50 protein-coding genes and 1 pseudogene are annotated in these 54,245 nt (G+C 62.3%); 19 read left to right on the top strand and 32 right to left on the bottom strand.

What is annotated here, in order from left to right; translation table 11 throughout:
• Window positions 1-318: 318 nt before the first annotated feature.
• Entirely contained in the window at window positions 319-699 is a 381-nt protein-coding gene (locus tag ACN0YJ_RS11105) for a DUF6481 family protein (RefSeq protein ID WP_417496232.1), read from the bottom strand.
• Between the two features lie 798 nt (window positions 700-1,497).
• On the opposite strand from ACN0YJ_RS11105, the gene ubiT reads away from it, so the two are divergent.
• From ubiT to ACN0YJ_RS11085, 4 genes are read left to right on the top strand one after another with little or no spacing between them, the layout of a single operon-like run.
• Window positions 1,498-2,043 (top strand): ubiquinone anaerobic biosynthesis accessory factor UbiT, encoded by a 546-nt coding sequence (gene ubiT / locus ACN0YJ_RS11100; protein WP_417496231.1) that lies wholly within the window; start codon window positions 1,498-1,500, stop codon window positions 2,041-2,043.
• Window positions 2,040-3,056: a ubiquinone anaerobic biosynthesis protein UbiU gene (gene ubiU / locus ACN0YJ_RS11095; RefSeq protein WP_417496230.1), complete on the top strand. Its 1,017-nt coding sequence runs from the start codon at window positions 2,040-2,042 to the stop codon at window positions 3,054-3,056. The genes ubiT and ubiU overlap by 4 nt, the downstream gene beginning before the upstream one ends.
• Window positions 3,053-3,955 carry a ubiquinone anaerobic biosynthesis protein UbiV gene (gene ubiV / locus ACN0YJ_RS11090; protein WP_417496229.1) on the top strand — a complete coding sequence of 301 codons (903 nt, stop codon included), beginning with the start codon at window positions 3,053-3,055 and terminating at the stop codon, window positions 3,953-3,955. Before ubiU ends, ubiV begins: the two co-directional genes overlap by 4 nt.
• Window positions 3,940-4,296, top strand: a complete 357-nt coding sequence (locus ACN0YJ_RS11085; RefSeq protein WP_417477166.1) for a chorismate mutase — start codon at window positions 3,940-3,942, stop codon at window positions 4,294-4,296. Before ubiV ends, ACN0YJ_RS11085 begins: the two co-directional genes overlap by 16 nt.
• Window positions 4,297-4,328: 32 nt before the next feature.
• Here the strand turns inward: ACN0YJ_RS11085 and ACN0YJ_RS11080 are convergent, their stop codons facing one another.
• The 5 genes from ACN0YJ_RS11080 to ACN0YJ_RS11060 form a co-directional block, all read right to left on the bottom strand.
• Window positions 4,329-5,087, bottom strand: a complete 759-nt coding sequence (locus ACN0YJ_RS11080) for an SDR family NAD(P)-dependent oxidoreductase (protein ID WP_417489742.1) — start codon at window positions 5,085-5,087, stop codon at window positions 4,329-4,331.
• Between the two features lie 165 nt (window positions 5,088-5,252).
• A complete protein-coding gene (locus ACN0YJ_RS11075) occupies window positions 5,253-6,017 on the bottom strand; it encodes a protoglobin domain-containing protein (RefSeq protein WP_417496228.1) in 765 nt (254 codons plus the stop codon).
• A 109-nt stretch (window positions 6,018-6,126) separates the two neighbouring features.
• Entirely contained in the window at window positions 6,127-7,548 is a 1,422-nt protein-coding gene (locus ACN0YJ_RS11070; RefSeq protein ID WP_417496227.1) for a coniferyl aldehyde dehydrogenase, read from the bottom strand.
• Between the two features lie 54 nt (window positions 7,549-7,602).
• Window positions 7,603-9,213, bottom strand: coding sequence for a GMC family oxidoreductase (locus ACN0YJ_RS11065; RefSeq protein ID WP_417496226.1), 1,611 nt, complete (start codon window positions 9,211-9,213; stop codon window positions 7,603-7,605).
• The gene (locus ACN0YJ_RS11060) at window positions 9,206-10,498 is read right to left on the bottom strand and encodes a serine hydrolase domain-containing protein (RefSeq protein WP_417496225.1); all 1,293 of its coding nucleotides are present in this window, start codon (window positions 10,496-10,498) and stop codon (window positions 9,206-9,208) included. Before ACN0YJ_RS11060 ends, ACN0YJ_RS11065 begins: the two co-directional genes overlap by 8 nt.
• Window positions 10,499-10,747: 249 nt before the next feature.
• On the opposite strand from ACN0YJ_RS11060, the gene ACN0YJ_RS11055 reads away from it, so the two are divergent.
• The 4 genes from ACN0YJ_RS11055 to ACN0YJ_RS11040 all read left to right on the top strand — a co-directional run bounded on the left by ACN0YJ_RS11055 (window position 10,748) and on the right by ACN0YJ_RS11040 (window position 16,152).
• Window positions 10,748-13,468 (top strand): TonB-dependent receptor, encoded by a 2,721-nt coding sequence (locus tag ACN0YJ_RS11055; protein ID WP_417496224.1) that lies wholly within the window; start codon window positions 10,748-10,750, stop codon window positions 13,466-13,468.
• A gap of 75 nt (window positions 13,469-13,543) precedes the next feature.
• Window positions 13,544-13,960, top strand: coding sequence for a hypothetical protein (locus ACN0YJ_RS11050; RefSeq protein WP_417477173.1), 417 nt, complete (start codon window positions 13,544-13,546; stop codon window positions 13,958-13,960).
• A gap of 3 nt (window positions 13,961-13,963) precedes the next feature.
• Window positions 13,964-14,944 carry a sterol desaturase family protein gene (locus tag ACN0YJ_RS11045; RefSeq protein ID WP_417496223.1) on the top strand — a complete coding sequence of 327 codons (981 nt, stop codon included), beginning with the start codon at window positions 13,964-13,966 and terminating at the stop codon, window positions 14,942-14,944.
• A 119-nt stretch (window positions 14,945-15,063) separates the two neighbouring features.
• Window positions 15,064-16,152, top strand: coding sequence for a ferritin-like domain-containing protein (locus ACN0YJ_RS11040; RefSeq protein WP_417496222.1), 1,089 nt, complete (start codon window positions 15,064-15,066; stop codon window positions 16,150-16,152).
• An 87-nt stretch (window positions 16,153-16,239) separates the two neighbouring features.
• Here the strand turns inward: ACN0YJ_RS11040 and ACN0YJ_RS11035 are convergent, their stop codons facing one another.
• The gene (locus ACN0YJ_RS11035; protein WP_417496221.1) at window positions 16,240-17,670 is read right to left on the bottom strand and encodes a helix-turn-helix domain-containing protein; all 1,431 of its coding nucleotides are present in this window, start codon (window positions 17,668-17,670) and stop codon (window positions 16,240-16,242) included.
• Window positions 17,671-17,815: 145 nt separating this feature from the next.
• Between ACN0YJ_RS11035 and aceA the strand changes: the two genes are divergently transcribed.
• Complete coding sequence (aceA, locus tag ACN0YJ_RS11030; RefSeq protein WP_417496220.1) at window positions 17,816-19,102, top strand: isocitrate lyase; 1,287 nt, start codon at window positions 17,816-17,818, stop codon at window positions 19,100-19,102.
• 78 nt (window positions 19,103-19,180) lie between these two features.
• Entirely contained in the window at window positions 19,181-20,821 is a 1,641-nt protein-coding gene (gene aceB, locus ACN0YJ_RS11025; RefSeq protein ID WP_417496219.1) for a malate synthase A, read from the top strand.
• 83 nt (window positions 20,822-20,904) lie between these two features.
• Here aceB and ACN0YJ_RS11020 read toward each other — a convergent pair whose 3' ends face one another.
• The 7 genes from ACN0YJ_RS11020 to ACN0YJ_RS10990 form a co-directional block, all read right to left on the bottom strand.
• On the bottom strand, window positions 20,905-21,426 hold the full coding sequence (locus tag ACN0YJ_RS11020) for a hypothetical protein (protein ID WP_417477179.1): 522 nt from the start codon (window positions 21,424-21,426) through the stop codon (window positions 20,905-20,907).
• On the bottom strand, window positions 21,423-23,375 hold the full coding sequence (gene acs, locus ACN0YJ_RS11015; RefSeq protein WP_417496218.1) for an acetate--CoA ligase: 1,953 nt from the start codon (window positions 23,373-23,375) through the stop codon (window positions 21,423-21,425). Before acs ends, ACN0YJ_RS11020 begins: the two co-directional genes overlap by 4 nt.
• A 139-nt stretch (window positions 23,376-23,514) precedes the next feature.
• The gene (locus tag ACN0YJ_RS11010) at window positions 23,515-25,275 is read right to left on the bottom strand and encodes a SulP family inorganic anion transporter (RefSeq protein ID WP_417477181.1); all 1,761 of its coding nucleotides are present in this window, start codon (window positions 25,273-25,275) and stop codon (window positions 23,515-23,517) included.
• A complete protein-coding gene (locus tag ACN0YJ_RS11005) occupies window positions 25,265-26,134 on the bottom strand; it encodes an MBL fold metallo-hydrolase (protein ID WP_417496217.1) in 870 nt (289 codons plus the stop codon). Before ACN0YJ_RS11005 ends, ACN0YJ_RS11010 begins: the two co-directional genes overlap by 11 nt.
• A 117-nt stretch (window positions 26,135-26,251) precedes the next feature.
• On the bottom strand, window positions 26,252-26,557 hold the full coding sequence (locus tag ACN0YJ_RS11000; protein WP_417496216.1) for an ArsR/SmtB family transcription factor: 306 nt from the start codon (window positions 26,555-26,557) through the stop codon (window positions 26,252-26,254).
• Window positions 26,558-26,905: 348 nt separating this feature from the next.
• Window positions 26,906-27,841: a hypothetical protein gene (locus tag ACN0YJ_RS10995; protein WP_417496215.1), complete on the bottom strand. Its 936-nt coding sequence runs from the start codon at window positions 27,839-27,841 to the stop codon at window positions 26,906-26,908.
• Between the two features lie 627 nt (window positions 27,842-28,468).
• Window positions 28,469-28,909: a hypothetical protein gene (locus ACN0YJ_RS10990; protein WP_417496214.1), complete on the bottom strand. Its 441-nt coding sequence runs from the start codon at window positions 28,907-28,909 to the stop codon at window positions 28,469-28,471.
• A gap of 188 nt (window positions 28,910-29,097) precedes the next feature.
• Here ACN0YJ_RS10990 and ACN0YJ_RS10985 point away from each other — a divergent pair, with 188 nt between their 5' ends.
• The 3 genes from ACN0YJ_RS10985 (at window position 29,098) to ACN0YJ_RS10975 (ending at window position 31,323) form a co-directional block, all read left to right on the top strand.
• On the top strand, window positions 29,098-29,868 hold the full coding sequence (locus ACN0YJ_RS10985) for a hypothetical protein (protein WP_417496213.1): 771 nt from the start codon (window positions 29,098-29,100) through the stop codon (window positions 29,866-29,868).
• Between the two features lie 33 nt (window positions 29,869-29,901).
• Complete coding sequence (locus ACN0YJ_RS10980) at window positions 29,902-30,921, top strand: threonine aldolase family protein (protein ID WP_417496212.1); 1,020 nt, start codon at window positions 29,902-29,904, stop codon at window positions 30,919-30,921.
• A gap of 63 nt (window positions 30,922-30,984) precedes the next feature.
• Window positions 30,985-31,323 (top strand): hypothetical protein, encoded by a 339-nt coding sequence (locus ACN0YJ_RS10975; protein WP_417496211.1) that lies wholly within the window; start codon window positions 30,985-30,987, stop codon window positions 31,321-31,323.
• A 9-nt stretch (window positions 31,324-31,332) separates the two neighbouring features.
• Here the strand turns inward: ACN0YJ_RS10975 and ACN0YJ_RS10970 are convergent, their stop codons facing one another.
• Window positions 31,333-31,842 carry a response regulator gene (locus ACN0YJ_RS10970; RefSeq protein ID WP_091769288.1) on the bottom strand — a complete coding sequence of 170 codons (510 nt, stop codon included), beginning with the start codon at window positions 31,840-31,842 and terminating at the stop codon, window positions 31,333-31,335.
• A gap of 256 nt (window positions 31,843-32,098) precedes the next feature.
• On the opposite strand from ACN0YJ_RS10970, the gene ACN0YJ_RS10965 reads away from it, so the two are divergent.
• Window positions 32,099-32,485: a DUF3775 domain-containing protein gene (locus ACN0YJ_RS10965; RefSeq protein ID WP_417496210.1), complete on the top strand. Its 387-nt coding sequence runs from the start codon at window positions 32,099-32,101 to the stop codon at window positions 32,483-32,485.
• A 25-nt stretch (window positions 32,486-32,510) separates the two neighbouring features.
• On the opposite strand, the gene ACN0YJ_RS10960 is transcribed toward ACN0YJ_RS10965, so the two are convergent.
• Together ACN0YJ_RS10960 and ACN0YJ_RS10955 are read right to left on the bottom strand one after the other, a co-directional pair.
• Window positions 32,511-32,966 (bottom strand): response regulator, encoded by a 456-nt coding sequence (locus ACN0YJ_RS10960; protein ID WP_417478177.1) that lies wholly within the window; start codon window positions 32,964-32,966, stop codon window positions 32,511-32,513.
• 55 nt (window positions 32,967-33,021) lie between these two features.
• The gene (locus tag ACN0YJ_RS10955; protein WP_417478176.1) at window positions 33,022-33,456 is read right to left on the bottom strand and encodes a response regulator; all 435 of its coding nucleotides are present in this window, start codon (window positions 33,454-33,456) and stop codon (window positions 33,022-33,024) included.
• A 154-nt stretch (window positions 33,457-33,610) separates the two neighbouring features.
• Between ACN0YJ_RS10955 and uvrB the strand changes: the two genes are divergently transcribed.
• Both uvrB and ACN0YJ_RS10945 read left to right on the top strand, forming a co-directional pair.
• Window positions 33,611-35,779: an excinuclease ABC subunit UvrB gene (gene uvrB / locus ACN0YJ_RS10950; RefSeq protein ID WP_417496209.1), complete on the top strand. Its 2,169-nt coding sequence runs from the start codon at window positions 33,611-33,613 to the stop codon at window positions 35,777-35,779.
• A 104-nt stretch (window positions 35,780-35,883) separates the two neighbouring features.
• On the top strand, window positions 35,884-37,188 hold the full coding sequence (locus ACN0YJ_RS10945; protein ID WP_417496208.1) for an MvaI/BcnI family restriction endonuclease: 1,305 nt from the start codon (window positions 35,884-35,886) through the stop codon (window positions 37,186-37,188).
• On the opposite strand, the gene ACN0YJ_RS10940 is transcribed toward ACN0YJ_RS10945, so the two are convergent.
• Window positions 37,185-37,640 carry a very short patch repair endonuclease gene (locus tag ACN0YJ_RS10940; RefSeq protein ID WP_417496207.1) on the bottom strand — a complete coding sequence of 152 codons (456 nt, stop codon included), beginning with the start codon at window positions 37,638-37,640 and terminating at the stop codon, window positions 37,185-37,187. The genes ACN0YJ_RS10945 and ACN0YJ_RS10940 overlap by 4 nt on opposite strands.
• Window positions 37,637-38,920, bottom strand: a complete 1,284-nt coding sequence (dcm, locus tag ACN0YJ_RS10935) for a DNA (cytosine-5-)-methyltransferase (protein ID WP_417496206.1) — start codon at window positions 38,918-38,920, stop codon at window positions 37,637-37,639. Before dcm ends, ACN0YJ_RS10940 begins: the two co-directional genes overlap by 4 nt.
• Window positions 38,921-39,271: 351 nt before the next feature.
• Between dcm and ACN0YJ_RS10930 the strand changes: the two genes are divergently transcribed.
• Complete coding sequence (locus ACN0YJ_RS10930; protein WP_417496205.1) at window positions 39,272-39,736, top strand: hypothetical protein; 465 nt, start codon at window positions 39,272-39,274, stop codon at window positions 39,734-39,736.
• A 192-nt stretch (window positions 39,737-39,928) separates the two neighbouring features.
• The gene (locus ACN0YJ_RS10925) at window positions 39,929-40,309 is read left to right on the top strand and encodes a hypothetical protein (protein ID WP_417496204.1); all 381 of its coding nucleotides are present in this window, start codon (window positions 39,929-39,931) and stop codon (window positions 40,307-40,309) included.
• 7 nt (window positions 40,310-40,316) lie between these two features.
• Here ACN0YJ_RS10925 and ACN0YJ_RS10920 read toward each other — a convergent pair whose 3' ends face one another.
• From ACN0YJ_RS10920 to ACN0YJ_RS10865, 12 genes are all read right to left on the bottom strand, one after another.
• Window positions 40,317-40,964, bottom strand: a complete 648-nt coding sequence (locus ACN0YJ_RS10920; protein WP_417496203.1) for an LON peptidase substrate-binding domain-containing protein — start codon at window positions 40,962-40,964, stop codon at window positions 40,317-40,319.
• 59 nt (window positions 40,965-41,023) lie between these two features.
• Window positions 41,024-41,575, bottom strand: coding sequence for an SRPBCC family protein (locus ACN0YJ_RS10915; protein WP_417478168.1), 552 nt, complete (start codon window positions 41,573-41,575; stop codon window positions 41,024-41,026).
• 53 nt (window positions 41,576-41,628) lie between these two features.
• Window positions 41,629-42,135 (bottom strand): DUF1993 family protein, encoded by a 507-nt coding sequence (locus ACN0YJ_RS10910; RefSeq protein ID WP_417478167.1) that lies wholly within the window; start codon window positions 42,133-42,135, stop codon window positions 41,629-41,631.
• Window positions 42,136-42,283: 148 nt separating this feature from the next.
• The gene (gene csgH / locus ACN0YJ_RS10905) at window positions 42,284-42,682 is read right to left on the bottom strand and encodes a curli-like amyloid fiber formation chaperone CsgH (RefSeq protein ID WP_417478166.1); all 399 of its coding nucleotides are present in this window, start codon (window positions 42,680-42,682) and stop codon (window positions 42,284-42,286) included.
• A 99-nt stretch (window positions 42,683-42,781) separates the two neighbouring features.
• Complete coding sequence (locus ACN0YJ_RS10900) at window positions 42,782-43,294, bottom strand: curlin-associated protein (RefSeq protein WP_417478165.1); 513 nt, start codon at window positions 43,292-43,294, stop codon at window positions 42,782-42,784.
• Between the two features lie 365 nt (window positions 43,295-43,659).
• Window positions 43,660-44,529, bottom strand: a complete 870-nt coding sequence (locus ACN0YJ_RS10895; protein ID WP_417496202.1) for a hypothetical protein — start codon at window positions 44,527-44,529, stop codon at window positions 43,660-43,662.
• Window positions 44,530-44,736: 207 nt separating this feature from the next.
• Window positions 44,737-45,504, bottom strand: a complete 768-nt coding sequence (locus ACN0YJ_RS10890) for a cell wall hydrolase (RefSeq protein WP_417478163.1) — start codon at window positions 45,502-45,504, stop codon at window positions 44,737-44,739.
• A gap of 203 nt (window positions 45,505-45,707) precedes the next feature.
• On the bottom strand, window positions 45,708-48,380 hold the full coding sequence (ppdK, locus tag ACN0YJ_RS10885) for a pyruvate, phosphate dikinase (protein ID WP_417478162.1): 2,673 nt from the start codon (window positions 48,378-48,380) through the stop codon (window positions 45,708-45,710).
• 28 nt (window positions 48,381-48,408) lie between these two features.
• A complete protein-coding gene (gene glyS / locus ACN0YJ_RS10880; RefSeq protein WP_417496201.1) occupies window positions 48,409-50,610 on the bottom strand; it encodes a glycine--tRNA ligase subunit beta in 2,202 nt (733 codons plus the stop codon).
• 21 nt (window positions 50,611-50,631) lie between these two features.
• The gene (gene gltS / locus ACN0YJ_RS10875) at window positions 50,632-51,864 is read right to left on the bottom strand and encodes a sodium/glutamate symporter (protein WP_417478160.1); all 1,233 of its coding nucleotides are present in this window, start codon (window positions 51,862-51,864) and stop codon (window positions 50,632-50,634) included.
• Entirely contained in the window at window positions 51,864-52,322 is a 459-nt protein-coding gene (locus ACN0YJ_RS10870) for a GFA family protein (RefSeq protein WP_417496233.1), read from the bottom strand. The genes gltS and ACN0YJ_RS10870 overlap by 1 nt, the downstream gene beginning before the upstream one ends.
• Window positions 52,322-53,212, bottom strand: coding sequence for a glycine--tRNA ligase subunit alpha (locus ACN0YJ_RS10865; RefSeq protein WP_417478159.1), 891 nt, complete (start codon window positions 53,210-53,212; stop codon window positions 52,322-52,324). Before ACN0YJ_RS10865 ends, ACN0YJ_RS10870 begins: the two co-directional genes overlap by 1 nt.
• A gap of 313 nt (window positions 53,213-53,525) precedes the next feature.
• On the opposite strand from ACN0YJ_RS10865, the gene ACN0YJ_RS10860 reads away from it, so the two are divergent.
• Window positions 53,526-53,975 (top strand): VOC family protein, encoded by a 450-nt coding sequence (locus ACN0YJ_RS10860; RefSeq protein ID WP_417478158.1) that lies wholly within the window; start codon window positions 53,526-53,528, stop codon window positions 53,973-53,975.
• On the opposite strand, the pseudogene ACN0YJ_RS10855 reads toward ACN0YJ_RS10860, so the two are convergent.
• Window positions 53,972-54,245: pseudogene (locus ACN0YJ_RS10855) on the bottom strand (methyltransferase); the annotation flags it as partial. The gene ACN0YJ_RS10860 and the pseudogene ACN0YJ_RS10855 sit on opposite strands and share 4 nt — an antisense overlap.

The following is a 54,245-nucleotide window of genomic DNA, read 5'->3' as shown; positions in this document are numbered from 1 at the left end:
CTGATTTGCAAGCCGGGTCTGCCGTGCACATCACCCCCAATCAATAAATCCCGGACAGCAGTGGACTTTCGTCAGGATGACAAGGATTTGGTTACTCAGAGAAAGTTGCGTGTCGGCCCGCAAACGCAGGCGCGAGGCCGTCACCAGCTCCGCCCCGGGCTGCGCCCGGCGCACCTCTTCCATCAAGGAAGAGGAGGGAGATAATCGAAGCGGAGGACATCATCACCTCCTCTTCCTTGATGGAAGAGGTGGCCGCGAAGCGGTCGGAGCTGGTGAGGATGGCGGGCGCTACCGTGGGCGGTCTCGCCCCAACGCCCCCTAGCGCTTGCGCTTTTTCCGCGCCGCATAACGCGCATCGCGCTCGGCCTTCTTCGCGGCTTCTTCGGCGATATGGCGCTCGAGCTCGGCCTTTTCCTCGGCTTCGCGTGCCGCAGCTTCGGCTGCCTCGGCGGCGAGGGCGGCGGCTTCGCGTTCGGCGCGTTCGGCGGCCTTGCGCGCCTTGGTTTCGGCGTTCACCCGCTCACGCTCGATGCGGCGAGCTTCGCGCGCCTCCGCGATGGCGGCGCGTTCGGCGCGCTTGGCGGCCAGCTCGGGGTCGTCGAGTTTCGGGGCGGACTTGAATTTCTCCAGAAGCTTTTTCTTGGCCTCCGCAGCATGCTGTTTGCGGTCGGCGAATGTCGGATGTGCTGAATTTTTCAAGCTGCAGTCGTCCCTGGTCTGGTTGAAAGCCGGTATGGCTTGCCGAAATTGACGGCGATTGGCCCCTGTCTGCCCCCGCAGACGCGGCAGCACAACCCCGCATGGGGTCATCTTGCATGAGTTTCACGGCGCAATGTCGCATTTTTGGAGCGGGGAGGGTGACGGTCGCGGCGGTGAGCGCCCGCTTATCCCCGCCCTCTGCAAATTATCCCACGTCATTCCGGCGAAGGCCGGGCCCTCGATGGGACAAGTGCGGAGCCCGCGAAATCGCGGTCCCGACTTTCGTCGGGAAGACGAATTTTGGGTGATGTTATCCCCACCCCCATGAGCCTGGCGCATAATCCAACTGTTCCGGTCGCACGGGAGGCGTGAGCTCAGTCATTTGCGGCGGTCGGGAGCGTGGAGCTCGTCCGGACAGAGGGGTGACAGCCCGAGTCCCGGTGAGGCCATGATCGGGGAAGACCGGCATGAATGCTCGACTGTTCGTCCACGGTCATTTCGAGGCAGGGCCCGCGAGGGACCTGAGTAAATCTCCACGTGCGGGACGTCACGGATGCCCCCTAAACCTACAACAGCTCCGGCATTCGCCGGCGTCCCGCACACCTCCCATTCGAGAGGTGAACCACTCAAACCTCCAGCGGCAAGCCGCGTGGAGATTTTGGTGCAGCCTGCTCGCAGGCTACGGGCTGCGCGCCTATGTCGCAGATTCAGGTTTTGATAAATATCAAGTCTTGGCGTTATCACTGATCGACGGATTTTAATCCGACGGGTGATCAAAACAGGACGGGATGCTCAATCATGCTGCCACAATCGCTGCTTCATCCCGTTCATGCTGCCGGTCGCTTTTTGTCGGCCCGGCCCTGGCCGCAAGGTCCCCTCGGACGCTTGGGCGGGCGGGTGGCGGCCACGGCGATGCAGCCGCTGGCCGTGATGTTGACGGCGTCGCTGCGGCGGCTGGCGCGGCAGCGGCCCGACGTGTTCGAGCGACTGGGGCCGGCGCGCCAGGCCCGTATCCTGATTTGTCCGGCCGGTCTGCCAGTCGCCTTTCTGGTGCGTCCGGACGGCGGCGCGGGCGCGGTGCAGGTCGTCAGGGCGGCCGCGCCGACGCCGTGCGAGGCACGGATTGAAGCGCCGCTCGATCTGCTATTGCGCCTGATGCAGGGCAGTGAGGATGGCGATGCCGCCTTCTTCGCCGCCGATCTGTGGATCGAGGGCGAGACCGCCGTCGTGCTCAGCCTGCGCAATGCGATCGAGGAGGCGGAGATGCGGCTGGCTGATCTCGTGCCGCTGCCATCGCTGCCACCGGGCCCATGGCGTCCGGCGAAACAGGGGCGGCGATCATGAGCCGCGGCGCGCTTGAGCTGGTCTGCCCGGCGGGCACCCCCTCGGCCCTGCGTGCCGCGGTCAATGCCGGCGCCGATACCGTCTATTGCGGGCTGCGCGACGAGACCAATGCGCGCAATTTTCCGGGCCTCAATTTCTCCGACACCGAACTGGCCGAGGCCGTCACCTATGCGCATCAGCGCGGCGCCAAGGTGATGGTGGCGATCAATACCTTCGCCCAGGCTGGCAAGACGGCGATCTGGGCCCGCGCCGTCGATGCGGCGGCTGCGGCGGGCGCTGATGCCATCATTGCCGCCGATATGGCGGTGCTGGGCCGGGCCGCCTCGCATCATCCCGAGCTGCGGCTGCATCTCTCGGTCCAGGCCGCCGCCGGGACGCCGGAAGCGATTCGTTTCTATGCCGAGCGCTTTGGCGTCCGGCGTGTCGTGCTGCCACGCATTCTCTCCATTCCGGAAATCAAGGCCCTGATCGGCGAGATCGATATCGAGGTCGAGGTCTTCGCCTTTGGCGGGCTGTGCGTGATGACGGAGGGGCGGTGTGACCTGTCTTCCTATGTCACCGGCCGATCGCCCAATCTCGACGGGGTCTGCTCGCCGCCCGAAGCCGTGAGCTATTCACGCGAGGATGGCAGCCGCTCCGTCGCGCTCGGCGGATTGACGATCGACCGCAAGGCGGAGGGCCAGCCGCTCGGCTATCCAACCCTGTGCAAGGGCCGCTTCATGGCGGGCGGCCAGACGGGGCATTTGTTCGAGGATCCTGTCAGTCTCAATACGATCGATGTCCTGCCGCAATTGCGCGATGCCGGTGTCACGGCGCTTAAGATTGAGGGGCGCCAGCGCGGCAAGGCCTATGTCGAAGCGGTGACGCGGCAATTCCGGCAGGCCATTGACGGGTTGGGACAGGCGGCCAGACCGGAGGCGCCGGATGGCGGGGCGGCGGGCGTGTCGCTGCTCAACACACTGGCCGAAGGCCAGCGCGGCACGGTGGGAGCGTACAAGAAGACATGGCGATGAACCCGACCCCGATACCCTTGAGCCTGGGGCCGCTCTATTTCAACTGGCCCTCGGCGCAATTGCTCGACTTCTATGCCCGCATTGCCGATGAATGCCCGGTCGACCGGGTCTATCTCGGCGAGATTGTCTGCGGCAAGCGCGGTCCTCTGACCCAGGCGGCGGTGGCCAGTGCGGCGGAGCGGCTCGAGCGGGCCGGCAAGACCGTGATCTGGTCGACCCTGATCTCCCCGGTCAATCGCCGCGAACGCCGCCTGACCGAGGAATTGGTCCGTGATGGCGAGCATGTCGAACTGAATGATTTTGGCGGTCTGGCCAGCCGTGGCGGCGCCGCCTTCACCGCCGGGCCCTTCCTCAATGTCTATAATGAAGACACGGCCCTGATGCTGAAGGCCATGGGGTGCACGCGCTGGTGTCCGCCGGTGGAGCTTTCCTTGGATTCGATCGCGAAAATCGCGCAGCTCTGCCCCGGCCTGGAGATTGAATTATTCGGCTTTGGCCGCTTGCCCCTGGCCCATTCCGGGCGCTGCTATCATGCGCGCCAGCACAAGCTGAATCGCGACAGCTGCCGCTATGTCTGTGAGCAGGATCCCGACGGCTGCCGGGTCTCGACGCTCGATGGCACCGCCTTTCTCGCCTTCAATGGCGTGCAGACCCTGTCCGATGGCCTGCAATTATGTACCGAGACGGCCGACAGCTTGCGGGCAGCGGGCATATCAGCCCTGCGCCTGTCGCCGCACAGTGTCGGCATGGTCGAGGTCGCAAATGCCCTGCGCGGCTATCTCGACGGGGCGAGCAGTGCGGTGGAGCTGGTCGAGACGGTGCGCGCCTCGACCCTGCCATTGCCGCTGGTCAATGGCTATCTGGGCGGGAAGGCGGGGCGCGAATGGACGATGGCGTAAACGGGACAAGCCTCGAGGCGGTCCGGCTGAAAATCGACCGGGTCGACCGGCAATTGGTTCGCCTGCTGGCGGCGCGCAAGGGTCTGGTCGAGACCGCGGCGCGCATCAAGCGCCATCCACGCTATGTCGTCGATGCCGACCGTAATGAAGCGGTGCTGGAGCATGTGCGGCGCTGCGCGCGCGAATTCGGCTTGCCGCAGGCCTTTGCCGAGCGGGTCTGGCGCTTTCAGACAGAATTATGGGTTCGTCACCAGCTTGATCTCATGGTGCGCGAAAGCGGTGAAGTGCCCTATGCCGGGAATCGGTCGGCATCGCCCGGACACCCGCTTCGTACGCGATAAGACGGGGCATTTTTGTAAGTTAAATTAAAGGTTTAGCGCACATAGCTCGCGCCATTGATGTCGATGCAGCTGCCCGTTGCGCTCTGGCAGGCGCCAGAGGCGAGGAAGGCACACATGGCGGCGATCTCTTCGGGCTCGGCCATGCGGCCGATCGGGATTTCCGACTGGGCGGCGGCAACACCGGCGGCGTTTTGCGGCGCCATGCGGGTATTGATCCAGCCCGGCGTGAGGGCATAGGCGTAGATCGAATCCGGCCCCCATTGGCGCGCCAGCGTCTTGGTCAGCGACAGCAGACCGGCCTTCGATGCGCCATAGGCGATATGGTCACGATCCTCGCCGCGATAGCCGGCGCGGCTGGAAATGTTGACGATCGAGCCACCGCCACGCTCCACCATGCCGGGAATGGCGGCGCGGCAGATATCGGCGACGGCCATCAAATTGACCTGGAGAATACCGGCCCAGCCCGCTTCCCACTCGGCATCAGTGGCTTCGAAGGGGGTCGCCCAGTGAATGCCGGCATTATTGATGATGGTATCAAGCTTGCCGCCGGCCAAGTGCTGGGCGGCCTCGACCAGGTCGCGTCCGGCGCCGGGCATCGACAGGTCGGCCTGCACCGCACCCAACGCCCGTGGTCCGATCTCGCGCACGGCCAGATCGGCATCACTCATATTGGCATTGCCGTGCAGGACCACTTCGGCGCCTTGCTCGGCGAACAGTTTCGCTGCCGCCAGGCCGACACCATGGCTGGAACCGGTGATCAGGGCGCGTTTGCCAGCGAGAGGGAGATACATGATCCGTGTCCTGTTGTGACTTCCTGGCACGAGCTAACCCAACGCGTCGGGACTGCCAAGGGGAGCGATGTTTACAGCAGCCTTTATTGCGAAATCGACGTCACGACCGAACCGTCACAGGCTCCAATGTCGACAGTGTTTACGCGCGGGCCTGACTTGCGGGGCTCAGGCTGCGCCCGTGGCGGTCAGGAACTCATTCATTTTCGATTTCAAATCATCGAGTTGAGCCTGGACCGTGGCGGTTGATCGGGTGACGGACCGAGCCAGTTCGGCGGCGCTCAAAACCGGATCTGCCGTCGCGGCCGGGTCGGAATTGGCGAGCTGGCCGGCGGCTTGATTGAGCGACCCCATCGCGGCGTCAAGTTCGGACATCGAATGCGCAAAGGCTTGCCGGAAGGCATTCGAGAATTTCAGCCGGGACAAGCGGGCCTTGGACTGCTCGGCTTCGGAATAGCTGGTCAGGGCAACGCCGATATCCAGCAAGGCGGCGCGTGTCAGGGCATCAACGACCACGTCCCGGGAATGACTCGATTTCTGTCCCTTGCGACCCGTTCCGCCATCCAGCTGGCTGGCATCGCGCATCAGTTTCGACAATACGGCCGCATAGCCGGTCAGAAAGGCATGGGGCTCAAGGCCGATCGAACAATGGACCGTGCCGATCCGCTTCGCCGATTCCAGGTAAGTCTCGTCGAACAGGCCCGACAGCAGTGTTCTCCAGTGTGCGTATTGCTTCTGCCGGACATGGGTGAGCTGTTCGACATCTTCAAAGAATGCCGAGAGATCGGGATTATCCGCAATCGTGGTGTAGAGCTCGAGCAGGGCCTTTTTCAGCCGGGGCGCGCTTTCATGACCCCAGCGGTCCATCTCCTCGGAAGCTTCCGGTGTCAGACCCATGGCGTCGACCAGGTGACGAAATTCCACAAAATTCATAGAGACGCCCCCGCTGTCCACACCGGCTGCCGGGTGCGACTCATGGGCCGCACCGATGCGGTCAGCCTTCAGGCATTCGGCGGCATCGTCAATTGCGGATTGCGATGTGTCAGCTCATCTGTTTTTTCGACACGGTCTCGTAAAACTTGCCATAGGGCGGGGCGAGCAGGCGGGACGGATGCCATTTGCCGGTCGCGAAGACCGAGCGCTCATGGGTGAAAGTCAGGAAGCCGGCTTCCCCATGATAGCTGCCCTGGCCGGACGCTCCGATGCCGCCGAAGGGCAGGTCGGGTACGGAGAGGTGGAGAAGATTGGTGTTGATGCCAACGCCGCCGGACTGGCTCTGGTCGAGGATGCGCGCGGCCATCTCCTTGTCGGTGGAATAGACATAGAGCGCCAGCGGGTGCTCGTGATCGGCGACATAATTCGTCGCCGCATCGATCTCGCTATAGCCGATGATCGGCAGTAGCGGTCCGAAGATTTCCTCGGTCATCAGCTTTGAATCGGCGGGCGGATTGAGGATCACCGTCGGCGGAATCTTGCGCGCCGCCTGGGCGGCCTGGGCGTCATGCTCGGCCTGCAGGATTTCGGCGCCGCCGGCGCGGGCTTCCTCGATCATGCCGGTCAGGCGCTCATAATGACGGTCCGAGACGATGGCGGTATAGGCGTCATCGCCGGAGGATTCGGGGAATTCATGCTGGGCGATCTTGATGATTTCCTCGCCCATGGCGCGTTCCTCGCCATTGGGCACCATTACATAATCGGGGGCGACACAGGTCTGGCCGGCATTGAGGAATTTGCCCCAGCCGATGGATTTCGCAGCGCTGAGCTTGGGATATCCGGGGGTGACAATCGCCGGCGATTTGCCGCCAAGCTCGAGTGTGACAGGCACAAGGTTTTCCGCGGCAGCCATGGCGACAAGGCGTCCGACCTGGGTCGAGCCGGTATAGAAAAGATGGTCGAATTTGAGCCGTGAGAAGGCTTCGCCCACTGCCGGACCGCCGGTGATAACGCAGACATGGTCTTCCTCGAAGGCCTCACCGATCAGGCGTTTCATCAGCTCGGCTGTGGCCGGGGTCAATTCAGAGGGCTTGATCATGGCGCGGCAACCGGCCCCGAGTGCGGCCACCAGCGGTGCCATGGCGAGCTGGAAAGGATAGTTCCAGGGCGAGACAATACCAACCACGCCCTTGGGCTCACGGCGGATGGTGGCCTTGCCGGGCATCAGCGTCATCGGCACACCGACGGAGCGGGTCTTGGCCCATTTGCCGATATGTTTGGCGGTGTGGTCCGCGTCCTGGATGACGAAGGCGATCTCGGCGATGACGCTTTCCTGTTTGGCGCGATTGCCGAAATCACGGCTGATCGCTTCGCAGATTGCATCGCTATTCTTGCGGCACAGATCGGCAATGCGGGCCAGGTCGGCCTTGCGCAGATCGATCGGCCTGTGGCGCTCATGGCGAAAGGCGTCGCGCTGTGTGGCGAGCAGGGACTTCATGCGTTCGATCTGCTTGGCTTCGGCTTCGCTCATGGCGGCCTCCTGATTTCGTCTGCGTGCGGTCGGCTGGACTCAAGACCCTTGAGGTCAGGCGGTGTTATTGTCTTGCGCGATCATGTCACCGGCGCGGGTGGCGACCATGATCGTCGGCGCATTCGTATTGCCGCCGACCAGGCGCGGCATCACGGACGCATCAACGACGCGCAACCCGGCGACACCCTTGACGCGGCAGCGGCTGTCGGTGACCGCCATTTCGCCCGATCCCATCGCGCAGGTCGAGGTCGGATGATACAGGGTTTCAGCGCGTTTACGAACATCATCCTTGAGCCCGTTGAGCGTTGTGACCTCCGCACCAGGCCAGCGTTCCGACTTGCGATCATAGTCAAAGGCCGGTGAAGCGAGAATCTCGCGGACCTTGCCGAGACCATCGGCGAGCACATCGAGATCGAATTCATCCTGCAGATAATTCGGCTGGATCGCCGGATGCTCGTAGGGATCGGTCGATTTGAGCGTGATTTCGCCGCGGCTCCTTGGATAGAGCTGGCAGGCATGCAGCGTGACGCCATGCCCGCTCGCCTTCTCGATGCCGTGCGGATTGGAGATGGCCGGGATGAAGACCAGTTGAAGATCGGGCAGATCGCCCGCGAAGGCGGATTTGATGAAGGCACCACCCTGCACCGGATTGACGGTGAAGGGCCCGTCGCCGGCCAGCGCCCAGCGTGCCACCATATACATATGGCTCGGAATGGAGCGCAGCGAATTGCCGATCGAGGTCGAGGATTTGGTCCAGAGCTGGGCCGTGATGTCGAGATGATCCTGCAAATTCTTGCCCACACCCGGCACGTCAGATTCGACGGCAATACCCATCGCGCGCAATTCGTCGGCCGGGCCGACGCCCGAGAGCAACAGGGTTTGCGGTGAATTGATCGCTCCGCCTGACAGGATGATTTCCTTGCGGGCGGTGAGGGTCGTGGTGACACCATCAATATCGACTTCGACGCCTGTGGCGCGGCCGCCTTCGATAATGACGCGGCGGACCATCGCCTTGGTGGTCACCGAGCAGTTTTCGCGCTCCAGGGCCGGGCGCAGGAAAGCGTCGGCTGCAGAGCAGCGCTTATTGCCCTTCTGCGTGACCTGATAGGGGCCGAAGCCTTCCTGGGTCGGGCCATTGAAGTCGGAATTGCGCTTGTATTGCAGCTCGTCGCCGGCCTTGAAAAAGGCCTCGGTCAGCGGATTGAGCGGTTTGATGTCCTGCACCCAGAGCGGGCCGTCCGTGCCGTGCAGCTCGCTGGCGCCGCGGGTCTGGTGCTCGACTTCCTTGAAGGCGGGCAGGGCATTGGCCCAGTTCCAGCCTTGCGCGCCATAGCCACTTTCCCATTCGTCGAAATTCTCGTGGGCACCGCGCATATAATGCATGGCATTGATCGAGGAGGAGCCGCCCAGCGTCTTGCCGCGGGGCCAGAGCAGTTTGCGGTCATGCAGGTGTTTCTGCTCCTCGGTCCAATAGCCCCAGTTGAAGGCTTCGCCGGTGACGGCATATTGCAGCAACATCGGGGTGCGGATGATCGGACTATTGTCCGAGCCGCCGGCCTCGAGCACACAGACCGAGACGGACGGATCGCGCGAGAGGCGTTCCGCGACCGTGCACCCGGCCGAGCCGGCGCCGCAGATAATGTAGTCGTAACAGGTCTCACTCATTGCCAGTCTCCGTAAGGTCGGAAGCGACTGGATCCGATGGCTCTGTGGCGGGGGCGTCGACCTGAGTTTCATCGACCGGGCCACCATAATGGGCGGCGAGGGCACGCATCGCAGAAATCGATTCCGCGGTACGCCCGGTCCAGGCCGGATCGGCCGCGGTGCGTGCGATCACGATATTGCGGCGCTCATCGACCCAGACATACTGCCCGTAGACACCGGCCATGAAGTATTCGCCATCGTGGTCTTCAGGCACCCAGAAATGCAGGCCATAGCCGCGATGGGGATAGACTGATGCCGGGCCGGCCTCCTGGAAGGCCGCGTTCGGACGGGTGGCCATTGTCACCCAACCCTCGGGCAGCAGGCGCTGGCCGTCCCAGACACCGTCCTGAAGGTAGAACTGGCCCATCCGGGCATAGTCCTCGACGCGGGCATTGAGGCAGCAATAGCCAATCGCCATGCCGTTATCGCCCTGGATATTCTGGTTCCAGGACGCATCGCCTGTCATGCCGAGCGGGCGCCAGATCTTGGTCTCGACGATTTGGGCGAGCGGCGCGTTATAGATGCCGCGAACGACCGCGGACAGCACCTGGGTATTGGCGCTGACATAGTGCAGGTCCTGACCAGCGGGCCGGTCGCGTTCAATTGCGGCCACCAGCTCGTCGATATTCTGGCCATATATATTGGCGCCGAGGAAAAGGCGGCGGATGTCGGAACCCGGCGCGTTATAGTCTTCCTCGAAATCGACGCCCGCCGACATCATCAACAGATGGCGAAGCGTGGTCTGCCCGTAGGCCGTGCCGGCATATTGTGGCGCGAACATTTCGGCGGTCTGGTCGAGGCTGCCGATATGGCCGTCCTGCATCGCCATCGCGATCAGGGTCGCGACAAAACTCTTGCCGACCGACCAGCTGGTATGCCGGGTCTCGACCGTGGCATCGAGCCTGTATTCCTCGTGCACGACGACGCCATCATGCAGCACGATCAGCCCGGTGGCATCGGAGTCTGTTTGCCAGGCATCAACCGTCCGGGTCTGGCCGTCGAACTCGAAACGGACATCGTCATTGCGGCTGTCGCGGGTCAGGGGAATCGCCGAATCCTGTGCGGAAATCGTCCGGTAGGGGAAAATATCGTCCATATTGCGAAATGTGGGAACGAGCTGGTCCGGCTGCGTGGCGGCCTGAATCTCGGCCGGGGAGTACTCGGACCACGGCCGGTAATACCAGCCGGCGGCGATCACCGTCAGGGTTGCGATAATCGCACCCAACCCTATGAAAAATCTTTTCATTTCTCTCCCCACAGTCTGCAAAATGAACGCTGTTCACTTCGCAGCCTAGCAGAGTCCGGGCGGGATGAAAGAGGTTCGCAGTGGCGATGATGCGAATTTGTAAGTGCGGTATGCATGCATCATGTCAGAACCTTTTTCGTCTGGACCGGAAAAACGGGCTGACAGGAGGGGGCGGGAATGCTCAAATGGGCCTAGATACGCGGATCGGTTGGTTAAAAAAAACCGCGTCTTAAGGGGAGAAAAATTCACATGAAAATATTCTCAAAAGCGGCTGTCATGGGCACGACCGCCATTCTTAGCGGATTGATTGCCGCGTCCGGCGCGCTCGCGCAGGTCGAGACGATCACCGTCACCGCGCAAAAGCGCGAACAGACGCTGCAGGACACGCCGGTATCGGTTGCTGTCGTCACCGGCGAGCAAATCGAACAATCGCAAATCCGCGATGCAGCCGATCTGCAGATGCTGGTCCCATCGCTGCGCGTTTCAGAGTTCGCCACGTCGACCAATACGGAGTTCAACCTCCGTGGCATCGGGACGTCGAGCTTCAACCCGGGCCTCGAGCCTTCGGTTGGCGTCTTCATCGATGGCGTCTATCGCCCGCGCTCCGGCTCGGCGATCAATGACCTGTTGTCGGTTGAGCGCGTCGAAGTTATCCGCGGTCCACAATCGACCCTGTTTGGCCGTAATACGCCAGCCGGTGTTGTCAGCATCCTGACCCAGAAGCCGGAATACGAGTTCGGTTATACGGGCGAAGTGACGATCGGCAATTTCGGCTCGCGCATCCTGCGCGGCACCGTGACCGGCCCGCTGTCCGACAGCATGGCCTTCCGTCTTGATGCCACGACGCATACGAATGATGGCTACATCACCGCCGAAGATGGCCGCGACATCAATAATCGCGATCGTCAGAGCTATCGTGGTCAGCTGTTGTGGAATCCGGGCGATAACACGGAAATTCGCGTGATCGCCGATTTCGGCACGATTGACGAGAATTGCTGTGCCGCACCGTTTGCCTATTACGATCCGATCGACCAGGGGGCCATTGTGGGGCTCGGCGGCACTGCCGTTCCGGCTGATCCGCATGGCGGCCGCATCGCGATTGATGGCGACCTGAACACCGTGCTGGACACGTCCGGCATCTCCTTCCAGGTCGATCATGATTTCGACGCCTTCACGCTCACCAGCATCACAGCCTGGCGCAATTACGACGAAGATCAGAGATTCGACGCTGACTTCTCGGATCTCGATCTTGTCAGTGATCGCCATATCCAGAACCAGTATGACAGCTTCACCCAGGAATTCCGGCTGACCTCGACCGGCGACAACACGATCGACTGGATGCTCGGCGGGTTCTATTACGACAACCAGCTGCACTTCCGGAATTCGACGCCTTACGGCGCCGATGCGCGGAACTTCTTCGATGCTGCATCGGCACCCAGTGTCGCGGCACTGGTTTCCAGCCTCGGTCTGCCTGCCGGTACTGGCGGTATCACGTTGCTGGAGTTCTTCCTCGACATGAACCAGGGCGCCGGCGTCGGCAATTTCGTGCCGCTGGCCTCGGGCAGTGCAGCCCTGCCGACGACGCCTGCCGAGGGCTTCATCGACACCACGCATGGTCTGATTTCGGAAGATTATCAGTATGACACCGAGGCCTGGTCCTTCTTTGGCCAGCTCGATTTCAACGTGACGGATAACTTCACGGTCACGGTCGGCGGTCGTTATTCGAACGAAGACAAGACGATGGTCACCCAGATCAATCAGCCTGATCCGATGTCGGCCTTCAGCTTCCTCGATCTGGCGCAGGACCTGCGTCTGGTAGCGCCGGGCTTCTGTGATCCGGGGCTCTTCCCGGTCATCGGCGGCGATGCCTGCGCCTACCTCGTGCCGGTCGTTCTGCTCGGCCAGGGCGCGACGCATTACCCGGATCCTCTGGGTGGCGCACCGATCCCGATCAACCCGTCCTCGCCACTGCCATCCTACCTGGCCGGCACAGCCTTTAACCCACTGCTCGGCTTTAGCGCCTTCCAGAACTGGGAACCGGTCAATGCGGCTGATTTCCCGACCTCGCGTAACGACACCAATTTCTCGGGCAATATCATCCTGTCCTATGACGTGTCGGATACGCTGAACGTCTATGCGAGCTATGCCACAGGCTTCAAGCCAGGCGGCTTCAACGTCTCGACCAATGCGGCCTTCACCGGCGTGTTCGAGTTTGAGGAAGAGACCTCCAGCTCGTTCGAAATTGGTATGAAGGGTGCCCTGTTCGACAACCACCTCGCCTATGCGGTGGCCCTGTTCGACCAGGAAATCGAAGGCTTCCAGACCAACAACTTCGTGGGTAACGGTTTCGCCCTCGAGAATGCCGGTTCCATCCAGGTTTCCGGTCTCGAGTTCGAGGGTACATGGGCACCGACCCCTGGTCTGGTCTTCACCGGTGGCTTCACCTACCTGTTTGAAAGCAAGTATGGCGACTACCAGTACGCACCTTGCCCCGATGGCTTTAACGGTGTCGGCGCCTGGGATGCGGGTGATCCGAACTTCGCACTTTGCGAAGTGGGGGCCGAGCGTACCAATACCGCTGGCGTAACGGCGCTGTTCAACGATCTGTCGGGTCGTGATCGCGGCAATTCCGAGTTCGTTGGATCGATCACCGGTACGTATACCTGGGCGGTTGCCGATACGATGGAGGCCTTTGTTCGCGCTGAAGCGACCAATATCTCCAGCTTCGGCCTCACCACCTCGCAGGATCCGCGTACTTTTGCCAACCAGGATGGCTTCACCATGATCAATGGCAGCTTCGGCATCGGTGCCGAGGACGGCCGTTGGGGTCTCCAGTTCTGGGGACGCAACCTGTTTGAACAAGAGTATGTCAAAGGGGCCTTCCCGTCGGTTGGTTATCTGGGAACCAGCGTCAATGCTTATCCCGGCGATCCACGGACCTATGGTGTGACCCTGCGTATCCGCGGGTAAACAGCGTTCAATTTTCGCTTTGAATGGGGGCGAAGGCTGTATAGCCTTCGCCCTTATTCTTTGTGGGAGCGCGCAATGATGCTCGTTTTGTTACTCGCGGGTTCGCTGACCGGTGTTGCTGCCATGGTGGCCCTGAACCATTGGCTTGGACTGGCTGAGCCAGCGTGCCTGCGCGATCTTGACGAGGCCGTTGAGCGACTGGATACGGATGCCGTCGGGTTTGATGCCGGTGAGGCTGTACTGGCCGAGGACGGCACCGCAGCGCTGGTCGAAGCCGCTGATGGCAGCTGCATCGGCCTGCTTGCCGCCCGGGGCGACCAATTCGTCATCCGGTATTTGAAACCGGGACTGGTACAGGCGGCCCGGATCGGCGAGGGTGGCCAGCTGACGATCCGCCTGGAAGACTTCACCTTCGCGCCGGTCGTTTTCCCGTTTGGCGCATCACCGCGCATCCGGCACTGGGCCGACAAACTCAACGCGTTGCAGGGCTGAATTATGGAAAATGTCCCGGCTTTCGTCCGCGATCTCGACCCGATCGTCTTTGCGATTCCGATCTTTGTCGTCGCTGTGTTTGCGGAAATGATCTATGCGCGTACCCGTGGTGGCGCGCGCTTCGATCCACGCGACACCGCGTCCAGCCTGATGATGGGGCTGGGAAATACGGTGTCTGGAATCCTGTTTGCCGGGCTTCTGACGGCCTGGTTCATGTTCGTTTATGACCACCGGTTTTTCACTATTGGGTTTGCGTGGTGGATCTGGATCCTGGCCTTCGTGCTCGACGATTTTGTGTATTACTGGTCGCACCGCCTCGCGCATACGGTGCGCTGGTTCTGGGCCGATCATGTCGTGCACCATTCCTCACAGCACTATAATCTCACCACGGCGCTGCGGCAGCCCTGGCTCAGCCCGTTGACGCTCAAATTCATGTGGCTCGGCTCAGCGATGGTCCTGCTGGGTTTCCATCCGCTGATGGTCGGCTTCCTTGGCGCGCTGAACCTGATCTACCAATTCTGGATTCACACCGAAGTGATCAAGCGTTGTCCGCCCTGGTTCGAGGCCGTGATGAATACGCCGTCGCACCATCGGGTGCATCACGCGACCAACCCGCTCTATCTCGACCGCAATTATGCCGGCGTTTTCATTATCTGGGACAAGCTGTTCGGCACCTACCAGCCCGAGCTGGACGCCGAGCGCTGCCGATATGGCATTGTCACCAATCTGGGGACCAATAATCCGATCAAGATCAGCATGCATGAATGGTTTGCGATCATTTCCGATATGCGGCGGGCCCGGTCCTTGCGCGACGCGATGATGTATCTGCTCGCCCCACCCGGCTGGTCGCCGGATGGTTCGCGCTCGACCTCGAAACAGATCAGGGCGCGCTGGGCCAAGCGGTCGGGCAGCGTTGCGCCGACAAAGCCGGACAGCGAGCCGACGACCGATAGTGCAGCCGCGCCACAGAGTGCCGCGGAGTAGGTGAATGGTTATGACGGATTCGGCAAACCCCTTGCCTTCCGGAAAAATATGACTGATGTTGGGGAAGTGAACGTTGTTCACCACTGAATTTTTGGCCATACCTGGGGAGGTTCAACGCCATGGGAACGCTTCGCGATCTCTATCCGATGCCGAATATCGACAAGTCGTGGTCCGTGCCACAGGATTTCACCACCCTGTTTGACTGGGAGTATGATGAGGGTCGCACGACGCTCATGCATCTCTACCAGAAGGGCAAGGACATGCAGTGGGATGCGGTCAACCGCATCGACTGGACCCAGGAACTGGACTTTGAAAATCCCATGCAAATGCCCGAAGAGGCCAATGCGATTTTCGGCTCCCCGATGTGGGACAAGATGAACAAGTCGGAGAAGCGCGAATTTCGCCGCCACTCCCAAGCCTGGAATATCTCCCAGTTCATGCAGGGCGAGCAGGCGGCACTGATCTGCGCCGCCAAGATCGTGCAACAGGTTCCCGATCTCGACGCCAAATTCTATGCCTCCACCCAGGTGATGGACGAGGCGCGCCATGTCGAGGCCTACAAGAATCTCCTGACCAAGTTCGGCGTCGCCTATCCGATGACCGCGCCGCTGCAACAGCTGATCGACCAGGCCCTGCGCGACAGCCGCTGGGACATGACCTATCTGGCGATGCAGGTCGTTATTGAAGGTCTGGCGCTCGCCGCCTTCGGCACGATCCGCGATGTCGCCCAGAACCCGCTGGCCCGCATGGTCAATGCCTATGTGATGGAAGACGAGGCGCGCCATGTTGCCTTTGGCCGCCTGTCACTGCGCGATTATTATCCGACCCTGACGGACGCCGAGCGCGATGAACGCGAGGAATTCCTCGTCGAGGCCTGCTATCTGATGCGCGACCGCTTCCAGGCACGCGAAGTGTTTGAAGTGATGGGCCTGCCCGTCGATGAATGCGTCAGATACGTCGAGCAATCGGCCACCATGCAGCTGTTCCGGACCTTCCTGTTCCAGCGCATCGTGCCGATCGTCAAGGATATCGGCCTGTGGGGCCCGCGCATCCAGAAGGCCTATGTCGATATGGGCGTGATGCACTTCTCCGAACTCGATCTCGACGAGCTCTCTTCCCAGGACGAGAAAATCGCCGCCGAGTTCGACGAGCAGAACCAGGATGTACGCACGGCCTATGTCCAGTCTGTCGCCGGGCATGCCGAGTAATCGTCGCTCGGATCCGCGAGTTTTGTTGTCGGATTGAATCAATTTGGGCCCCGCCTCGGCGGGGCCCTTTTTGTATCAACCGGCAGCTCAATCCTCGCCGAAGGAATAGGGCGAGGCGCGCAGCTGGTGCAGGTCCATATGGAGTTTGCGATTGAGCGGCGGGAAGGCGCGCTGGGCGCAATCCTCGCGCTCGCACAGGCGGCAGGCGATACCGACCGGCTGCACGCGGCTGCCTTCCAGTCCGTCGGCATGGACGATCTTCTCGGCATGGACCCAGTCGCAGCCCAGCGCGATGGCGTGGATGACCGGCCGCTGCCCGATCGGGGCGGCGCTGACCTGGCCGCGGGCGATCGAGAGATTGCGCTTGCCGTCGGGCAATTCGAACGCCTGCACCAGCAGCCGCTCGGGCTGGCCCAGCGCGTCATAAAGATTCCATTTCGGGCAGCCCCCGCCGGAGCGCGCGAACGGCATGATGCCGCCGCCAAAGCGTTTCGAGACATTGCCCGCCTGGTCGACCCGGATCATGAAGAAGGGCAGGCCGCGTGCGCCCGGGCGCTGCAGCGTGGTGAGACGGTGGCAGACCTGTTCGAAACTGACCTCGAAACGGCGCTGCAGCCGGTCGACATCATAGCGCGTCGCCTCGGCCGTCTTGAGAACTTCGGCATAGGGCATGTGGACGGCACCCGCGAAATAATTGGCGAGGCCGATGCGGTAGAGCTTGCGCGCTTCGTCCGAGGGCAGGTTGGCGTTTTCGCACAGCGCGTCGAGTGTCTCGCCCAGCTCGAGCGAAGCGAGCACCACGGCCATGTTGAAGGAGCGGGATCCCGGCGCCAGGGCTTCAGACAGAAGCAGGCGCCGGCCATGGAAGTCGAGCCGCCGGCGGGCGCCAGCCATGATGGTCTCGTCGAGAATGCGCACCGCGAAGCCGTGCCGTTCCAGCAAATGGCGGGAGAGGGCGCTCTCGCACAGGCGCGGCCGGATGCCGGCCTGTTCGATCAGGGCCTCGGCGGCTTCTTCCAGCTCAGGGAAGTGATTGTGCCGCGCATCGAGGGCATCGCGTACGCTTTCCAGCACCGCGCCGGGCCCGCCATGGGCCGCGCCCGAGCCCGACATGCGGCTGGCCAGATCGGCGGTGGCGGCATTGGTCTCGCGATAGGATTGGTAGAGGCGGGCAAAGGCTTCGGCGACGCGCGGATGCGCCTCGCTCAACTCGTTGAGCTCGATGCGGTCGAGCTCCATGCCGGCCAGCAGCGGGTCTGAGGCCGCCTCGCGCAGATCAGCCAGCAATTGCTTGTCGGATTCCTGGGCAAAGGCGCGCACATCAACGTCGAAAGCATCTGCCAGCGACAGCAGCACGCGCGCCGTTACCGGGCGTTGATTGCGTTCCAGCAGATTGAGATAGCTGGCGGAGAGGCCGAGTGCGGTGGCCGCCTCGGCCTGGGTCATGCCGCGTTCGCGCCGCAGGCGCCGCAGACGGGCGCCGGCAAAAATCTTCTCGAGAGGCTGTAAATCGCTCATAATTTGTACCAAACTTTACAAGCTGACATAATGACAGTGTAATTTGTATACACCGTGTCCGCTTTCTATGGAAGGCTTTATGGACAGGCTCTATTCCGTTTGACACCGTAAGGGCAATTCAACTCCCACAGTTATGGTGACAAAAATGACAAGCTTCAAAGATCTGGTTCCCGGTGCCGCTGCTGACCGTTTTGACGGTATCGAGCGCGGCTATGGCGTCGAGGACGTCCTCAAGCTGCGCGGCTCGGTGCAGGTCCGCAATACGCTCGCTGAACGTGGCGCCGAAAAGCTCTGGAGCCTGCTCAAGACCGAGCCCTATATCAATGCGCTCGGCGCCATGTCGGGCAACCAGGCCATGCAACAGGTCCGTGCCGGCCTGAAAGCGATCTATCTGTCCGGCTGGCAGGTCGCTGCCGACGCCAATGTCGCCGGCGCCATGTATCCCGACCAATCGCTCTACCCGGCCAATTCCGGTCCCGAGCTGGCGCGCAAGATCAATCGCACCCTGCAACGCGCCGACCAGGTCGAGTTCTCTGAAGGTGAAGTGACGCGCGACTGGTTTGCGCCCATCGTCGCCGACGCCGAAGCCGGCTTTGGTGGCCCGCTCAACTGCTTTGAAATCATGAAGGCCTATATCGAGGCGGGCGCTGCCGGCGTTCACTTCGAAGACCAGCTGGCTTCGGAAAAGAAGTGCGGCCATTTGGGCGGCAAGGTCCTGATCCCGACCCAGGCGCATGAGCGCAATCTGATCGCGGCCCGTCTCGCGGCCGACGTGATGGGCGTCTCGACCATCACCGTTGCCCGCACCGATGCGGAAAGCGCCAAGCTGCTGACCTCCGATATTGATGAGCGCGACCATCCCTTCATCGATTTCGATGCCGGCCGTACGCCGGAAGGCTTCTATCGCATCAAGGACGGCGTCGGCGTCGATCATTGCATCGCGCGCTCGATCGAATACGGCAAATATGCCGACCTGTTGTGGTGGGAAACCTCCAAGCCGAATCTCGACGAGGCCCGCCGCTTCGCCGAGGCCGTGCAGAAGAAATATCCTGGCAAGATGATGGCCTATAATTGTTCGCCAAGCTTCAACTGGGAAGCCAATCTGGACAAGGATACCATCGCCAAATACCAGCGTGAGCTTGGCGCCATGGGCTATAAATTCCAGTTCGTGACCCTGGCCGGCTTCCACAGCCTCAACCACTCCATGTTTGAGCTGGCCCGCGGCTACAAGGATCGCGGCATGGCGGCCTATTCCGAGCTGCAACAGGCCGAATTCGGTTCTGAAGCCGATGGCTACACCGCCACGCGTCACCAGCGCGAAGTCGGCACCGGCTATTTCGACCAGGTTTCCCTGGCCCTGACTGGCGGCACTTCCTCGACAACCGCCATGGGCGAGTCGACCGAGTCGTCCCAGTTCGAAGCCGCCGAATAGAGTTCGGGCCCTCAGACCCGACGCGGGGTGTGCGCCCCAAACGCGCGCCCCGCACCTTTTTGCCGACAGGAGACAGCCATGACACAGATCACACCAAGCGGCGTTGAAATCCTTGGCCATCTCGAGCCGGGCTATCGCGATATCCTGAGCCATGATGCGCTGACCTTTCTGGCCGGCCTGCACCGGCGCTTCGAGAAGCGCCGCCAATCCCTGCTGCGCCATCGCACCGAGCGCCAGGCCGAGCTGAATGTTGGCGCGTTGCTGATGTTTCCGCACGAGACCGCGGATATCCGCGCCAGCGAGTGGAAAGTCCGCGCCGCGCCGGCCGATCTGCAAGATCGCCGCGTCGAGATTACCGGTCCGGTTGATCGCAAAATGGTCGTCAATGCGCTCAATTCCGGCGCCAAATGCTTCATGGCCGATTTCGAGGACGCAACTTCCCCGGTCTGGTCCAACCTGATCGAGGGGCAGATCAATCTGCGCGACGCGGTGCGCCGCGAGATCGATTATGTCGACGAGAAAAACGGCAAACGCTATTCCATCGATCAAGACGCTGCGGTGCTGATTGTCCGCCCGCGCGGCCTCCATCTCGACGAGCGCAACCTCCGGATCAACGGTCAGGCCATCTCCGGTGCGTTCTTCGATTTCGGCCTCTATCTGTTCAATAACCACGCCGCCCTGAAAGAGCGTGGGACGGGGCCGTATTTCTACCTGCCCAAGATCGAATCCCGTTTCGAGGCGCGGCTGTGGAGCCTTGTCTTCCAGCATGCCGAGGACGAGCTCGGTCTTGAGCGGGGCACGATCCGCGCGACCGTGCTGATCGAGACGCTGCCCGCCAGCTTCGAACTCGACGAGATCCTGTACGAGCTGCGCGGCAATATCGTCGCCCTGAATTGTGGGCGTTGGGATTATATCTTCAGTTATATAAAACGCTTGCAGGCACGCCCCGAACATGTCCTGCCTGATCGTTCGGCGGTGACCATGGCGACGCCCTTCATGGCGGCCTACTCGAAACGCGTCGTGGCTGTCTGCCATCGCCGCGGCGCGCATGCGATGGGTGGCATGTCGGCCTTTATCCCGGTCAAGGGCGATGAAGCGGCCAATGATGCGGCGCTCGAACAGGTCCGCCAGGACAAGCTGCGCGAAGTCAAAAACGGCCATGACGGCACCTGGGTCGCACACCCCGATCTCGTGCCGGTCGCCATGGCCGTGTTCGACAAGCACATGCCCAAGGCCAACCAGATCGATTTCGTCGATGAGTTCGCCATGCCGGTCACGACCCGCGATCTGCTGACCGCACCGCAAGGGGACATTACCGACGCCGGTGTTGCCGATAATATCGACGTCGCCATCCGCTATGTCGCGGCCTGGCTGGGCGGGCGCGGCGCGGTGCCGATCCGCAATCTGATGGAAGATGCGGCCACGGCCGAGATTGCCCGGGCCCAGCTCTGGCAGTGGCGCCGCTTTGACAAGTCGACCGCCGAGGGCACAGCCCTGACGGCAGACATGCTGGGCGCCAAGATCGAGGCGATCTGCAAGTCGATCCAGGCGGAAGTGGAGAGCCAGACCGAGGTGCAGGAGCGCATCGCCCAGGCGAGCACGATCCTGAAGGACCTCGTCCTGGCAGATGAATTTGTCGAATTCCTGACCCTGCCAGCCTATGACGTGCTGACCGAAGGTCTCAAGAAATCAATGCGCCTGAAGGAATTCGAGGACTGAGTTCACCGTCTTCGACGCGACCATAAAAAAAGACCGGCTGCGCCATGCGGAGCCGGTCTTTTGCATAGCGCTCGATAGCGGGGTTACAGGCCGGTCAAACCGCCCGATCCAGGCATGCGATAGCCGCACATATCGGCCAGTTTCCAGCCGTCAGCGGTCTGTTCGAAACGGCAGCTGAGATAATCGCGCATGGCGGTACCATAGGGCGGCGGCGCATCGGCCAGCGGCGTCGTGGCCGGCGGGGCGACACGGTTGTGGGCCGCTTGCGGATAGACCAGGACTTGCTGCACGGTTTCCGTCGCGGCGACGCGCGGATCATTGATGATGCACAGCGGCGGCTGCGACAGCATGCCAACCAGCGTGCCATTGGTCTCGCCTGGAGCACCCCAGACCCAGGCCCGCACCAACGGGTCGCGGCGGATGAAGGCATTGCGCAGCGCGTTTGGCGCCAGGCTCTGGCTCACATTGGTTTCATTATGGCTGATAATGGCAGCGAAGGCGGCCATCTCATGGGCTTGCGGCGCGCGGCATGCGGGCACGGTTTCGGTGGCGCAGGCGGCCAGCACACTGCTGGCGGCGACGGCAAGGACAACAACACGCTTCATCGGTTTTTCCGGTTCTCGATCAGATCTTCAACAACGCTCGGGTCTGCGAGTGTAGACGTGTCTCCCAGATTGCCAAACTCGTTCTCCGCGATCTTGCGCAGAATGCGCCGCATGATCTTGCCGGAGCGGGTCTTCGGCAGGCCCGGAGCGAACTGGACCAGGTCGGGCGTCGCGATCGGTCCGATCTCCTGGCGCACCCATTGCCGCAGCATTTTGGCCGAATCCTCGCTCGGCACGATGCCGGCATTGAGCGTCACATAGCAGTAAATGCCCTGACCCTTGATATCGTGTGGATAGCCAACCACGGCCGCCTCGGCGACGTCGGTGTGGGCGACGAGTGCGCTCTCGATTTCGGCCGTGCCGAGCCGGTGGCCGGAGACATTGAGAACATCATCGACGCGGCCCGTAATCCACCAATAGCCGTCTTCGTCACGGCGCGCGCCATCGCCGGTGAAATAGGCGCCGGGATAGGTCGAGAAATAGGTGTCGATGAAGCGCTGGTGATCGCCATAGATCGTGCGCGCCTGGCCGGGCCAGGACCGCTCGATGATCAGATTGCCTTCGGCCGCACCGGTATCAGGGATCGGGGCGCCCTCGCTGCTGACCAGGGCCGGCATGATGCCGAAGAGCGGTTTCGTCGCCGAGCCGGGCTTGAGATCGGTGGCGCCGGGCAGGGGCGAGATCATGATGCCGCCGGTTTCCGTTTGCCACCATGTATCGACGATCGGGCAGCGGCCATCACCGACGACGCGGTGATACCAGGTCCAGGCCTCCGGATTGATCGGTTCGCCGACCGAGCCGAGCAGGCGCAGGGAGGCCCGCGAGGAGCCCTGCACCGGCCCGTCGCCCTCGCGCATCAGGGCGCGGATCGCGGTCGGGGCGGTGTAGAAGATATTGACCTTGTGCTTGTCGATTACCTGCCAGAAACGGTCGGGCCCCGGCCAGGTGGGAATGCCCTCGAACATCAGCGTCGTGGCGCCATTGGCGAGCGGTCCGTAGAGGATATAGCTGTGGCCGGTGACCCAGCCGACATCGGCGGTGCACCAGTAGATCTCGCCGCGTTTGTAATCGAACACATATTCATGTGTCATCGCCGCCCAGACCATATAGCCGCCCGTGGTGTGCAGCACGCCCTTGGGCTGGCCGGTCGAGCCGGAGGTGTAGAGGATGAAGAGCGGGGCTTCCGCATTCATCGGCTCGGGCGGGCAGGTGGATGGCTGGCGCGCGATCAGGTCGTGATACCAGACATCGCGGGCCGGATCCCAGTTCATCTTGCCGCCAGTGCGCTTGACGACGACAACCTGTTTGACGCCGGGCGCGTGATGCATCGCCCGGTCGACATTGGCCTTCAGCGGCGTCGACTTGCCGCCGCGCATGCCCTCATCGGCGGTGATGACGATATCGCTAGCGCAATCATTGATCCGTCCCGCCAGGGCTTCGGGCGAAAACCCGCCAAACACCACTGAGTGCACCGCACCGATGCGCGCACAGGCGAGCATGGCGTAGGCCGCTTCCGGGATCATCGGCATATAGATGGTGACGCGTTCGCCCTTCTTGACGCCGAGCGATTTGAGCCCGTTGGCGAGGCGGCAGACATGGTCGTGCAGCTCGCCATAGGTGATCTTGGTGCTGGCCGCCGGATCATCGCCCTCCCAGATGATAGCCGTGTCATTGGCGCGTTCGGGCAGATGCCGGTCGATGCAATTGGCGCTGGCATTGAGCGTGCCGTCGGCGAACCAGCGAATATGCAGGTCATCCTTGTCCCAGGAAGTGTCCTCGACCTGGGTGAAGGGCGTTATCCAGTCGAGCCGCGCCGCTTCCTGACGCCAGAAGGTGTCCGGCTCCTCGACCGATTGCCGATACATCTGGGCATAGCGTTCGGCGTTCACGCGTGTGGAGCGCTTGTTGGCTTCGGTGACGGGATAGACGGTCTGGTCCTGGGACGGCATGGGCGGGACTCCAAGTTGGGTCGCGGGTTATGCGATAGTCTACCCCATCAGACCGGGTGCGATAGGGGGCGAAATCACGTTTCATCGCGGCGCTTTGGCATCAGGACTGTCAGCACTCCGCTTCGCTCGGCACCTCTGATCAGGGCTGCAGGCCTTCGGCCCGCAGCGTTGTTGCCGGGTCGAGGGTGCGCATGGCGGCGTATTGCGACAGGAAGACCTCGCCGCTGAGCTCTTCCAGGAAGCCGGCGGCACCAAGCCGGTCGCTGACCGGGCCGATCACTTCGGACAGGTGCAGTTTGACACCGGCATCCATCAGGCGGTGATTGATCGCGCGCAGGCTTTCCAGCGCGCTGGCGTCGACGAAATTCACCGCCGGGAACATCAACACGAAATCGGTGATGCCGTCATTTTCGGCAATGATGTCGGCGGCCAGCTCCTCAAGAAAACGCGCATTGGCGAAATACAGCGCGCCGTCGACACGCAGCGCATAGACATGCGGCGAGATAATCACTTCATGCCGGTCCGGATTGCGGAAATGATGCGTGCCCGGCACCTGGCCCACGCGGGTCCAGTGCGGCCGCATCGTGCGCTGCAATGCCGCGCCGACCGAGAGGACCACGCCGAGTGTGAGACCGATTTCGACGCCGAGGAAGATCACACCGAACAGGGTCAGAAATGCCGCCGCACCATCGGCCGGCGCGTATTTCCAGGCTTTCCAGAGCCCGCCGAAATCGGCCAGCTTGGCGACCGCCACCAGGATGGTCGCAGCCAAGGTGGCCTTGGGCAGGAAATGGAAGAGCGGCGTCAGGAAGACGGCGACCACCAGGATGATTGCGGCGGTAAACACGCCGGCCAGCGGGGTCTGCGCTCCGGCCGCCTCATTGACCACCGAGCGGGCAAAGCCGCCGGTGACCGGATAACCGCCGGTCAGGGCAGCGGCGGCATTGGCGGCGCCGAGGCCGAAGAGTTCCCGGTCCGGATTGACACTTTCGCGCCGGCGCGCTGCGAGTGATTGGCCGACAGAGACGCTTTCGACAAAGCCGATCAGCGAGATCAGCGCCGCCGGCCCGATCAGGGCGCGCCAGATATCGAGGCTGACGATGGGCAATTGTATCGGAGGCAAACCACTTGGCAGGGCGCCGACCACAGCCAGATCCGCGCCGCTATCAAGATGCAGGCTCCAGGCGATGGTGGTTGCCAGAACGACCAGGCCGGCCGGAGCGGCGCGGGCGATACCGCCGGCCATGTCTTCGCTCAGCTTCAGCGCCGTCAACAGGCGCGGCAGCACGGTGCGGGCCGCGACCAGGAAGGCGATACTGCCCACACCGATCACCAGCGCCACCAGATTGATGGCGCCGAGTTGCGGGCTCATCGACAGCAGGATTTCCGGCAGGGTCGAACCGTGCGAGTTGATGCCCAGGATATGCTTGGCCTGGCTGGCAATGATCAAAATGGTCGAGGCGGTGACAAAGGCACCGACCACCGGCCGGCTGAGGAAGTTGGAGACGCTGCCCAGCTTGAACAGGCCAAACAACAGCAGGAAGAAGCTCGACAGGGCCGCCAGCGCCCCGGCGGCCGCCATTTGCTGGGCCGGGTCGGTCAGGCCGAGATTGCCGATCGCGGCTGCCGTCATCAATGAGACGACAGCGACCGGCCCGACGGCGAGCACGCGGCTCGAGCCGAACAGGGCATAGGCGACCAGCGGTGCGATCGAGGCGTAAAGGCCCGCCTGCGCCGGCAGGCCGGCCAGCAGGGCATAGGCCAGGCTTTGCGGGATCAGCAGGATCGCCGTGATCAGGCTGGCGAGCGCATCCTCGCCGAAGGTGCGGCGGCTATAGCCTTCCAGCCATTGCAGGCCGGGCAGGACCCGCTTGGCGCGCTTGAAGATCTCAGACTGCATTGAGCGGGATTTTCAGATAGCGGCGGCCATTCTCCGCCGGCTCCGGCAGATGCCCGGCGCGCATATTGACCTGCACCGAGGGCAGGATCAGCGTCGGCATGGAGAGCGTCGCATCGCGCTCCGTGCGCATCTTGACGAAGTCCGCTTCGGTCGTGCCGGCCTTGATATGGATATTGCTGGCCTTCTGCTCACCGACCGTGGTTTCCCAAGCATAATGCTCGCGGCCCGGCGCCATATAGTCATGGCACATGAAGAGCCGCGTCTCGTCGGGCAGGGCGTAGATTTTCTGGATCGAGTGATAGAGCGTCGCCGCATCGCCGCCGGGGAAGTCGCAGCGCGCGGTGCCGAAATCGGGCATGAAGAGCGTGTCGCCGACAAAGCCGGCATCGCCGATATGATAGACCTGACAGGCCGGCGTATGGCCCGGCGTCCAGATCGCCTCGGCCTCGATCTCGCCGATCCTGAAACGCTCGCCATCCTCGAACAGATGATCGAATTGCGAGCCGTCATGGGCAAAATCCGGCCCGGCATCGAAGATCTCGCCGAACACGTCCTGCACCTGGCTGACATGATTGCCGATGCCGATCTTGCCGCCGAGCTTCTCCTTGATATAGGGCGCCGCCGAGAGATGATCGGCATGGACATGGGTTTCCAGCACCCACTCCACCGTCAGCCCCGCCGCGCGGACAAATTCGATCACCACATCGGCGGATTTTGTCGTCGTGCGCCCCGAGGCGGGGCAATAATTGAGCACGGAATCGATCACCGCGGCGCGTTTCGTCGCCGGATCCCAGACGACATAGCTGACCGTGAACGTGTCCGGGTCGAAGAAGGATTTGATTTCCGGTTTCTGCTTCATCGCTGGACTCCTGGGACGCGGATGGCTGCGGTGTGCCTGTAGTGGTGTGTCTGTAGTGGATATAGGGTCTTTGCAAAACTCTGCAAGTACGCAAGTGCGATTGCCGTCTACGCCCGATCAGGCGGGGGCAGGCGGACAATAGGTCTTGTAGAGAGATTCCATGATGGTGCGAATCTCGTCGCTGGCGAGGCGGTAATAAATCGTCTGGTTCTCGCGCCGCGTCGCCACCAGCCCCTTGGCGCGCAGGATCGCCAATTGCTGCGACATCGCCTGGTCACGCACCCCGAGCGCTGCCGCCAGCTCGCCAACCGAGCGCTCCTGATCCACCAGCGCACACAGCGCCAGAAGCCGCTTGGGATGCGCCAGCGTTTTCATCACATCGGCCACGCTCTCGGCGACCGGCTGCATTGCGGTGTAGTCCATCCTGGGTGCGAGGCTCTGTAGCTATGAGATGATGGAGATATAGGGGGCCGCGCGACGGAAGGCGAGGGGGGGCACTTTCCTCCCCGCTTTAGCGGGGAGGGGGACCGCGTAGCGGTGGAGGGGCCGACGCGCGATCGCGCGGCGGTGTTTGACGCCGACCTTTCTCCGCAGCCTGCGGCCGCGGCCCCATCGGCCCGGACTTCGTCCGCGCCACTTCCCCGCGAGCGGGGAAGAACGGCGGTGGTGCCTGCGGGTGATCGGAGAGGGTTTAGGACGGGCATCGTTCCAGCCATATATATCAAACGTACCAAGGGGCGGTGACCGTCCAAACAGGAGAATAGAACGCCCCTAATTTGGCTCGTGCGCGCCCTCAACTTGATAGGTCAGGAGGTTGGCGGAGGGGCGCTGCATCTTGATCGGTTTTATCGGCTCGCCGCTTTTGACTCTCAATTGCTTGAGCATTGCGATGTTCAACTGCCGTCCAGCGAGCTGATCCGTGTAAAAGAGAAACTGAGACCAGTAGATTTCGCCGTAAATGGTTTCCCATCTCAATTCGCCCTGGAGGATCAGATAGCCCTGCAGGCGCTCCGCTATTTTGACGGATTTTGCACTGGCGGCGTCAGTGCCATACAGCATCCCGAGGGTAAGGGTTTGGCCCGACGGCGGGCTGGTCCAGCGTCGGGTCCTTCCAAGCGGCATTTCAACATCGAACAGGATGGCTTGCTGAGGGCCAATTTCCGGCGCGTATTGAAACCGGGATGCGGCTTTGACTTCGTACCATTTCGCTGGTGTGCTGCCTTGGTTCAAGACGGTACCGAGGATTTGCGTTCCAGTCCCGTGGGGTATCCTGACCTCAATGATCTCCAGATAGGCGCGAGATTGATCCCTGCCAGTTTCCCTGGTTACATCGATAGCGCCTTGCGCGGCCTGATTGGCTTTCCTCGTCAGGTACAGCGTGTAGATCAGCGCGATAGTGCCGAAGAACACGAAGAGGGTTTGCCAGAACGCGTAACGGGCCATTCGCTGGGACGCCGCATCCATACTCTGTTGGGCGAGCACATCCCGGTAGTGCAATTCATTGGCTTCTTGTTCGCGCCGGTTTGCGGCTTCTTCCTCTGCCCCGGATCTAATGATCCGAACTGGAAGCGCGGGAGGCGACGGCCGCTCATCGCCGCTCTGAGTTCCTGTATGGGTTTGCTGCTCCTCGCTCTGGGCCTGCCCATGTGATGAGAGGCAGAGCGCTAGTCCAATTGCAGCGAGCGCGATCCAATAGCGTCTAAACATCGCGTCATTAACGCGGCGCTGAACACGCCGCGACTCAACCTGTTGGCGAAACTTGATTCATATTCGCCTGCCCTGTCGGCTGAGTCACGGACGGAAACGTTTTGAGAGGGGGAGTCTTCCCTGAGGACAGGTGCCAGACGAACCTGTCCCTAGCTGTAGCGCAAATCCGGCCCCCAAAACCCAGGCCCCGCCCTGAAAACCATGCCGGGATCCGGCCAGACTGGACTTGAGCTGTCAAGGGCGCCGCAGGCGCCGCTGCGCGGTCGAGACCCTTGACCGCTCAAGTCCAGTCTGGCGCCTTGCTTGGCAAGGATTTCAGGGATCGCTCCGCCCGGCGTGGCCGGGCCTGGCGAGACGCGAAAGGGTAGGTTTGCTGATTGGCGTGCGCCCGGGACATGCCCCGGCTTTGCCGGTGCGTGTCCCGTTTTGGTGAAATCTCGAGCGGCCTTGCCGCTGTCTCACTCCGTCCGGCCAAACCTGGGAGGCCCACGCCCGGACCTTCGCAAGTCAGGACATGGCCGTAATCGCGGCTGGTCACGCTCCGGGTCTATAGTGCGGGGTCTGCGTAGAGCAGCCCCAATGGACCTGAGAGGAGCGTGACCAGCCGCGATTACGGCCGTCTCCCCTTTAGCTCGCCCCCAACAGAGCCCCAATTTTCCCCACCAGCGCTTCGCGCGCCTTGGACGCCAGGAAGGCCTTTGGCACGCGCAGCAACCAGCTCGCATGCGGGCTGGCCTGGCGGATTTTTTCCCGGTCGGCACCGGCGCGGAGCCAGGCCAGCAGATCGACCATCATCGCCCGGTCGAACGCCCATAGCGTGTCGCCGCGATATTCCAGCTGGTAGAAAGCCTCGCGCGGCCAGTCGACCTCATGCGTCCGGTTGAGGCCGCAGCCCAGACAGCTGAGCCGTCCGGCCCAGGACTGTTTCGGACCGGCCTCGCCATCGGCCAGCAGGACCGGCAGCGGCAGATCGCCATAGAGGCTCTCAAACCGGGCCTCGGCGCCGCATTGCGGACAGGCCAGGGCCAGTCTCGGGGCAATGCCCTTATTGTAATAGCGATCGGTCATGACGGGTCCGAAAATGGGGTCCGGTATCTGTGGTGCGGCCGGGATGCTGCGCCGGGCAGATTATAGCGCCGCCATTTTCGCCGCCAGATGCGCGCGCAGGCTTACCGGATTGTCATGTGGGCAGGCTGGCGTCGGCGCGCCGCCTCGGCTAGCAATGAGGCTACGGCGGGGGCTGTTGGGAGTGTTGATTGGGCCAGGCCGCCGTCCGACCCGCATTTGTGCGCCTGCGCCATGTCCTCGCCTGGACGCTGGCAGTGCTGGCCAATGGTGTATTGCTCACGATCATCCTGCTCGTGCCCCGGGCGCCCGTTCAAACCCCGCCCCTCAGCGTCATCGAGTTGCAGCTGGTCGTCGAGGCCGCGCCGGATCCAGAGCCTGAACCAGAGCCGGAACCAGAGCCGGAGGTCGAACCCGAAATCGAGCCGAAAATTGAACCCCTGGACCCTCCGCCGGACCCTGAGGACGCCACCGATCCGCATAGCCGCGAGGTAGCAGCCGACCAACAGCAGGCCAATGCGAGGCCAACCGGTGATGAAAGCCTGGACAATGGCAGCCTTGCAGCCGGCGAGCCGACCGGGCTTGCCGGCTACGCGATCGGGGCGCTTCCCGAGAGTGCGGCCCTGACCGGAACGCCCTTCGTCATCCGCGAAATCTTCTGCCTCACCTCATCAGAGGCCACCCGCGAAGCCGGTCATTGCCCGGATGGACCGGACCCGGACGGGCTGTCCATGCTGCGCTATGCCAGCGAGGCCAATCTGGAAGCCGGACAGCGCGCCGCGATCGGTCACGGCCTGAGCCCGGAGCAAATTCGTGCTTTATTTGAAAGGGATGGCCTGCCGCTTGCCGATCTGTCTGGCCAGCCAACCCTGGCCGATACCAGCCAGAGCCCGACCTCATCCGCCGACCAGATGCGCGACAGCCTGCCGCCACGTCATCCCGATCCGGCGTTTCGTGATTGACGATTTGCTGCAAGCCGGTTTCTTCTGCCGGCCATGAACTTCCTGTCCGATACCACCGCCCCCGCCCATCCCAGATTGCTGGAAGCCATCACCGCCGCCAATTCCGGCTTCGAGCCCAGCTATGGCAATGACGCGATTTCTGCCCGGGTCGAGACCCGGTTGCGCGAGATATTCGAGTGCGATCTCAAGGTCTTGTTTGCGGTGTCGGGTACCGCCTCGAACGCCCTGGCGCTGTCCGTTCTATGCCCGCCGGATGGAGCTATCCTGTGTCATGACGAAGCCCACATCCACCGCGACGAACGCGGTGCACCGGAATTCTACACCGGCGGCGCCAAGCTCATTCCGCTCGCCGGCGCGCATGCGAAAATCGATCTGTCAGCGCTGGATCGCGCCCTGGCAGAAATCCCGGATGGCTTCGTCCACACCAGCCCGGCGCGCGTGCTCTCACTGTCCAATCTGACCGAAAGCGGCACGGCCTATTCAGTCCCTGAAGTCACCGAACGCGCAGGGCGGTTGAAGCAACGCCCGGCCCTGGTCCACATGGACGGTGCCCGCTTTGCCAACGCCCTGGTTTCGCTCGGCTGTACGCCGGCCGAACTGACCTGGAAGGCCGGCGTCGACGTGTTGTGTTTCGGCGCGACCAAGAACGGGGCGCTCGGTGCCGAAGCTGTCGTGCTCTTCCCGACCGCGCTCGACCGGTTCGAAACCCTGCAGGGGCGACAGAAACGCGGCGGCCATATGGCACCGAAAATGCGTTTCATGGCCGCCCAGTTCGAGGCCTGGCTGCAGGATGATCTCTGGCTGGACCTGGCGCGCGCAGCCAATGCCCGTGCCGGTGAACTCGCCGCCGGTCTGGCAGCACTCCCCGGCGTGGAAATTCTGCATTCGGTCGATGGCAATGAAGTGTTCGCCCGCATCCCGGAGCCGCTGGCAGTCCGGATTCGCGCCGCCGGCGCGGGTTTTTACCAATGGCCCGACGGCTCCGCCCGCTTCGTCACCAGCTGGTGCACCGAGGCCGCCGAGATCCAGTCCCTTATCGCCGCCGCACAGTAAATCTCGCCTTGAGATTGCGGAACAAAAGGTGTACACTCATGTCTCGATTGACAGGAGGGAGCCATGGCACAGGGTCGTGGGGTATTGTTTCATCTCAGTTCGGTGGGCTTTGATCCGTATGGTCGAGTCTTCATCGCCGACCGCGACGCATCTGTCGCGCTCGGCGAAATGCTGAGCCAGGCGGACGCGATCAGTTGCCGTTCCGGCTGCGGTGCGCCGCTGAGTTGCGACACCGCTTTGATCACCCGGGAGGAATTGGTCAAGGTCGGACCGGAATTACTGGTCAATAACGCGGACTTCGCCTCGATCATCCGCAAGCGCAAAGCCGTGGGTGCCGAGGAAGTGGTTATCGTCTTCAATATTTACCGGGAGATGGCCAGCAGCGAGCGCGCCTCGCCATAGGGGCCAGACTCAGGAGGCCTCAGCCTCTTCATCATCGGTCGAACGGCGCCAGGGCCCGGCGAAGCGCGGATCCTGCCGACGGCGGCGGTCGGGGCCAAAATAGGTCGACGCCTTCACGAAGCGGCGCGGCCGCTCGATCAGGGCCGAGATGCGACGAAACAAGTCAACCGGACGAACCGGTTTGGCGAGATATTCATTGACGCCGGCATTGATCGCTTCGATCACCTTGGAACGGTCCGTGTGACCGGTGACCATGATGATCGGCAGGTATTTGTTCGCACTATCGGAGGCGGTGCGCACAAGGCGGGTGAATTCGAGCCCGTTCAGATCGCCGAGCATATAGTCGACCAGCGCGAAATCCGGATTGACGTCGCGCATGGTTTCAAACGCATCGGCGGCGTCGCGCACCTCGATAATCGTGCGGACACCAAACCCTTGCAGGATGGTGCGCAGGATCGTCGACATGTGCGCATTGTCCTCAACGATCAGGACACGGATGCGGTCGAAACTGCCGGACATGGGGTCTCACTGAGCAGTGGTGAATCTCTGGACGGTCCGAGTCTGCCCGTTTGACCTTAACCAAGTCTTGCTCCGGCCTGCAGTGACGGGCGTTGAGCGTCAATTTGTGCAGCGCTGGACAGGTTTCCAACGACTTAGCGTGGCTCAAGTCTGCATTCCGGGCGCGGGCAGAGGAAATGCCAACTCCCCGGCACACGATCGCCAAGCTTTGTGTTAGTCTGAGGCGGCAGTTGAGGAAGGCGAGCTGGCGATGAATATGGCCGAAAAATCAGTCCGAAGCCTGATCATGCGGGCCCGGGCCTATGACAGCAAGGAGCAGATCGACGATTTTCAATCCGACCCGGACAGTTCGGAGATTGACATGGTCGAGTCGATGCTGACCGGTGATCGCGACCCTATTCGCGATGAGATCAAGAACTGGATCGACTGTCTCGATGAGGAGAGCCAGGTCGAGCTGGTCGCGCTCTACTGGATTGGACGCGGCGATTTCGACGGCAATGACTTCATTGCCGCGGTCAGGGAAGCCCAGGCGCGCCGCAGTTCACCGACGGCAGACTACCTGCTCGGCGCACCTATGCTGGGTGACTTCCTTGAAGCCGGGCTGGACGCCGTGATCGCAGCCGACGTGTTCGACGACGCATAACAACGGCGCGCCGCGCCAGCCGGGCCTAGATCCACTGCACTTCCGTCTTGGGACCACGTCCCGCCGCCCGGACGATATCGCTTTTGCGGCTGGACAGGACTTCCAGAATTCGCCGCCCCAGCTTGTCCGGCATAACCGGCTTTACCAGGAAGCCATCAGCGCCTGCCCGGATCGATTCCTCGACCACCGCCGCCTCGGAATGTCCTGTCAACATGATGGTCGGAACGGACTGGTTGGGCGAGGCGGAATTGGCGCGCAATTCCTGCATCAGCTTGATGCCGGTGCCATCGAGGAGCTCATAATCGAGCAGCATCAGATCGATGCGTTGCCGGTTGAGGTGCTGCCAGGCGCCTTCGACACCATCAGCCTCAATCAGGTCGTGACAACCGAGACTTCCAAGCAGGCGTGCGATCAGGCGTCGGGTCGCGGCAACGTCCTCGACGATCAGGATACGGACTCCCAAAAGAATTTCACTTGGCATGACGAACCTCGCAGGACTGGATATAGTTAGTTGCCCGAAAGAACTGAATTACTGATTAAGCGGTGCGGGATAGCGGCGGCGCGGCCCGAAGGAATCCGGCCTGCACAACCTGTTGCACCTGCATTGCCAGCGTGGCGGCATTGACCGGCCTGGGCAGAACCGCATCAGCGCCGGCAGCCCCGGCACCCCGCGCCAGATGCGGCAGGCTCGGCGGCGCCAGAAGGATGATCGGCAGGCCCGGATCGGGGCTCGACGATACATCCCGAAAGCGACGGATCGCCTCCAGCCCGCTGGTCAGACCGAGATCATAATCGACCAGCGCCAGGTCAGGCCGGCACAAGCGGGCGGTGACCAGGGCCTCATCAGCATCGCGGCTCTCAAAGATCCGCGTCACGCCCAGCCCCCGCAACAGGGTTGTCAGCACCTGCCGGATCGAGCGGCTGTCATCGAGCAGCAAAATATTGAGACCGGCCAGATCGAACCCAGACATGATATTCTCCAGAACAGAAACCATAGACTACCCTGCCCGGCTTAATATCCGCCTACCCGTCATTGATTTGACGTGAGCGCCTCCTGACAGGGTGACGTCAGCATCGCACCCGGCCCCTCTGGTCGCGGCGACCTGGCATGCGTATATCTTGGCCATGGTCAAACTTACCCTCGACGACAGCCTCGCCGCACCGGAAGACTTCATCCTCGACACGGTGCCGGAAACCGCGCCGGCGCATCCGATTGAAAACTGGGAGCCGCACCGGCCCGACCGGCCGACGAAATCGGAAGGCGGTCAACGCTTTCGCTGTGTCGCCGAATTCGAGCCCACCGGCGATCAGCCCCAGGCCATCGCCGAACTGGTGGAGGCCATCCAGGGCGGCGAACGCGACCAGGTCTTGCTCGGCGCCACCGGGACGGGCAAGACCTTCACCATGGCCAAGGTGATCGAGGCAGTGCAGCGCCCGGCCCTGATCCTCGCCCCCAACAAGACACTGGCGGCCCAGCTCTACGGCGAGTTCAAGTCATTTTTTCCTGATAATGCGGTGGAGTATTTTGTCTCCTATTACGACTACTACATGCCGGAAGCCTATGTCGCGCGGACCGATACCTATATCGAGAAGGAGAGCTCGATCAATGAGGCCATCGACCGGATGCGCCATGCCGCGACGCGCTCCATCCTCGAACGCGATGATGTTATCATCGTCGCCTCGGTGTCGTGTATCTATGGCATCGGCTCGGTCGAAACCTATACCGCGATGACCTTCGAGCTGAAGCGCGGCGACGTGGCCGATCCGCGGGCTGTGATGCGCCAACTGGTCGATCTGCAATATGTCCGCAACGACGCCGCCTTCGGCCGCGGCACTTTCCGCGTTCGCGGGGATAGCCTGGAAGTTTTCCCGGCCCACTATGACGACCGCGCCTGGCGCCTCTCCTTTTTCGGCGACGAGCTGGAGAGCGTCACCGAATTCGACCCGCTCACCGGCCGCGCCATCACCGATCTGAAGAGCGTCAAATTCTACGCCAATTCCCACTATGTGACGCCGAAACCGACCCTCAACCAGGCGATCCAGTCGATCAAGGCCGAGCTCAAGACCCGCCTCGCCTGGATGGAAAGCGAGGGCCAGCTGCTGGAAGCCCAGCGCCTCTCCCAGCGCACCGAATTCGACCTGGAAATGCTGCAGGCGACCGGTTCCTGCGCCGGCATCGAGAATTACTCACGCTATCTGACGGGGCGCAAACCCGGCGAGCCACCGCCGACCATGTTTGAATACATCCCTGAAAACGCGATCATTTTCGCCGATGAAAGCCATGTCTCCATCCCCCAGCTCGGGGCGATGTTCAAGGGCGATTTCTCGCGCAAGAAAACCCTCGCCGATCATGGTTTCCGCCTGCCCTCCTGCCTCGACAACCGCCCCCTCAAATTCGAGGAATGGGACGCCATGCGCCCCCAGACCATCTCGGTCTCGGCGACGCCGGGCAATTGGGAACTCAACCAGACCGGCGGCGTCTTCGTCGAACAGGTCATTCGCCCGACCGGCCTGATCGACCCGCCGGTCGAGATCCGTCCGGTCTCGCTTGATGGCGCCAGCCAGGTCGATGATGTCATCGACGAGGCGCGCCGCACCGCCGAAGCCGGCTATCGCACCCTCGTCACCGTCCTGACCAAACGCATGGCCGAAGACCTGACCGAATACATGCATGAGCAAGGCCTCAAGGTCCGCTATATGCACAGTGACGTCGACACGGTGGAACGCATCGAACTGATCCGCGACCTGCGTCTGGGAACCTATGACGTGCTGGTCGGCATCAACCTGCTTCGCGAAGGCCTCGACATCCCCGAATGCGGCCTCGTCGCCATCCTTGACGCCGACAAGGAAGGCTTCCTCAGATCCGAAACCAGCCTGATCCAGACTATCGGCAGAGCCGCCAGAAACAGCGAATCCAAAGTCATCCTCTACGCCGACCGCCGCACCGGCTCCATGGACCGAGCCATCGGCGAAACCGACCGCCGCCGCGCCAAACAAACCGCCTATAACGAAGAACACAACATCACCCCGACGACGATCAAACGCGGCGTCTCCGACATTCTCGAACAGGTGATGGAAAAACAGGCCGCCGGAAGAAGCGCCTCAGCCCGCGGCCGCGGCGGCAAGGGCACAGGCAAACCCAAAGGCATGCGCGACCAGGACCAGGCCGGCTATGGCGGCAATGTCATCGCCGTCATCGCGGACCTGGAGAAGCGGATGCGCGAAGCGGCGGCGGATCTGGAGTTTGAGGAGGCTGCAAGGCTTAGGGATGAGATTAAGGGGCTGGAGGGGTGATCGACCGGCAGAACTGTGCAATTTTGCTCCAGTCACTTGGATGACCAAACAGGGCGGCTGAGGATCAGAACTTGGGCATAGAGACTCTCGGAGAGTTTCGGGACTTGTTTCGCCATGCCGGCGTGCGCACCGTCTATGTTAAGCGGCTCGCAGAAAGACAAGATAACGAAAAGAATCAAATCGTTCTCGCTTCCGAGCTTAGTGGCTTGGTTAACTTGTTCCCGGCGAAAATTGCCTTACGTGCGGGCAGCGAGAGCAAGAAGAAGCGTCATTCCGAAGCTGGCCTCCCGATCGCCGAAGCTCGACTGAATTTCTTCTGGATGAACCGCATCGGCGAACGCTTTCATGCGCCGAGAACCCGGCTGATCGAGTACTTCCAATACCCCGAGGTACGGATGTCCGGCTTCCTCGCCCAGTGCGAGTGGGCACCGGAGGCGATCCGGAGAGACAAACAAGCAGCATACGGCCAACGCATTCTAGCGCTCGGTGCCAATGCTGCAGGCGAAGTGATCGCACTTCTGATCACGGAGGCGGAGGATCCGCTTGCCCGCGATTTCCCGGAGCTCACCCCATCGGGCGTTTCGGGTGTCCTTGGTGTGCTCTCAACCGTGGTCGAGGCCACTACTTCACCGCGAGACCTGCTGATTGAGGACCTCCGTAACATTGTTCGTGCGGACTGGTTGCCCTCCGTCCGAAACCAAGGGGGTGAGATTCAACCGTTCACTGGCAACCAGGGTGCCGGCTACACCTTGGAGGCTGCACTGGGTGTGGAGACCAATGCGTTGAAGGAACCGGACATACACGGGTATGAGGTCAAGTCCTACCGTGGCAACAAGATTAGCCTCATGACCCCCACTGCCGACAAGGGGATAGAAGGCGACAATACCTTTCGGCATTTCATGGATGCGTATGGGCGGCCTGCAAAAAAGGAGGATGGCTCAACCCGCTTTGTCGGCCTCTTCCGGTCCGGCAAACCGAACAAGCCTCATGGGCTTGTCTTGGGAGTGAGTGGATACGATGCTGAGAAGGACCGTTTCTCGGAATCACCAGAAGACATCTGTGTCGAGCTCCGCCACATCGAGACCGGCGAGCTTGTTTCAGGCTGGTCGCTGGATAAGCTCGCGAAATCATGGAATGCGAAGCATGCTGCTGCCGTCTATGTGCGGGCTGAGGCACGCAAAACGACTACTGGCAATGAATACCGTTTCCTCGCCCCATGGCTTATGTGTGAGGGGACAGACGTTTGGCGCCTGCTCCGTGCTATCGCCTTGGGAAAAGTATACTACGATCCCGCCCATACGATTTACGCAGATAAAAAAGCCAAGGTCCGGCCACAATGGCGGATTGGCACCGCGGATTTCGAGAACAACCTTCGCGCGTTATACACACGGGTCCAGACCGTGTGTTAGGTGGCGCTGCGGATGTCAATAGAACCCTGCGAGCTCCCGAGCCAAATCTTGAGCCGCTTGATGACTTCCTCATCCGGCATACGGTGACGCCCCTTTAGCGCGCACTCCCAAATCACGGCGTCCCGCCACCCCGCATCGCGAATGGCCTCCAACGAGCGTGAATCTCGCAACCTGTTGCCCTCGATCTTGGCTCGCCAGAACTCCGGGCGCGTCGATGGCCATTTAAACAACGCACAGTCATGCCCATGCCAGAAACAGCCATTCACAAAAATGACCGCGCGATATTTGGCGAAGACAAGGTCGGGCTTGCCGGGCAGGTCCTTACTGTGGAGCCGGAACCGGAATCCAAGCCGGTGCAGCCCCGAGCGGATCATCAGTTCGGGCTTCGTATTCTTGCCTTTGATCCCTGACATCATCCGGCTGCGCGTCGCGCTGTCGACGACGTCGTTCACTCAGCGGCGCCCGCCTCTGCAAAGAGGGGCCCCGCCTCATCCTGCTCCAGGATCGCAGCCATGATGTACGGCTTCATCTTTCGAGCGATATCCTCAATCACCGGGACAGCAACGGCGTTGCCGAATTGCTTGTAGGCGCGCGTATCGGAAACCGGGATTTTCATCGGAGCATGGCCAGGTTGGTCAAAACCCATAAGGCGCGCACACTCCCGGGGCGTCAGCCGGCGAGGATTGCGCCCCTCCTGGGCGATCAGGATCTCGCTTCCGTCCTTGTAATAGCGCGCGGACAGCGTGCGGGCGGTATCGTTCGGGCCGCACAGACCAAAGCCGAAGCCATTGCCTGCCGCCTTGTGCTTGGCGGCATACCCCTGCAGATAATTCCACAGCTTGTCCGATAGCGTATATTTCGGATTCACAAAGCTGGCCTCGTTTGACCCGGCCTCGATAGCAGGGAGTGTAAACAGCTCCTCGGGCTCCTCATGCGGCGCGTGAAGAACCGAGTCGAGACGCGGTCCGGCCTTCGGGTCACGGAATTTCAGCGTTGAAATATCGAATTTGGTCTCTTCCCGGAAGCCCACGATAAAGATGCGCTCGCGGTGCTGTGGCACATAGCCTTTCGCATCAATGACGACGGTCGAGACATGATAACCAAGATCGTTTTCCAGCGCGCCCTTGATAGTTTCAAACGTGTCACCACGGTTGTGACTCTTCAGGTTTTTCACATTCTCCAGCAAGAAGGCAGCGGGACGCTTCGCCTTCAGAATGCGCAAAACGTCAAAGAAGAGCGTCCCCTGGGCCTTGTCCATGAATCCGTGAACCCGACCGAGTGAGTTCTTTTTCGAGACGCCTGCGATCGAAAAAGGCTGACAGGGGAAACCCGCCAGCAGGACGTCGTGGTCAGGTATTTCAGCGGCATCGATTTCCGTGACGTCCCCGCGAATTTCGTGATCGTCATCCGGGAAATTCGCGCGATAGGTTTTCTGGGCGTAAGTGTCCCATTCGCTAGTGAAGACGCACTTGCCACCGGCTGCGGCAAAACCACGACGAATGCCGCCAATCCCCGCGAACAGATCAATAAAAGTGAAATCGGGGATAACGTTACCCTTTGCCTGCTCCTGAACGTAATGACGTTGAAGCTCTTTCGCATACACAGGCTTGGGTACAACCTCGCCACTCTCCCAGCGGTAGACGGTTTTGGCTGCGACATCGAGCATGATCGCCGCCTCTTCAACGGAGAGCCCGGCCCGCTCACGTGTTTCGCGAAATTCTAGAGCGCTCATCACCACCTCCGGGACAAAAATTGACAATATGGCAATTCATATCCCAGCGGGCGCGGCAGTCAACCCATTGTTCGTTATTTGTTCTCATGTTCGCACGATTGTTCACAGGGTATGAAAGAGAAACACAGGCCTGCACACTCTCCCCCAATCATCTTACCCGCAGCGCGCTACCGGCGCCCGGGCGGCTGCGGGTGGATATCTTCTCAATCAACTCAACCGGTTGTCATCCAACTTATCCACCCCCACCCCGCTGCGCACTATACTTCGCCCATGGCCGGAACCCGTCGACATCCTGATCAGATTGCTGCCCTGGAGGCGCGTGCGCGGCGGATGCGGGGGGACGGGTGGTCGATGGCGGAGATTTCGCGTGTCCTGTCGGTGCCGGCCTCGACGCTGTATCAATGGGCGGCGCGCGGGGAATGGCGGCTGCAGGATCTGGCGGACGCTGAGCTGCCCGCGGACCTCGCCGCGCCGGATCGCCCGGCACCGGAGGAGAGCGGCGAGCCGCCGACCGCGCTGGAGGCGGCGCAATCCATGTTGGAACAGGCGGGCCGCGCGGCGGTGGCAGGGCAGATAATGCGCTCGGAACGGGCGGCGAAGCTGGCGCGTCAGCTGTTTGGCCTGGCCGAGCAGGCCCAGCGCGTCGAAGCCGCCGAGGCGGCGCTGCATCCAAAGGAGGTGGGGCTGAGCGCGGCGGAGGTCGAGGCCTTGCGCGATGAGTTGCGCCAGCGCCTTTTCCCGCACAGCCTGGCCCCGTCGCCCGAAGACCACCCGGACCAGGAAGCCGCGCCGGGCCCCTCAATCCGCCGCCTGTAACCGGCCGCCCCATCGGGGCTGCCCTCATGAAATCATGGACAAAATTTTGGTCCACACTGATGCCACATAGAATCCTGCGCCCTCATTTAAGGCAAAACCAGACAAAAAGTCGCGCCATTGCCCCATTTTGCGCAAACTTCACCTTCATATAGCGCGACTCATGTTGACCAGGACGCGGGGAAGTAATCCGGTTTGCGCCCGTATTCGACCAGTGAGTTCGAGATCCGCATTGATAACGGTCTGCTGGAAATGCGGAGCGAGGGGCCACGTGTGTCGAAATCCGGCAGCGATGGCGAACGGGCCTTCACCAGCCTGTTGCGCAGCGAATCCATCCGGCTGGCCGCCTTCGATATCCGCGCCGCCGACTTTGCATTCTCAAAAGTCGAGCTGGAAACCCGCATCCGCTATATCGGTCGCCAGTGCCGCGGCATGCCGCTGGCGTTCATCGGCCGTGGTGACCAGCAGGACCAGTTGCGCGCCGCCCTGCGCGTGATCGAACAGATGGACGGCATCGCCCGCGCCTTCCGGTCGCGCGAGCAGGCCCTCACCTGGCTTCGCGCCCAGCGCTCCTGAGGCGAACCTATTGCGGCCGGCCGCCGGCCCGCGCGGCGATCAGGCCGGCCACCAGCGCTTCAATCATCACCGCACGCGCCGCACTGCCAGGCGCTTCGAGCAGGTCCTGACGCGTATGGGGCGGCAGGGGTGCGAGCATGGCGATCCGATCAATCAGGGCCTCGAAAGGCATGTGTTCCAGCCCGGTCCAGTCGAGCTGGATATTTTCGCCAGCCAGCCAGACGCCGAGCAGGCGGATCAGTCGTGACCGGTCGCCCTGCAGCGCCGGACGCGGCACGAGGTCCTGGATGAAGCGTGTATAATCGACCCGGCCAATCCGGTAGGGCGTTTGGGCCTCGGCTTCAGCCGTCAGGGCGAAACGGCTGACCCCGGCCAGGGTCAGCAGATAACGTCCATCACGGGTTTCGGCGAAGGATTTGATACGCCCGGCAGTCCCGACCCGGTGCAGGGCCGGTTGTCCGGGCACCAGGCCGGCGGTGTCGCTGGCTTGCGGCTGGATGATACCGATATGGCCACCCTCGCGGCGGGCATCATCGACCATGTTGAGATAGCGCGGCTCGAACACGTTCAGCGGCAGCAATTCTCCGGGCAGGAGGATGCAGCCGGCCAGCGGGAAGAGCGGCAATGAGGCGGGCAGTGTCTGGATCTCGGTCATGATCCAGAGATAGGTAGCGACGGCGCGCCCGCCAAGGGCCTGACAGGGATTTCAGCCCGTCAGGGCGCATCCCAGGCAGCGCAGGGCGCTTGCGGCTCGATATGGCATCCCGTCTCGATCCAGGGCTTCAGACGGCCGCCAATGAAATGCCGCCAGGTTGCCAGCACGACCGCCGCCAGATCGGCATCGATCTGGCCCTGCATGGCCAGATCGACCTGGAATTGGGTGCCATCGCCGGCCGGCGTCAGGGTCCAGCTCGTGACCAGATCGATCGACCGGCCCGACAGGCCGAGCGGTCCGTGCAGACGCAGGGCCGTCGGCGCATCGACATAGATGACTGTCGCGTGCACGGCCCCATCATCGCTGCCATCGCGCAGGCGTTCATAGAAACGGCCACCGAAATGCGGCTCGATCACCAGTTCGGCCGGATCCAGCGCAAAACTGTGATCCCACCAGGGCGAGATATCGCCGGTTGCCGCGTCAAACACCGTCGCCGGCGGCGCATCGATTTCAATGGTGAAGGAGGCGGTAAAGCCCTGGGGCTCGAACGCCTCGACGCCGGTCTCCTGGAGCGCGACGGCCCCGGTCAGAACCAGTATTGCAAACAGCATGATCTCCCCCGCCTCATCAGACGGGGGAGAGTAGCGGCTCGTGGCGTCAGGCGCTAGACGGCGAGAAAATCGCGCTTGCCGACCGGAACCCCGATGCTGCGCACGAGCGCATAGACCATCGAGGCGTGGAACAGGACATTGGCGAGGACGTAATTCTGCACAAAGGCATGGCGCGGCAGGGTCATTTCCTTGCCGGGACCGGCCGGGAAGGTGACATCGCCCGAGGGCTCCGCATCGAGCGCCGCGGCCGGCAGGGCCCAGACGGCGGCGCGCGCCGCTTTCAACCGGGCGCGCAAATCATCAAATGAGGCTTCGGTATCGGGGATGGAGACCGGATCCTGGCCCGCGAGGCGCGACAGGCCACGCACGGAGAAATCGCTGACAAGCTGGACCTGGCGCTTGAGCGCGAACATGTCGGGTGTCAGGCGCCAGTCGAGATAAACGGCTTCATCGACCTTGTGCTCGGCGGCGTGGGCCGCGGCCTTGGCGAGAATACCGTCGAGCGCGCGATAGGTCTGGTCGAGCTGGGTTCTGGCAATGGATGACAGTGGAATGGACATGATGACTTCCCCTTGATTGGAAGCCATCAAATGGGGGCGTTCGAGAAAAAGGGCCAGAGGCGGGGTGGTGAATACCTGCTATGGCCGGCTCCGGGCCGGGCGGTCTGCGAACCGGCCATCACGGAAAGCCCGCAATGGCCGGTCTCGATCAGACCCGTTCATTCCAGTTGCAGACCGGGTCGCCATTGGCATTCCAGGTCGACAGCCGGGCCGAGAAATCCGCCTCGGTGTCGAGCAGGATGTCGGACAACAGGGTGTCTTCACTGCCGCTGAGCGGCACATCGCCCTCCTGGACGATATCGAAGCCACCGCCGCCCATACGCTGGGTGACAACCATGCGGTAATTACTGCCCGCCTCACCCTCGCCCCAGGCCGTGACCAGCAGACCGTCCGGGGTCGTGGCCAGCTCGATATGGCAGGCTGAGTCCGCGTACCGGGCCGCATTGGCAGCCGCTGGGTCAAAGCCATCAGGCTCGCCAGGCTGAAGTGCCAGCAGGGCTGCGCCAGAGATTGCTGCGACATTGGCAGCCAGAATATTCATGCTCATGACAGTCTCCTTCTCGACTGCGGGTTTCGGATGTGGCGGTTTGGCCGGACTGGCCGTTTGGGGAGGGCTGACTTGCCCTCCCCGAGCCTGTAGCCGGTGTTAGTGTTCGCCCTGGATGACCAGGGTCACATTGCCACTGCCGGACTGGTTGACATGGGCGTTCTGGCCATTGCCGACCTGGATGATGCCGACACCGTTATTGGAACCATACTGGTTCGTGGTCGCGGTGTTGTTGCGGCCCATCTGGGCGATGCCCGAAAGATTGCGATTGCCGGTCTGAACGCTGGTGCCGTAATTATTGTAGCCTTGCTGACCGATCACCGCGTCATTATTGCGGCCGAACTGGTCAACATGGGCACCATTATAGCGGCCCGTCTGGCCAACCGTGGTGCCGTTGCGGGCGCCGTCCTGGATGACCGTGACATACTGACGGTCGCCGCGCTGATTGATCACCATCGACTGACGCGTGCCATTCTGGCGGCCGGCGATGTCGTTATTATAGCCCTGCTGGCTGATGGCGACGCGGTTGCGCGATTGTGCTTCAGCAGCACCAACGGTGCCGAGGACAGAAACAGCGACGAGGGCGCTGGCGAGGAAAAGACGGATTTTCATGGCTTAACTCCATTTGGTGTGGCCCGACGCCCAATGCATCGAAGACTGATGCTGTTCTAGTTGAAGCCATGTGAGCCGATCCTGAGGGCCGCATTCAGAAATCCGACAGGTGGATGAATGCCAGATGTCCGCCGTTAAACCCCTGAAAAACAAACCATCCCCGGCGCATACTGGCGCTCGGCATTGGGGTGCGGCCCGACTTTTAGGTGCAGCGCGCCAACAAGGCAGGCTGGTGCGCGAAGCCAGGCTGGAGCCGATTCGTTGCGGATGGAATGAAAGCGGAGAGTCGCGCCGGGCCGGCCCGGCACGCGGTGCCGGTGCCAGGAGCAAGCCATGAGGATCCGGTTGTGTGCGCTGTGCCGCAGCTATGCGCGACGAGCGGCCGGGCTTGCAGCAGGCTCCAGCACGACACTTGCCGCGGCGGTGACGCCGGCACTCAGCCAGGTCAGCTCTGCGAAGCCAAGCGATTTGAGAACGCTCACGATCCGGCTGCGATAGCTGGACCGCTCGGGCTCACCGGACATGTCGGCTTCAACACTGACGCCATCACCATCATCCTGGACCAGGATGGTGACCAGGCGCTCGCCGCGTTGAAACTCGATACTGGCACAGCGTGAGGCATAGCCCGGCTCGGCCAGCCGCTGCGCCAGCTTGCGCCGCCAATTGCCGGTCGCCAGGCCCTGGGCCTTCTCTGCAGCCGAAAAGCCGAGATTGCCGAATTCGATCGCATTGGCGAGCAGCACATAAAGGCCGACCGCCATTTCGCAGGCGTGCGGCAAGGTCGCGCCAAGGAAATTGGCCAGCCGGCTCGCCTCGGCCATGGTCCGGACGCTGAATGTCGCATTGTGCAGGGTCATGACCGGCTCAAGCGCCGCCGCCGGCGAGATCTCGAACTCACGATAGGCGAGCAGGCCTTCAATCACCGTCGCAAGCGGTCCGGCATCAATATCAAGGGGCAGGGAGATATCGGCCCGCCCGGATCGCCGGGTGCCGGCGGTCACCTGGACAATTTTTTGCGCCGAGGCCGCATGTTGCCGGGCCGTTTCAACCAGGCCGGCATTGGCATCATCGACCAGCATCACGGCAACAGGGCCATCCGGCACCGATTGGGGGCCCAGATACACAGTGACATCCATGCCCTCCGCCAGAACCCGCGACAGGGTCCTCAGTCGTGGGCTGTCATTCATGCACAGCCAGAGCCGCTGCGGAGTATGGGTAGAGGTTGAAGCGCTCATGCCTGATCCAAAACCGGGACGTTTGATGCATTCCCTGACGCGCGAAGCTTTGCAGCAATGTCTTAATAACCACTATCGTCAACCACGTGCGACCGGCTGAGGCCCGACCACGCACCCCACAGAGCCCCCCCGGAGAGCCGCACAAAGAAAAACCCCGGATCGCTCCGGGGCTTTTTTTCTGTCTCATCGTCAGTGCACGACCGCCGATCAGGCGTCGCGCCCCGCCACGACACCGGCCGAACGCTCTGTGCGGGTCGGGAAGCGGTAGAAAATGTGCGTGCCGATCCGGCGGGTCCGCACCAGCGTATCGCTCCAGTGTGGATCGACGGCGACGGTGTGGTAGTGGGTGGCCCGGCGGGTCACATCACGGCCGAAGCCCATAAAGGCGTGTTGCGCGATCAGCTCGGCCCGGCGCCAGGCACGGCCACGCGCGGCACGCAGGGCGGATCCGTCACAGGTAAAGGAGAACTGGCAACCCGTGCTGCGTTCGGACCCCTGATAGACCACACCGCAAATCGTGTCCGGATAGGCCGAATGGCGAACCCGGTTCATGATCACCTGGGCGACCGCGAGCTGGCCGACAAAGGCCTCGCTGCGTGATTCGTAATAGATCGCCTCGGCCAGGCAATTCAGTTCGGCGGTAAAATCGGCGGCCATCGAGAAATGTGTGCTGTCGAATGTCCGCAAATCATCGATCGGGCGCTCGGTCAGCACGGCGCCACGGACACGGTCGGCTTCCAGCGAGAGCGCGGCAACCTGCAGGGTGCGCGGCGCATCCCAGGCAGTCTCGACATCGCCGGCATGCAGATAGCGCTGGGCCAGGGATTGCCAGAGGACCGTCTCGTCCTGCTCGCGGGCGCGCCCGGAAGCGGCGTTCAGGGCCAGTACGGTCAGCAGGCACAACAGGACGAACGCCACCGTATAAAAGGCGGTCGCGACCTGCTCTTGCTGTCTACGTACTGCGTCCGAACTCATTCGCACTCCTGGTTTCGACCCGGTCGAATCAATGCGCTGCAATGACCGTACCACGCAAAAGCTAACGCGCCTTTGCTTGAAATTTAGCGCTGTCCTCTATGAGAACAGGCTGATCTGGTCAAGCACGCGGCACGATTACAAATAAGAAATGACTCTCCCCGAACAAGAGAAGAGCCATTTCACGCACGAAGTTCAACGGGTTATCATTTCCGTCGCAAATTGGCCTGGGCCGCCGCCAGACGCGCAATCGGCACCCGGTAGGGCGAACAGGACACATAATCGAGCCCGACGTCTTCACAGAAATCGATCGAGGCGGGATCACCGCCATGTTCGCCGCAAATCCCGAGTTTCAATTCGGGGCGGGTCGCACGGCCGCGCTCCACCGCGATCCGGACCAGATCGCCAACACCATCGCGATCAATCGTCACGAATGGATCCTTTTCCAGGATCCCCGCCTCGAGATAATCGCCGAGGAATTTACCGGCATCGTCGCGCGACAGGCCGAATGTGGTCTGGGTCAGATCATTGGTACCGAAGGAGAAGAATTCGGCGTCCTTGGCGATCTCGCCGGACATCAGGCACGCGCGCGGCAATTCGATCATCGTACCGATCAGGTATTTCGGCTTGGCGCCGGTCTCTTCGGCCACAGCCTGGGCAACCCCGGCGACACGCGCCTTGAGGATCGACAATTCGGCAACGGTGGCGACCAGCGGGATCATCACCTCGGCGAGGGGCTGAAAGCCGGTTTCCTTCTCGACCGCAACCTGGGCCTCAAAGATCGCCCGGGCCTGCATCTCGTAGATTTCCGGGAAGGTGATGCCGAGACGGCAGCCGCGATGGCCGAGCATGGGATTGCTCTCGGCCAGATCACGGGCCCGCGCCATCAATTGCTCTGCCGGCAGACCGGTCGCCGTGGCGACGTCCATCACATCCTCTTCCGTGTGCGGCAGGAATTCGTGCAGCGGCGGATCGAGCAGGCGGATGGTGCAGGGCAGATTGCCCATGATGCGGAAGATCTGCGCGAAATCATCGCGCTGCATCGGCAGGATCTTGTCGAGGGCGGTGACGCGGCCATCCTGGTCATTCGACAGGATCATTTCGCGCACGGCGGCAATGCGGTCGGCATCAAAGAACATGTGCTCGGTCCGGCACAGGCCGATGCCTTCGGCGCCGAATTCGACGGCGGTCTGGCAATCCTGCGGCGTTTCCGCATTGGCGCGCACCTTCATGCGGCGCGTCTTGTCAGCCCAGCCCATCAGGATGGCGAATTCGCCAGTCAGTTCCGGCTTGATCATCTTGGCTTCGCCGTAGAGAACCTGGCCGTTGGAGCCGTCAATCGTGACCATTTCACCGTCATGCACGGTGCGGCGGCCGACGATGAAGAGCTTCTTGGCGTAATCGATCTTGATCTGGCCGGCGCCGGAGACGCAAGGACGCCCCATGCCGCGCGCGACCACGGCGGCGTGGCTGGTCATGCCGCCGCGGGCGGTGACGATGCCTTCGGCCGCGTGCATGCCGTGAATGTCTTCCGGCGAGGTCTCGATGCGCACGAGGATGACTTTTTCGCCCGCCTTGGCGCGCTCTTCGGCCTCGTCGGAATCAAACACGACGCGCCCGGTCGCCGCGCCCGGCGAGGCCGGCAGGCCGGTGGTCAGCACATCGCGCTCGGCCTTCGGATCGAGCGTCGGGTGCAGCAATTGGTCGAGATGCGAGGGATCGATCCGCATCACCGCTTCTTCTTCGGTGATCAGGCCTTCCTGGGCCATGTCGGTGGCGATACGCAGGGCCGCCTTGGCGGTGCGCTTGCCGGTGCGGGTCTGCAGCATCCAGAGCCGGCCCCGTTCGACCGTAAACTCGATATCCTGCATGTCGCGATAATGGCGTTCCAGCTTGTCGAAGGCCGCCGACAGCTCGGCATAGCTTTCCGGCATCGCGGCTTCCATCGAGGGCGAGTGATCGCCCATGCGCTCGCGCATGTCCTCGGTCAGGCATTGCGGGGTGCGAATGCCGGCGACGACATCCTCGCCCTGGGCATTGACGAGGAATTCGCCGTAATAGCCGCTCGAACCGGTCGAGGGGTCGCGGGTGAAGGCGACGCCGGTCGCGGAGGTCTCGCCCATATTGCCGAACACCATGGCCTGGACATTGACGGCGGTGCCCCAGCTGGCCGGGATGTCATGCAGGCGGCGATAGGTCTTGGCACGCTCGGTCATCCAGCTCATGAAAACGGCACCGATGGCGCCCCAGAGCTGTTCGCGCGGATCGGTCGGGAAAGGCCGGCCAAGCGCGGTGGCGGCGGCTTTCTTGTAGCGGCTGACGATTTCTTCCCAGTCATCGGCGCTCAGATCGGTGTCGAGGGAATAGTCGTTCTCGTCCTTGAAGCCGTCGAGAATGTCTTCGAAGATCGCGTGATCGACGCCCAGCACGACATCGGCATACATCTGGATGAAACGGCGATAGCTGTCATAGGCAAAGCGGCGATCACCCGACAGCTCGGCCAGACCGGCGGCGGTCTCGTCATTGAGGCCGAGATTGAGCACGGTATCCATCATGCCCGGCATCGAGGCGCGGCCACCGGACCGTACCGAGACCAGCAGCGGATTGGCCGGATCGCCCAGCACCTTGCCGGCCGTCGCTTCCAGCTTGGCCAGGGCGGTCTCGACCTGTTCATTGAGGTCGGCGGGATATTGACGCTTGTGCTCGTAGAACGCCGTGCAAACCTGGGTCGTCAGGGTGAAGCCTGGCGGGACCGGCAGGCCGAGCGTTGCCATTTCGGCCAGATTGGCGCCCTTGCCACCGAGCAGCTCGCGCATCCCTGCCTCGCCCTCCGAATAGCCGGCACCGAACGCGTAAACCCACTTATTGCCTGCCGTCATGACTTCAATCCCTGTTCAAGCATCGTCATCAACCATCAATCCGATTGAAATCCGCCACGGCACAGATCGCCGCCCGGATATCGGACAATAAAAGGAGTCTGTTGCGGCGCAATGCGGGCTCGTCCGCATTGACCGTCACAGTCTCGAAAAACGCATCAATCGGCGCGCGCAAAAGGGCGAGCGCGGCCATGGCGGCCTTGAAATCCTCGCCGCGCAGGGCCGCACCAGCCGAAACCCGTGCCGCCGCCAAGGCCGCAATCAATTCGCGTTCGGGCGCTTCCGGCGGGGCCGACAGATAAGCGTCGGATGGTGCGCCCTTGAAGGCAGCGTCATCCTTCTTCTCCTCGGCCTTGAGGATATTGGCAGCACGGTTGAAGCCGGCCAGCAGGGCGGCACCCTCATCGGTATCGAGGAAGGCCTGCAGCGCGCGGGCCCGCTGGGTGACGCGGAACAGATCGTCATCGCCGAGCGCGAAAACAGCGTCGATCACGTCGTGACGGACGCCCTCATCGCGCAAATGAACTTTCAGACGATCGGCGAAGAAATCGAACAGGGAGCGCGTCCCGATCCGGATCCGTTCCTTGTATTCGGCCAGCGGATTGACATTGGTCGTCCGGCGAAGGGCGATCAGGGGTTGCCCGACCGTCGCCTCGGCCTCCATCACGGCGTCGCGCTTGGCCTGGAAATCGGCATGGCTGAGCGCATTGTCGACGCGCTGATACTGGCGCGCGATGGCTTTCAGCGTCGAGAAGCGGAAGCCCCCCTCGAGCACGATGCGGATCACCCCCAGCGCCGCACGGCGCAGGGCGAAGGGATCCTTCGAGCCGGTTGGCTTTTCATCAATGGCCCAGAAACTGACCAGCGTATCGAGCTTGTCGGCCAGCGCGACCGAGGCCGAAACCGGTGCCAGCGGCAGGCTGTCGGTCGGGCCTTGTGGTTTATAGTGATCCTTGATCGCGTCAGCGACGCCGCCATCCTCGCCCTGTTGCAGGGCGTAATACCGGCCCATCGCGCCCTGGAGCTCGGGAAATTCATAGACCATTTCCGAGACCAGGTCGGCCTTGGACAGGCGGGCCGCACGGTCGGCCAGCCTGGGGTCGGCGACGACAATCGGCGCGATATCGCGCGCCAGGGCGGCCACACGCTCGACCTTGGCCGCGACCGAGCCGAGCTTGTCATGGAAGGTGATCTTGTTCAGTTCAGCGACACGGCCGGACAAGGGTTGCTTGCGGTCATTATCCCAGAAGTGGCGCGCATCGCTCAAGCGTGCCGACAAAACCCGCGCATTGCCCGCCGCGATGGCCTTGCCGCCATCGGGGGCGGCCTGGTTGGCGACGACCACGAAATGCGCCGCCAGACCATCCTGCCCCGGCTTGCGCACGGCGAAGTATTTCTGGTGGGTTTTCATCGTCAGCGTGATGACTTCCGGCGGCAGGTCGAGGAAATCCGCGTCCATCTTGCCCAGCAGCGGCACCGGCCATTCAGCCAGACCGGCAACCTCATGCAGCAGGCCGGCATCCTCGACCAGTTCCAGACCGGCATCGGCACACACCTTGCGCGCGCCCTCAAGAATGATCGCCTCGCGCTCTTCGCGCTGCTGCACGACATGGCCCTCTTCGCGCAAAACTCGTGTGTAGTGCGCGAAATCACGAATCTCGAACGGGCCCGGACCGTGACGGCGATGGCCTTCGGTGATGTTGGAAGCGGCAATGCCGAACACTTCGAAGGGCACCACGGCGCCATCAAACAGGCAGAGCAGGCGATGCACCGGGCGCACCCAGCGCTGCAGCTTCTCGCCTTCGCCGAACTTCATCGATTTCGGCCAGGGGAATTCCTTCATCACCGCCGGAATCGCTTCGGCGACAACATCGACCGTCGCGCGGCCGGGCTTTTCGATGATGGCGACCCAGAACTGGCCCTTCTTGTCGTCACGCTTTTCGCAACCGTCCAGACTGTCCAGCCCGGCACCGCGCAGGAAGCCCTGAACGGCTTTCTCCGGTGCATCGGTGCGCGGTCCCTTGCGCTCTTCGCGGACATCTTCTGTCTTGAGCGGCAGGCCTGTAATGGCGAGGCCAAGGCGGCGCGGACCGGCGAATGTGGTCAATGCCTCCCAGCCCAGACCGGCGGCCTTCAGACGCTCGCCCAGCAGGCGTGCCAGATCAGCCTCGGCACGCGCTTGCATGCGGGCGGGAATTTCTTCGCAGAAGATTTCAAAGAGAAGCTCGGACATGGGCAGAGGATAGGGCCTTTGTCAGAATTGGGAGAAGACATGAATCAGGCCGACATTGGCCAGATCCACAAAGAAGGCTGCAACAATGGGAAGGATTATAAAGGGGAGCGGCGCGGGTCCATAGCGCTTGCGCACAGCGGTCATGTTGGCAATCGCTGTCGGCGTCGCCCCAAGCACGAATCCGGCAAAGCCGGCAGAGAGCACTGCGGCGTTGTAGTCACGCCCCATCATCGGGAAGAGGAGGAATACAATGAACACCACGGCGACCAGAGCCTGGACCGCCAGAATCAGGATCAGCGCCAGACCAAGTCCGGACAGGGTCCACAATTGCAGGCTCATCAGCGAGATCGTCAGAAAGATCGAGAGTGAATAATCCGACAACAGGGCCAGGGCCCGCGTCCGCGCCGGCCAGCGCACGCTCGGGAAAACATGAGGCACGGTGTTGGACAAGGCGATCCCGACCATCAGGCACGGCACAAAGAGGGGCAGATTCACCCCCATCGCCTGAATACGACCATGAATGACGAAGCCGATAATCACGGCGATATTCAGCACCAGAAGCGAGGCCATCATCGAGGTTTGCGACACGTCCTCGCTCCGATTGGGGTCGTGTGACAGGCCGACGACCGGGCCTTCCTTGCTGTCCGCATAGCTGGGGCTGAGATGGTCGCGGCCAATCAGGAAACGCGCGATCGGGCCGCCCAGAAGGGCTGCGACGATCAGCCCCAGCGTCGCATTCGCGACGCCCAACTCCATCATGCCGGTGGTGGAATTGAGGCGCGCAATCTCCGGCGCCCAGGCGATGACCGTGCCATGGCCGCCGATGAGTGATGCCGTACCGACCAGAACGCCGGTGCCCGATGGCAGATCGAACAGGCGGGTGCCGGCGACGCCGACGACATTCTGCACGATCATGAAGACCAGCGTCAGACCGAGCAGGATCATCAGCGGACGGCCGCCACTGGTCAGATCCTTGAAACGCGAATTGATCCCGATCGACGTGAAGAAATAGACCAGCAGCAAATCGCGTGTTTCCGTGCCGAAACTAATCTCGAGGCCCAGAACCGAATGCACAACGAGCATCACCAGGGCCAGGCCGAGCCCGCCGACGACCGGTTCGGGGATATTGAATTCACGAAGAAATTTGAACCGGCGCGTGATTGCGGCGCCGCCGAAATAGACAATCATGGCCAGGGTAAAGGTCTCGAATTCCGGGATATGCGTGATATCGGCCAACAGGCTCGGACCGGGCATCAGACGTGTTCTTGGGAGGACCAGCGTTCCATGAGGGCGAAATAGCCGTCATCGGGCGCGGTTTCATAAATCAGGTCATCATCGCGGAATGTGACCCAGTCCTGGGCACTGCGCACCCAGATATGACCGACCGGGCGCAGCTTGGCACGATCATCGAGCGTGCCGGCCTTGAGCGAAAGCGCCGGCTTGCCCTGGGTGTCATGGGCGATACGCGTGCCGCATTCATCGCAGAACAGGCCCATCTTGACGGCCTTGCCGCTGCTTTCCATCGCGAAGGCGGTCGGCGCGCCCTTGAGAAAGCGAAACCCGTCGCGCTCGACCAGCATCGACATGCCGAAGGCGCTCGAGGATTGCTGCTGGCACGCTGTGCAATGGCAGCAATACAGCGTCATCGGCGGTTTGGTGATCTCAAAACGGATCGCACCGCACTGACAGCCACCGCGCAGGGGGAGCTTCATCACGCCGCGCCTTCAAACAATACCCGTTCCGAGGCCACCCAGGCATCGGCACAGCCCTTGGCCAGTTCGCGCACGCGGCCAATCCAGCTGGCACGCTCGGCGACCGAGATCGCACCGCGGGCATCGACCAGATTGAAGATGTGCGAGGCCTTGAGGCAGAAATCATAGGCCGGCAGTGGCAAAGGCTTCTCCAGTGCCAGCAGGGCCTTGCACTGGCCGGCCGCGTCCTCGAACCAGCGTGTCAGCATCTCGACATCGGCATGTTCGAAATTGAAGGCGGAGAATTGCCGCTCGGCTTCCTGGAAGATATCGCCATAGCTCAGCCCGGCGCCGTTGAAGTCGAGATCATAGACATTGTCGACGCCCTGGACATACATCGCCAGGCGCTCCAGCCCATAGGTCAGCTCGCCGGAGACGAGGTCGACATCCTGGCCGCCGACCTGCTGGAAATAGGTGAACTGGCTGACTTCCATCCCGTCACACCAGACTTCCCAGCCCAGACCCCAGGCGCCGACGGTCGGGTTTTCCCAATCATCCTCGACGAAGCGGACATCATGCAGGTCGCGATCAATCCCGATCGCATCGAGCGAACCGAGATAGAGCTCCTGCAGATTGTCCGGGCAGGGCTTCAGCAGAACCTGGAACTGGTAGTAATGCTGCAGCCGGTTGGGGTTTTCGCCATAGCGGCCATCGCCGGGACGGCGCGAAGGCTGGACATAGGCCGCATTCCAGGGCCGTGGCCCCAGCGAGCGCAGGGTCGTTGCCGGATGCAGCGTGCCCGCACCAACCTCGACATCATAGGGCTGCAGGATAGCGCAGCCATGGCCGGCCCAGTAATGCTGCAGACGCAGGATGAGGTCCTGGAAGGACGGCGCTTTGTCGGCAGCCATGGCAGTATTCCCGCTGGAAAAATCAAGATCAAAAAATCGCGCCGACACTAGGCAAGTCAGCCCGCCGGATCAAGCGCGCGAGTCCTTGTTTTATTGCGACGCAACATCGCGCCCGCTGGGCCCGGGGCCCGTCTTCCTGCCCGGCTTGAGGTCGCTTAGGGCTGAGCCCCGGCGCCCGCCCGACGCTTGAACGGTCCCGGCCGTCCGGGTATGTTTTCCGCCGGCGCAAGACAGTGACGACCGGCCCGCGCGCCGGCCGCGCCGCACCACAGCAGCGGCCCACTCCATGAATGCGTGCCGGAAAGGCGAGATTTTGTCCCCCATCCTCCCCGCCATCACCGCCACCCTCCTGCTCGCTGGCGCACTCCTGCCTGCTCCAGCCAGCGCCGACAATCCGGCCGGCCTGAAGATCCGCATCGACACAAATGAATTCGGCGCCATGGACGCCTTCTATCGCGAGGTCCTGGCCCTGCCCGTCGAGGAGGCCTGGTCCGAAGAGGGGGATCGCGGTGTGATATTCAGTGTCCCTGGCGGCGGGTTGCTCGAACTGGGCGATGTTGCAGACGCACCCGAACCCGTCGGCGTCTCGATCCAGATCGAGGTGGGCGATGTCTATGCTGAACAGGCCCGGATCGGCGATCTCTGGCCGAGCGAAGGGCCGGAGCCACGCCCCTGGGGCCTGACCTATCTCTATCTCACCGACCCCAGCGGCGTTGGCATTATTCTCTATCAGCCCACGGTCGAGCCGGGCGAGACGCCCTAGGTCATCATCACCACAGCCTGCCCGCGCAGGATCGCATCGGCTTCGGCGGTGTGGGCAGCCTCGCCTTCATCGTGCAGCATCAAGGCTGGCAGGATAACCAGTGGCGCCTTGCCACCCAGCCGCGCCGTGACCAGCACACGCTTGGCCGGCCGGTCGGCGCGGGGATGAATGGGCCGGACCGCGACCGAGCCGAAACGCGGGGCCAGCGCAGCCAGGATATCCCCCAGCGCGTCGGCGCGATGGATCAGGGTGACGCGGCCCTTCGGCTCG

Origin of the sequence: Maricaulis sp., from assembly GCF_048270095.1 — a bacterium.
In the GTDB taxonomy this organism is placed as follows: domain Bacteria; phylum Pseudomonadota; class Alphaproteobacteria; order Caulobacterales; family Maricaulaceae; genus Maricaulis.
Note: the sequence above shows the minus strand (reverse complement) of the source record. Positions and strands in the feature narration are given on the sequence as shown.

What these genes read in the sequence shown, in the direction of transcription:
- ubiT (WP_417496231.1), top strand. Translation starts at nt 1,498, where the DNA reads ATGCTGCCACAATCGCTGCTTCATCCCGTTCATGCTGCCGGTCGCTTT.
- ubiU (WP_417496230.1), top strand. Translation starts at nt 2,040, where the DNA reads ATGAGCCGCGGCGCGCTTGAGCTGGTCTGCCCGGCGGGCACCCCCTCG.
- ubiV (WP_417496229.1), top strand. Translation starts at nt 3,053, where the DNA reads ATGAACCCGACCCCGATACCCTTGAGCCTGGGGCCGCTCTATTTCAAC.
- ACN0YJ_RS11085 (WP_417477166.1), top strand. Translation starts at nt 3,940, where the DNA reads ATGGACGATGGCGTAAACGGGACAAGCCTCGAGGCGGTCCGGCTGAAA.
- ACN0YJ_RS11080 (WP_417489742.1), bottom strand. Translation starts at nt 5,087, where the DNA reads ATGTATCTCCCTCTCGCTGGCAAACGCGCCCTGATCACCGGTTCCAGC.
- ACN0YJ_RS11075 (WP_417496228.1), bottom strand. Translation starts at nt 6,017, where the DNA reads ATGAATTTTGTGGAATTTCGTCACCTGGTCGACGCCATGGGTCTGACA.
- ACN0YJ_RS11070 (WP_417496227.1), bottom strand. Translation starts at nt 7,548, where the DNA reads ATGAGCGAAGCCGAAGCCAAGCAGATCGAACGCATGAAGTCCCTGCTC.
- ACN0YJ_RS11065 (WP_417496226.1), bottom strand. Translation starts at nt 9,213, where the DNA reads ATGAGTGAGACCTGTTACGACTACATTATCTGCGGCGCCGGCTCGGCC.
- ACN0YJ_RS11060 (WP_417496225.1), bottom strand. Translation starts at nt 10,498, where the DNA reads ATGAAAAGATTTTTCATAGGGTTGGGTGCGATTATCGCAACCCTGACG.
- ACN0YJ_RS11055 (WP_417496224.1), top strand. Translation starts at nt 10,748, where the DNA reads ATGAAAATATTCTCAAAAGCGGCTGTCATGGGCACGACCGCCATTCTT.
- ACN0YJ_RS11050 (WP_417477173.1), top strand. Translation starts at nt 13,544, where the DNA reads ATGATGCTCGTTTTGTTACTCGCGGGTTCGCTGACCGGTGTTGCTGCC.
- ACN0YJ_RS11045 (WP_417496223.1), top strand. Translation starts at nt 13,964, where the DNA reads ATGGAAAATGTCCCGGCTTTCGTCCGCGATCTCGACCCGATCGTCTTT.
- ACN0YJ_RS11040 (WP_417496222.1), top strand. Translation starts at nt 15,064, where the DNA reads ATGGGAACGCTTCGCGATCTCTATCCGATGCCGAATATCGACAAGTCG.
- ACN0YJ_RS11035 (WP_417496221.1), bottom strand. Translation starts at nt 17,670, where the DNA reads ATGAGCGATTTACAGCCTCTCGAGAAGATTTTTGCCGGCGCCCGTCTG.
- aceA (WP_417496220.1), top strand. Translation starts at nt 17,816, where the DNA reads ATGACAAGCTTCAAAGATCTGGTTCCCGGTGCCGCTGCTGACCGTTTT.
- aceB (WP_417496219.1), top strand. Translation starts at nt 19,181, where the DNA reads ATGACACAGATCACACCAAGCGGCGTTGAAATCCTTGGCCATCTCGAG.
- ACN0YJ_RS11020 (WP_417477179.1), bottom strand. Translation starts at nt 21,426, where the DNA reads ATGAAGCGTGTTGTTGTCCTTGCCGTCGCCGCCAGCAGTGTGCTGGCC.
- acs (WP_417496218.1), bottom strand. Translation starts at nt 23,375, where the DNA reads ATGCCGTCCCAGGACCAGACCGTCTATCCCGTCACCGAAGCCAACAAG.
- ACN0YJ_RS11010 (WP_417477181.1), bottom strand. Translation starts at nt 25,275, where the DNA reads ATGCAGTCTGAGATCTTCAAGCGCGCCAAGCGGGTCCTGCCCGGCCTG.
- ACN0YJ_RS11005 (WP_417496217.1), bottom strand. Translation starts at nt 26,134, where the DNA reads ATGAAGCAGAAACCGGAAATCAAATCCTTCTTCGACCCGGACACGTTC.
- ACN0YJ_RS11000 (WP_417496216.1), bottom strand. Translation starts at nt 26,557, where the DNA reads ATGGACTACACCGCAATGCAGCCGGTCGCCGAGAGCGTGGCCGATGTG.
- ACN0YJ_RS10995 (WP_417496215.1), bottom strand. Translation starts at nt 27,841, where the DNA reads ATGTTTAGACGCTATTGGATCGCGCTCGCTGCAATTGGACTAGCGCTC.
- ACN0YJ_RS10990 (WP_417496214.1), bottom strand. Translation starts at nt 28,909, where the DNA reads ATGACCGATCGCTATTACAATAAGGGCATTGCCCCGAGACTGGCCCTG.
- ACN0YJ_RS10980 (WP_417496212.1), top strand. Translation starts at nt 29,902, where the DNA reads ATGAACTTCCTGTCCGATACCACCGCCCCCGCCCATCCCAGATTGCTG.
- ACN0YJ_RS10975 (WP_417496211.1), top strand. Translation starts at nt 30,985, where the DNA reads ATGGCACAGGGTCGTGGGGTATTGTTTCATCTCAGTTCGGTGGGCTTT.
- ACN0YJ_RS10970 (WP_091769288.1), bottom strand. Translation starts at nt 31,842, where the DNA reads ATGTCCGGCAGTTTCGACCGCATCCGTGTCCTGATCGTTGAGGACAAT.
- ACN0YJ_RS10965 (WP_417496210.1), top strand. Translation starts at nt 32,099, where the DNA reads ATGGCCGAAAAATCAGTCCGAAGCCTGATCATGCGGGCCCGGGCCTAT.
- ACN0YJ_RS10960 (WP_417478177.1), bottom strand. Translation starts at nt 32,966, where the DNA reads ATGCCAAGTGAAATTCTTTTGGGAGTCCGTATCCTGATCGTCGAGGAC.
- ACN0YJ_RS10955 (WP_417478176.1), bottom strand. Translation starts at nt 33,456, where the DNA reads ATGTCTGGGTTCGATCTGGCCGGTCTCAATATTTTGCTGCTCGATGAC.
- uvrB (WP_417496209.1), top strand. Translation starts at nt 33,611, where the DNA reads ATGGTCAAACTTACCCTCGACGACAGCCTCGCCGCACCGGAAGACTTC.
- dcm (WP_417496206.1), bottom strand. Translation starts at nt 38,920, where the DNA reads ATGAGCGCTCTAGAATTTCGCGAAACACGTGAGCGGGCCGGGCTCTCC.
- ACN0YJ_RS10930 (WP_417496205.1), top strand. Translation starts at nt 39,272, where the DNA reads ATGGCGGAGATTTCGCGTGTCCTGTCGGTGCCGGCCTCGACGCTGTAT.
- ACN0YJ_RS10920 (WP_417496203.1), bottom strand. Translation starts at nt 40,964, where the DNA reads ATGACCGAGATCCAGACACTGCCCGCCTCATTGCCGCTCTTCCCGCTG.
- ACN0YJ_RS10915 (WP_417478168.1), bottom strand. Translation starts at nt 41,575, where the DNA reads ATGCTGTTTGCAATACTGGTTCTGACCGGGGCCGTCGCGCTCCAGGAG.
- ACN0YJ_RS10910 (WP_417478167.1), bottom strand. Translation starts at nt 42,135, where the DNA reads ATGTCCATTCCACTGTCATCCATTGCCAGAACCCAGCTCGACCAGACC.
- csgH (WP_417478166.1), bottom strand. Translation starts at nt 42,682, where the DNA reads ATGAGCATGAATATTCTGGCTGCCAATGTCGCAGCAATCTCTGGCGCA.
- ACN0YJ_RS10900 (WP_417478165.1), bottom strand. Translation starts at nt 43,294, where the DNA reads ATGAAAATCCGTCTTTTCCTCGCCAGCGCCCTCGTCGCTGTTTCTGTC.
- ACN0YJ_RS10895 (WP_417496202.1), bottom strand. Translation starts at nt 44,529, where the DNA reads ATGAGCGCTTCAACCTCTACCCATACTCCGCAGCGGCTCTGGCTGTGC.
- ACN0YJ_RS10890 (WP_417478163.1), bottom strand. Translation starts at nt 45,504, where the DNA reads ATGAGTTCGGACGCAGTACGTAGACAGCAAGAGCAGGTCGCGACCGCC.
- ppdK (WP_417478162.1), bottom strand. Translation starts at nt 48,380, where the DNA reads ATGACGGCAGGCAATAAGTGGGTTTACGCGTTCGGTGCCGGCTATTCG.
- glyS (WP_417496201.1), bottom strand. Translation starts at nt 50,610, where the DNA reads ATGTCCGAGCTTCTCTTTGAAATCTTCTGCGAAGAAATTCCCGCCCGC.
- gltS (WP_417478160.1), bottom strand. Translation starts at nt 51,864, where the DNA reads ATGCCCGGTCCGAGCCTGTTGGCCGATATCACGCATATCCCGGAATTC.
- ACN0YJ_RS10870 (WP_417496233.1), bottom strand. Translation starts at nt 52,322, where the DNA reads ATGAAGCTCCCCCTGCGCGGTGGCTGTCAGTGCGGTGCGATCCGTTTT.
- ACN0YJ_RS10865 (WP_417478159.1), bottom strand. Translation starts at nt 53,212, where the DNA reads ATGGCTGCCGACAAAGCGCCGTCCTTCCAGGACCTCATCCTGCGTCTG.